Raw genomic sequence first — 55,636 nt, 5'->3', positions numbered from 1 at the left:
AAGGCACCTGTTTCACATATTTGGTACTTTAAAGGAATTCCAAGCCGCATGGGTCTCACTTTGGATATGAGCCCACGTGCCCTGGAAGAAGTCATTTATTTTGCGGCTTATGTGGTGATTGACCCTAAGGATACACCGCTAGAGCACAAGTCCATCATGACGGAGCGTGAGTACCGTGAGCGTTTACGCGAGTATGGTGCAGGCTCATTTGTAGCCAAAATGGGAGCAGAAGCTATTCAAGACCTCTTGAAACAAGTGGACTTGGAAGCTGAGATTGCTGTCCTCAAAGAAGAATTGAAAACTGCTTCAGGTCAAAAACGGATCAAGGCTGTCCGTCGTTTGGATGTTTTGGACGCCTTCTACAAGTCTGGCAATAAGCCAGAATGGATGGTTCTTAATATCCTGCCGGTTATTCCGCCAGATTTGCGTCCGATGGTTCAGCTGGACGGTGGTCGGTTTGCGGCTTCTGACCTCAATGATCTCTACCGCCGGGTTATCAACCGGAACAACCGTTTGGCTCGTTTGCTTGAGTTAAATGCACCTGGTATCATCGTTCAAAATGAGAAGCGGATGCTTCAAGAAGCAGTTGATGCTTTGATTGATAACGGTCGCCGCGGCCGTCCAATTACTGGACCAGGTAGCCGTCCGCTTAAGTCTCTGAGCCACATGCTCAAAGGGAAACAAGGTCGTTTCCGTCAAAACTTGCTGGGTAAACGGGTTGACTTCTCAGGTCGTTCCGTTATCGCCGTTGGTCCTACGTTGAAAATGTATCAATGTGGTGTGCCGCGTGAAATGGCGATTGAGCTCTTCAAGCCGTTTGTGATGCGGGAAATCGTTGCTCGCGATATTGTGCAGAACGTTAAAGCTGCCAAACGCTTGGTAGAGCGTGGAGATGAGCGTATCTGGGATATTCTGGAAGAAGTGATCAAGGAACACCCAGTGCTTCTTAACCGCGCACCGACTCTTCACCGTTTGGGAATTCAGGCTTTTGAGCCAGTGCTAATTGACGGTAAAGCTCTTCGTTTGCATCCGCTGGTCTGTGAAGCCTACAATGCCGACTTTGACGGTGACCAAATGGCCATCCACGTACCATTGTCAGAGGAAGCGCAAGCTGAAGCTCGTATCCTCATGCTGGCTGCTGAGCACATCTTGAATCCAAAAGATGGTAAACCAGTTGTAACACCATCTCAGGATATGGTCTTGGGTAACTACTACCTGACCATGGAAGAGGCTGGCCGCGAAGGCGAAGGCATGATTTTCAAGGATATGGATGAGGCGGTTATGGCCCTCCGCAACGGTTATGTTCACTTGCATACTCGTGTTGGTATCGCAACAGACAGTCTTAATAAGCCTTGGACAGAAGACCAGAAGCATAAGATTTTGATCACAACTGTTGGTAAAATTCTCTTTAACGCAATCATGCCAGAGGAATTGCCTTACTTGCAAGAGCCGACTAATGCTAACTTGACAGAAGGTGTGCCAGCTAAGTACTTCTTGGAGTCAGGACAAGACATCAAGGAAGTCATTGAACAGCTTGAGATCAATGTTCCGTTTAAGAAGAAAAATCTTGGTAATATCATTGCGGAAATCTTTAAACGCTTCCGTACAACAGAAACATCTGCTCTTCTTGACCGCTTGAAGAACTTGGGTTATCACCATTCTACCTTGGCTGGTCTGACAGTGGGTATCGCTGATATCCCAGTTGTCGAAGACAAGGCTGAGATTATTGAAGAATCCCATAAGCGTGTTGAACAAATTACTAAACAATTCCGCCGCGGTATGATTACTGATGACGAACGCTACAATGCAGTTACTGCTGAGTGGCGGGCAGCTCGTGAGAAATTGGAAAAACGTTTGGTTGCCAACCAAGATCCGAAGAACCCTATCGTTATGATGATGGACTCTGGAGCCCGGGGTAACATCTCTAACTTCTCCCAGTTGGCCGGTATGCGTGGTTTGATGGCTGCGCCAAACGGACGTATCATGGAATTGCCAATCTTGTCTAACTTCCGTGAAGGGCTGTCCGTTCTGGAAATGTTCTTCTCAACCCACGGTGCTCGTAAGGGTATGACCGATACGGCCCTTAAGACTGCCGACTCAGGTTACCTGACTCGTCGTCTGGTTGACGTTGCCCAAGATGTGATTATTCGTGAAGACGACTGTGGTACAGATCGTGGACTTCTTATCACTTCTATCACAGAAGGCAAGGAAATGATCGAGTCTCTGGAAGAGCGCCTAAATGGTCGTTACACTAAGAAAACAGTTAAACATCCAGAAACTGGTGCGGTCATTATTGGTCCAAATGAATTGATCACAGAAGACAAGGCGCGTGAAATCGTTAATGCTGGTGTTGAAGAAGTGACAATCCGCTCCGTCTTTACATGTAACACCCGCCACGGTGTCTGCCGTCACTGTTACGGTATCAACTTGGCAACGGGTGATGCAGTTGAAGTCGGTGAAGCAGTCGGAACCATCGCTGCCCAGTCTATCGGGGAGCCTGGTACACAGCTGACCATGCGTACCTTCCACACGGGTGGTGTTGCCTCTAATACCGATATCACACAAGGTCTTCCTCGTGTCCAAGAAATCTTTGAAGCCCGCAATCCGAAAGGGGAAGCGGTCATCACTGAAGTCAAGGGTGAAGTTACTGCTATCGAAGAAGATGCATCTACTCGTACCAAGAAGGTCTTTGTTAAAGGCCAAACTGGCGAAGGTGAATATGTGGTACCATTTACAGCCCGCATGAAGGTAGAAGTGGGTGACCAAGTTTCTCGTGGTGCTGCCTTGACTGAAGGTTCTATCCAGCCTAAGCACTTGCTGGCTGTCCGCGATGTCTTGTCTGTTGAAACTTACCTGCTTGCTGAAGTACAAAAAGTTTACCGCAGCCAAGGGGTAGAAATCGGTGACAAACACATCGAGGTAATGGTTCGTCAGATGATTCGCAAGGTGCGCGTCATGGATCCAGGAGATACAGATCTTCTTATGGGAACTCTCATGGATATCACAGACTTTACAGATGCTAACCGTGATGTGGTTATCTCAGGCGGTGTACCTGCGACAGCTCGTCCAGTCCTTATGGGAATCACCAAGGCTTCCCTTGAGACAAACAGCTTCCTGTCTGCAGCTTCCTTCCAGGAAACAACTCGTGTCCTGACAGATGCTGCGATCCGTGGTAAGAAAGACCATCTCCTTGGCCTTAAGGAAAATGTTATCATCGGTAAGATTATCCCTGCTGGTACTGGTATGGCTCGCTACCGCAATTTGGAGCCTCAGGCTGTCAATGAAGTTGAAATTATTGACGAAGTGACAGAACTGCCAGGTGGATTTGAAACTGAAGAAAATATTGTTCTTAAATAAAGAACTTTCCCTCCCGATTTTCGGGAGGGATTTTTTGTTGCAGCCGATAATTTCTTGCTCGCTACTAAATACCATCCTATAATATACTTAGAAAGTTGTTTTTAAGTTCTCCGTTATGGATAAACAACTATAGAAGAAACACTCGAGATTTTCTATTTCAGTTTTTCTATGATGCAAGATGCCATATTTATTTTTAATCAGGGAGGTAGCTGGTTTTTTGTAGTATGATAGCGCTAGGTTATACTATTTTAAAAATCCTAAAATAGTAGGAGGAGAGGTTTGAAATTTAAAAAAAGAGGAGGTTGGTTTTAATGGTGGTGGTCGAAGTTTGTAGAGAACGATAGCTGGCGTTTATCTAGCTAGCTCATTCATGAAGGGAAGATTTTGAAATATAAAGAATAGAAAACAATTAGATTACAAATAGAATAATATTTTATTGCAATGAATAAATATTAAAAAATATAGGCAAAAACCACAAAATTCTGCATAAAATAGGACTTTAAGCCTATAAGTTCTTTCCTTTTTATTTATTTTTTTGAGAAAACCGAAAAATTTCAGCAATTTTAAGTTACAGTTAAGTTAAGAAAATTAAAATAATCTTAAATAAGTTACCAACATGTAAATTACTATTAAGAAAGTATAAAATAATAGTTCATGCTTTGATTATTGAAACGCTTGATGGTAAAATAACTAAGGTTACTTAAAACAAACATTTTTTAGTAAAAAGTTAATATAACAATGTTGATTTTTGGTGAGGAAAAATGAAGAAAATTAAGGTAATGGTTGTTTTTGGAACTCGTCCAGAAGCAATTAAGATGGCTCCACTGGTTATTGAACTGAAGAAGCAGGCAGACTTGTTTGAAACGACAACAGTTGTGACTGCTCAGCATCGTCAGATGTTGGATCAGGTACTTGAAACTTTTAAGATTAAGCCTGATTATGATTTGGATATTATGGGGAAAAATCAAACCCTGACAGATATTACTGTCAAGATCCTGCATAAGCTAGATGATATCTTAAAGGAAAACAAGCCAGATATCATGCTGGTGCACGGTGATACGACAACGACTTTTGCGGCTAGTCTTGCAGCGTTTTATAATCAAGTTCGTATCGGCCACGTAGAAGCTGGGTTGCGGACTTGGAATAAATACTCTCCTTTCCCAGAAGAGATGAATCGTCAGATGACCGACTCTTTGACTGACTTATATTTTGCGCCAACGGATCAGAGTAAGGCTAACTTGCTCAAGGAAAACCATCCGGCAGAAACAGTTTTTGTGACAGGGAATACAGCTATCGACGCTCTCAAGCTGACCGTCCAAGCTGATTATCATCACGAGGTGCTTGACCGTATTGATCCAGCTCGCAAGATGATTTTGGTGACCATGCATCGCCGGGAAAATCAAGGTGAGCCGATGAGAAGGGTCTTTCGAACTCTACGGCAGATTGTAGATGCCCATGATGATGTGGAAATTGTCTATCCCGTTCACCTGAGCCCAGCGGTTCAGGAAGTGGCTAGAGAAATTCTGAGTGACAATGAGAAAATTCATCTGATTGAGCCTTTAGACGTGTTGGATTTCCATAATATCGCAGCTAAAAGCTACTTCATCATGTCAGACTCAGGCGGAGTGCAGGAAGAAGCGCCTTCCTTAGGTAAGCCTGTACTGGTACTTCGTGATACAACAGAGAGACCAGAAGGAGTTGAGGCCGGCACATTGAAGCTGGTCGGTACAGAAACTCAAGCAGTAGCAGAGGCAATGGAAGCCCTGCTGACAGATGAGTCACTCTATCAGGAAATGGCCCAAGCCAGCAATCCGTATGGTGATGGTAAGGCTTCTGAGCGGATTGCTCAAGCTATTGCCCACTATTTTAAGCAGACGGCTAGGCCAGAAGAATTTAAGACAGGAGTAAAAAATGTTTAGGAAAAAAGGACTAGAAAAATCATTAGCAGTCTTTGTACTGACAATTGGACTAATTCTTTTCTACAGTTGGAATTTTGCAGCTAACATATTTTATATCGGAATCGCGCTGATTTTATTAGGTATTTTTAGTGTCTTTGTCCTATCCGATCTCTTGGTGACATGGGCTATGATTCTGGGTGTGGTTATCGCAACTCTGATCTTGCTCTTTGATGTAACCTACCTACCGGACAATCAAGTTCTCTTCTTGCTTTATGTCTTCCCTGTCAGCGCTTGGCTGACCAGTCGAGTGAATTTCTATCTTCATCAGCGCTTAGGATTAGTGCAGGATGATAGCGAAGATGCTGCTGAGGCCTATGAAGAAATGGTTCAGAAAGTAAATCAGAAACAAGCTCCAGCCTTTCAGGCCTTGTTGGTCCATTGGGCGCACAATCATCATTTTTATCAAATTCACTCTCGGGAGTACAAGCGGATGCTCAAGAGAATTTTACGACTGCTTAACTGGGACTTCCAGAATGTAGAAACAGTTTACTATGTATCCAATGGTAACTTTCTCGTTCTGGTAGAAGATCTGGATCAGGAAGTCAAGGAATATTTCCAAGAGAAAGTGCGTGAAGATTTAACGATGATGCACTTTGAGAATAAGAAAACTGACCAAAAAATTCAGTTTCAGTCCGGCAGTTTAAAACTGAACGCTCAAAATATTGACAAATTCCATAATTTCGATGACGCTTTGAGCAATCTGGAGCGTCAGCTTGAAACCGACATTATCGTAGAATACTAGGAGGTAAACACATGTCTTTAACAGAAGTATTTTTTATCATCTCTATGGTGCTAAGTATCTTTTTTGCTATTAGCTTTTTGGTCCTCTTCATTTATTATCTGGTTATTTACAATCGGGTCAATAAAAATTTTAGGGCGGTGACTCGTCATGATTAGTCAACTTATTATGATTGTCACTCTGTTCTCCATCTGGATGTCTCTGGCTTGGGCTTTGGTTATTCTATGCTCTTCCGTGCATTTCTGGATGAAACGCAGTGACTTCAACGTGGATACCAGCCCATTGGAACATTATCCTATGGTTACAGTCGTTGTCCCAGCCCACAATGAAGATGTGGTTATCGCTCAGACGACTAAGGCCATTCTGGATTTGGACTATCCTCATGACCGAGTGGAAGTTCTGCTCTTTGCGGACAACTGCTCGGATGACACTTATCAAGAAATGCTGAAAGTTCAGGCTATGCCTGAGTATGCTGGACGCAATATTACAATTACAGACCGTACTGGTACGGGAGGTAAGGCAGGGGTGCTGAATGACGCCCTGAAGATGGCCAAGGGTGAATATATCTGTGTCTATGATGCGGATGCCATGCCAGAAAAGAATGCTCTTTACTTCCTAGTCAAGAAAGTTTTGGAAGATCCAGAACGCCACGTTGCTTCTTTCGGACGCAACAAGACCCGCAATGCCAACCAGAACTTCCTGACACGTTGTATCAACCAAGAAATCGTTGTAACTCAGCGTGTTTACCACGTAGGTATGTGGCATCTCTTTAAGATTGGACGGATTCCAGGTACAAACTTCTTGATTAACACTGAGTTTGTTAAGAGTATTGGTGGTTGGAAAAATGGTGCCTTGACAGAGGATACGGAAATTTCCTTTAAGATTATGCAGAGCGGCAAGCTGATTGCTTTGGCTTATAATTCAGAGGCCTTCCAACAAGAGCCAGAAACCCTCAAGTCCTACTACATGCAGCGTAAGCGCTGGGCTAAGGGGAATTATGAGGTAGTTCTTGCCAACTTCAAGCATCTTTTTAGTGGTGGTAACTGGCGCGTGAAACTGGAAGTGTTCAATTATTCTTGTATCTTCTTCTGGTTCAATCTGGCGATTGTCTTATCTGACTTGGTTTTCTTTGCCAATGTAGCGGCGATGATTACCCAGCTCTTTGTACCAGATGTGCGGATTCCTTTCGCTTTTGATGCTCAGAATATCTATATCGTCCAGCTGATGCTCTTTAACTGGCTTCTGATGATTTTGCTTTATCTTTTGCAGATCAATATCGCCCTGGCTTCTCAGTTTGGACAGGCGACCACCAAACAGATTTGGTTGGCTCTTGTGTCCTATTTGACTTACTCTCAGCTCTTTATCGTTGTTTCTTTAGATGCAGTAGGATCTGTTATCTTGGACAAGATTTTGAAGCGGAAAGAAACCAAGTGGGTTAAAACAAAACGATTTGCAGGTTAGGAGAAAGTGTGAAAAGAACAAGATTAAGATTTATTTGGTTTGTGACAATTCTGGCTGTTTTGGCTGCTATCCTGTTGTACACCCGCATGGGCAGTACTCCTAATATCAAAAAGAAGATATACAGCCAATGGTCTAAAGAATATGTCGTAACCAAGGACAAATTGTCTTATATCAGGACGACAAACAGTAAGACTGAAGATGTTGTGCTGTCTGAGGCACAGGGTTATGGCATGGTGATTGCTGTGGATGCAGCTAAGCAAGGCGATGCCAGTTCGGCTGATTTTGAAAAGCTCTACCAATATTATCTAGCTCATCGTCTGAAAGATACCCAGCTCATGTCTTGGAAACAGACGATTAAGGATGGTAAGAGCAACCATGAAGACGAAAACAATGCTACAGACGGCGATCTCTACATTGCTTATGCTTTGATTCAGGCTGCTAAGCAGTGGCCGGACAAGGCTAAAGAATACCAAGATCAGGCTCAGGCTATTCTGAAAGATGTCTTGGCATATAACTATAATGAAAGCAACGGCGTTTTGACGGTTGGGAACTGGGCGAATGCAGAATCGAAATTTTATAATCTCATGCGGACTTCTGATACATTGCCGCAGCAGTTCCAAGCTTTCTATGAGTTGACAAAGGATAAGCAGTGGCTGACAATCCGGGATAACATGCTCAGCAAACTTGAAGCAATCAGCGCTGATAACAAGACTGGTTTGATACCAGACTTTATCTGGGTTGACGGTGACAAAGTTCGGGCTGCTGAGCCTGATACGGTAGAGTCTGCAAATGATGGTTATTATTCGTATAATGCTTGCCGCCTCCCTTACAACCTGGCTCAAAGCAAGGATGAAAAAAGTCAAAAAATGCTGAAGAAGATGTTAAACTTCTTCCTCAGTCAAGAAAAGATCTATGCGGGCTACACTCTGAAAGGGAAGGCTCTCAATAGTAATCAGGCTGGCAGCTTTACTGCTCCAGTATTCTATGCGGCTAATAACAATATGGAATTCCGCAAATTGGTGCAGCAGAATAAATATCTCTTCATGCAAGGTTTGCCGTCAGATAATTACTATGACGCAGCTGTGACAACGATGATTGCTTTAGAAACTTTATAATGCAGAAACAAGCAAGATGAAAATTTTGCTTAAGATCATGCAGACAATAGGGTGGGACAAAACGGTTTTTGTCCCACTTTTTTGGAGAAAAACCTTGAGATTTTTTTCACAAACTGTTAAAATAAAATGGAAAACATTCATCATAACATAACAATAAAAAGGATATCCTATGAAAGCCTATACTTATGTTAAACCGGGATTTGCCCAGTTTATAGATGTTGATAAACCTGTCGTACGTAAGCCAACAGACGCTATTGTCCGTATGGTAAAGACCACTATCTGCGGGACTGATCTTCATATTATTAAAGGAGACGTACCTGCCTGCAAGAGCGGTACTATTCTGGGACATGAAGGCATCGGTATTGTTGAAGAAGTTGGTGACAGTGTAACCAATTTCAAGAAGGGCGATAAGGTTCTGATTTCCTGTGTTTGTGCCTGTGGCAAGTGCTACTATTGCAAGAAAGGTATCTACGCCCATTGTGAAGATGAAGGTGGATGGATTTTCGGGCATTTGATTGACGGAACTCAAGCTGAGTATCTGCGTGTGCCCCATGCGGATAATACTCTCTATCACACACCATCTGATTTATCAGATGAAGCCTTAGTCATGCTGTCAGACATCCTGCCAACAGCTTATGAAATAGGAGTTTTAAAAGGTAAAGTAGAGCCTGGATGTACAGTAGCTATCGTTGGCTCTGGACCAATCGGTCTCGCATCTCTGCTGACAGCTCAGTTTTATTCTCCGTCAAAGATTATCATGGTTGACATCGATGAGAATCGTTTAGATACGGCCATGGCCTTTGGGGCAACAGATAAGGTAAATTCAGCGAATGCTGAAAAAGCTGTGCAGGCTATCTTTGACTTGACAGATGGACGTGGAGTTGATGTAGCCATTGAAGCAGTAGGGATTCCAGACAGTTTTGATCTTTGTCAGAAAGTCATTGCCGTTGATGGAACCATTGCTAACTGTGGAGTTCATGGCAAACCTGTAGAGTTTGAGTTAGATCGGCTCTGGATTCGAAATATCAATGTGACGACCGGGCTGGTATCTACCAATACTACTCCACAGCTGCTAAAGGCTCTGGAAAGTCATAAGATTGAGCCAGAAAAGCTAGTGACTCATTACTTTAAGTTGAGTGAAATTGAAGAAGCTTTCAAGGTTTTCGGCCAAGCTGCGAACCATCATGCCATTAAGGTTATTATAGAAAATGACCTCTCTCCAGTCCAATAAAATTCTTAAGTTGTCTTTTACCTATCCCTTTTAATCTTTGGTTAAAAGGGGTTTTTATATTGTTTTCTGATTTTGAGCAAAATAGTTTTGTTCGTCAAAGAATTCATATATAATATACGGTACAAAGAGAGGACGAGTATGTATTGTGTAATTGAGATGTACGGGGACTATGAACCGTGGTGGTTCCTGGATGGCTGGGAAGAGGATATCGTTGCAAAAAAGCAGTTCGATGATTATTATGAAGCCCTTAAGTATTATAAAAACCGCTGGCTGCAAATGGCAGACCAGTCACCTTTGTATAAGAGCCGCAGTGATTTAATGACAATTTTTTGGGATCCGGAGGATCAGCGCTGGTGCGAGGAGTGCGATGAGAATGTTCAGCAGTATCATTCGCTGTTTTTGCTGGAGAATGAGTGCAAGATTCCTAAGAGCAAGTATCGGCCAGGCTATACTAAGCAGAACGGCCTTGAAAAGCACCGAGCTTGCTCAGTCAAACTAAAATCCGCTAAGCCTCTTTAAATCGAAAGAATATATTTTGCAAATCTGATAATAGAGCAGCAGAAGAGACCTAACTTGTTAGAAGTTAAGTTTCTTCTGCTGTTTTTTCTTTTTCTGGATTTTTTGCGAATAGTAAGGTGAGGAGGATGTATGGTTCAAGAAATTGCAAAAGAAATGATTAGGCAGGCTCGGCAAGAGGGGGCGCAGGATATTTACCTCATTCCTAAGACTACTTGCTATGAGCTTTATATGAGAATCGGTGATGAACGTCGCTTTATAAAAACTTATGATTTCGAGCTTCTGTCAGCTGTTATCAGCCACTTTAAGTTTGTCGCAGGTATGAATGTTGGAGAGAAGCGCCGCAGTCAGCTGGGGTCTTGCGATTATGACTGCGAGGAAGCCAAGGTTTCAATCCGGCTGTCGACAGTTGGGGATTACCGTGGTTTTGAAAGTCTGGTTATCCGACTCCTTCATGACGAAGACAGGGAGCTGCGCTTTTGGTTTGAGCAATTGCCGGAGCTGCGAAAGAAAATTCAGGCTCGCGGTCTCTATCTTTTCTCGGGTCCGGTCGGCAGCGGCAAGACGACCTTAATGTACCATTTGGCTCAGCTCAAATTTTCTGGTCAGCAGGTTATGTCGATTGAAGATCCGGTTGAGATTAAGCAAGAGGCTATGCTGCAGCTGCAGCTGAACGAAACCATTGGCATGACTTATGACAGTCTAATTAAGCTGTCTCTGCGACATCGGCCGGATCTCTTGATTATCGGGGAAATCCGTGATCGAGAGACAGCTAGAGCAGTGGTTCGGGCAAGTTTGACTGGAGCTACGGTCTTTTCAACGATTCATGCCAAGAGTGTTCGCGGTGTCTATGAGCGGCTTTTGGAATTGGGCGTTAGTGAGGATGAGCTAAGAATGGTGCTGCAAGGTGTTTGTTACCAGCGTTTAATTGGGGGAGGAGGTGTCGTTGATTTTGTCAGTCAAAACTATCAAGAGCACGAAGCCGCAGTCTGGAATCAGCAGATTGATCAGCTTTTTGCAGAAGGACATATCAGTGCTGAGCAAAGGCAGACCGAAAAAATTATCTACGCCTAAGCAGAAAAAGATTATTGAGCTCTTTCATAATCTCTTTAGCAGCGGTTTTCACCTAGCAGAGATTGTAGACTTTTTGAGGCGAAGTGCCTTGCTGGAGGAGGTATATGTCACTGAAATGCGAGCAGGATTGTCAGCTGGTCAGTCCTTTTCAGAGATTGTCAGTCGACTGGGATTTTCCGACAGTGTTGTAACCCAGCTGTCCTTATCTGAGCTGCATGGCAATTTGACTCTAAGTCTGGGAAAAATTGAGGCCTATCTGGAAAATCTGTCCAAGGTTAAGAAAAAATTGATAGAGGTAGGGACTTATCCTCTCATGCTGCTGGGCTTTTTGGTTCTTATCATGCTGGGATTGCGCAACTATCTTCTGCCTCAATTGGACAGCCAGAATCTAGCTACTCGGCTGATTAATCACCTGCCTCAGATCTTTTTGTGGAGCAGCCTTGCTTTAGCTGTCTTGGTTTCAGTGGCTCTCTTTTACTATCGAAAGTCATCCAAGATTCGTTTTTTCAGCAAACTAGCAGCTCTGCCTTTTATTGGACGTTTGGTACAGGCCTACTTGACAGCTTATTATGCTCGTGAATGGGGGAATATGATTGGTCAGGGCTTGGAGTTGAGTCAGATTTTTGCGATTATGCAGGAGCAGCCTTCCCAGCTCTTTCAGGAAATCGGAGCAGACATGGCTGCCGCTTTGCAAGCTGGTCAAGGCTATGCGGACAAGGTAGCAAGCTACCCTTTCTTTAAGAAAGAATTGTCCCTGATGATCGAGTATGGTGAGGTTAAGTCCAAGCTAGGCAGTGAGCTGGAAGTCTATGCTGAAAAGACTTGGGAGGAATTTTTCCTACGTATCAACCGGGCCATGAATTTCATTCAGCCCCTCGTATTTATTTTTGTTGCCTTAGTGATTGTTTTACTTTATGCGGCAATGCTCTTGCCCATTTATCAGAATATGGAGGTTCATTTGTAATGAAAAAACTTAATACCTTAAAAGTTCAAGCATTCACCCTTGTGGAAATGCTGATTGTCTTGCTGGTTATCAGCGTACTCTTGCTGCTCTTTGTGCCTAATCTGACCAAGCAAAAAGATGCTGTTTCAGATACAGGAACTGCAGCGGTGGTCAAGGTGGTAGAAAGCCAGGCGGAGCTGTATGAACTGAAGAATACCAATGAAAAGGCTAGCCTAAGCAAGCTAGTCAGTGCAGGAAATATCAGCCAGAAACAGGCAGATTCATATAAGGCTTACTATGGAAAACACAGTGGCGAAACTCAAGCGGTTGCCAATTAAGGCTTTTACACTGCTGGAAAGTCTCCTCGTTCTTTTTGTCGTTAGTTTTCTACTACTAGGCTTATCTGGCTCGGTGAGGGCTGGCTTCAATCAGGTTCAAGAGCAACTCTTCTTTTTAGAGTTTGAGAGGCTCTACCAGGAGACGCAGAGGCTGAGCTTAGCTGGGCATGAGAAGCTTTCTCTCAAGATTTCAGGACGGCAGATTTCCAATGGCTATCAAGAGCTGGACTTTCCACAAACTTTGCAGGAACATGAGCAGCAGGTCATTCAGTTTGACCGGGCTGGGGGAAATTCATCGCTCAGTAAAATTACTTTTCAGACGGAGGACAGGACAGTTGTTTACCAGCTTTATATGGGTAATGGAAAGTTTAAAAAGACGACAGCTTCAAGCTAGCATTCTGCTGGAAGCTCTGGTGGCCATGGCAGTTTTTGCGGCTATTGCCAGTCTGCTTTTGGGACAGATTAGCCGGTCTCGTAAGGAGCATCAGGTCCTTCTGCAGCAGGAAGAGGTGCTCCGGATAGCTCGCATGGCTCTGCAGACAGGACAAGAAGAGCTTCATATCAACGGAATTACTGTGCGTCAGCTTAAGACAGATAAGCAGCTGCTGGTCTATCACGAAGGGGAGGTGGTTATCCGTGTCCAAAAACCTTAAAGTCAAAGCCTTTACTCTCTTGGAGGCTTTAGTAGCCTTGCTGGTTCTCAGTGGCGGGGTGTTAGTCTTTCAGGCTATGACCCAGCTCTTATCTTCAGAACTGCATCAGCAGGAGAACAATCAACAACAAGAGTGGCTTTTGTTTGCCGACCAACTGGAGACGGAGCTTTCGCGAAGTCAATTTGACAAGGTAGAAGACAATAAAATCTACATCAGACAAGATGGCAGGGACCTGGCCTTGGGTAAATCTAAGGGCGATGATTTCCGTAAAACAGATAAGAGCGGTCGCGGCTACCAGCCGATGATTTATGGTTTGGAAGCAGCTGATGTGCGTCAGGAAGGTAAGCTTGTCTATCTTCATTTTCGCTTTGAAAAAGGCTTAGAGAGGGAGTTCGTCTATCGTGTGGAAGAAGAAAGTTGAGGCAGGTATTTTACTGTATGCGCTGCTGATGGCCGCAGTCTTTAGCCTGCTCCTGCAGTTTTATCTCAACCGTCAAGTCAGCAGTCAGCGTTTGCAGCTTTTCAACAGGGAAAGGACAGAAGCCTATGCAATGGCAGTTCTGACAAAAGCTACAGCCAAGGATGATAGTGGTGAGATGGAGTTTGAGCAGGGCAAGGCGGTCTACCGTAAGAAAGGGAAGGAACTGGAAATCGGCAGTCAGCTCAGCAGCGGGCATTCCTATTCCTTTACTTTTACCATTTCTAAGAAGGAGGAGGAGAAAGCTAAGGAAGACAAGAAACCAACTGACAAAAAAGAGAAAGCAATTTCGGACGAAGCTGGTAAGTCGGGCTAATATAACTGTAAAATCTTTGTAATTTTATATATCTTGGAATGGGGCCTTATTTTTGGTATGATAGGATGAACGGAGGATTCCATGAATTTTGAAAAGATAGAACAAGCTTATACTCTGATTCTCGAAAACGTCCAGAATATCCAAAACGCTCTGGCGACCAATTTTTACGATGCTCTGATTGAGCAGAATGGCATTTACCTAGATGGAGATACGGACTTACAAGAGGTTTTGACCAATGATGAAAAAATCCGCGCTCTGCATTTGACCAAGGAAGAGTGGCGGAGAGCCTATCAGTTTATCCTAATGAAGGCTGCCCAGACGGAGCCCATGCAGGTCAATCATCAATTCACACCTGACACAATTGGTTTTCTGATTACTTTCTTATTGGATCAGCTGGCTCACGGAGAGGAAGCTGATGTATTAGAAATCGGCAGTGGGACTGGAAATCTGGCGGAGACTGTTCTCAATCATACCCAAAAGAAGATTGACTACTTAGGTCTGGAGCTAGATGATTTATTAATTGACCTTTCTGCCAGCATTGCAGAGGTTATGAACTCTAAGGCTCACTTTGCTCAGGGTGATGCGGTTCGCCCTCAGGTTCTGAAAGAGAGTGATATCATTATCAGTGATTTACCGGTCGGTTATTATCCAGACGACAGTATCGCCTCCCGCTATGAAGTGGCTAGTCCGGATGAGCACACTTATGCCCATCATCTTCTAATGGAACAGTCGCTTAAATATCTGAAACCGGGAGGCTATGCTATATTTCTGGCGCCGAATGACCTCTTGACCAGTGCTCAAGCTCCCCTACTGAAAAAATGGCTCCTAGCCAAAGCTCAGTTTATCGCGATGATAACCTTGCCAGAGTCTATTTTCTCAAGCAGCAAGCATGCCAAAACTCTTTTTGTCTTGAGGAAACAAGAAGCGAATAATATTCAGCCTTTTATCTATCCTCTGCGGGATTTGCAGGATCATGATGAAATGTTTAAATTCCGTCAAAGTTTTCAAAACTGGTACAAAGATAGTGAAATTCAAACAAAATTTTGATATAATAATTTTGAAAACGCTTAAAGAGGTGAAGAAATGTCGAAAACAATTTCTATTAATGCAGGAAGCTCAAGCTTAAAATGGCAACTCTACTTGATGCCGGAAGAAAAGGTCTTGGCTAAGGGCTTGCTGGAACGGATTGGTCTCAAGGATTCTATTTCAACAGTGAAATTTGATGGTCGTTCAGAAAAGCAGGTTCTTGATATTGCAGATCACACGCAGGCCGTAAAAATTTTGCTGGATGATTTGAAACGCTTTAATATCATCGAATCTTATGATGAAATTACCGGTGTGGGCCATCGTGTTGTGGCTGGCGGTGAACACTTTAAGGATTCAGCCCTCGTTGATGAAGAAGTGATTCAAAAGGTAGAGGAGTTGTCTCTTCTGGCTCCATTGCATAATCCAGCCAATGCTGCAGGCATCCGTGCTTTTAGAGAAATTCTGCCAGACATTACCAGCGTGGTAGTCTTTGACACCTCTTTCCATACAACTATGCCGGAAAAAGCTTATCGCTATCCGATTCCGACTAAATATTACACTGAAAACAAGGTCCGCAAGTACGGAGCTCACGGTACCAGCCATGAGTATGTAGCCAAGGAAGCTGCTAAAGTTTTGGGACGTCCAATTGAAGAACTCAAGCTTATCACCTGCCATATCGGTAATGGAGCTTCCATCACAGCAGTTGACAAGGGCGTTTCTGTAGATACCTCTATGGGATTCACACCACTTGGCGGCGTCATGATGGGAACGCGGACTGGGGATATTGATCCAGCCATCATTCCTTACCTGATGCAATACACAGATGACTTTAATACTCCAGAAGATATTAGCCGTGTTTTGAATCGTGAATCAGGCCTGCTAGGAGTTTCTGAGAAGTCTAGTGATATGCGTGATATTCATGAGGCGATGCGGGCAGGTGATGCCAAGGCTCAATTGGCTAATGACATTTTTGTCGATCGGATTCAAAAATACATTGGTCAGTATCTTGCTGTTTTGAATGGAGCTGATGCTATCATCTTTACTGCAGGAATCGGTGAAAATTCTGTGACCATTCGTGAACTGGTTATTAATGGTATTTCTTGGTTTGGCTGTAACGTAGATCCAGAAAAGAATGTGCGTGGTGCAGAAGGCGTGATTTCCAGTCCTGATGCCAAGGTCAAAGTCTTGGTTATCCCGACTGATGAAGAATTGGTCATTGCGCGTGACGTCGAACGTTTCAAAAATCAATAAATTAAGAAAATTCAAAAGCTCAGTTTGACTGGGCTTTTTGTATGTTTTAAGAACGGATTTTCTTGGTTGCTGGCCTTGAAAACATTGAGCGATTCTATCTCATAGTCACTATCAGCACTAGTTTTCAATAAGTGATATACAAAATGCTTGCAGTTAAGAATTGTCTATACAAAAAGAGAAAATTGAGCTATACTAGGAAGGAAAAGGAGGAAGACATGAAAGCAATTCTAAAAAAATTAGAGTACATTCTACTGACTTTGTTTGTCTTATTTCTCAGCCAGATACCATTTATATTTATCCGGCAAATGACATCTTCTGAGAAGAGTTTTTCAGCTGGACAGACTATCTTTGTGCTGGTTGTATATCTTTTGATTGTCTTTTTTGTTCTGAGAATGGCTAAGCAAGAAGAACTGCTGAGCCTTGACTTGAGCTTTTTTAAATGGTCTTCGTTTGGCTGGTTAGCTGTTTCTAATGTTGTCATGATTGGCGTCAACATGCTGGGAGCAATTATCATGCTACTGGAAGGTCAGGCCATTTCTACTGCTAATCAGGATGCCTTGAATGCGTTATTTCAGCATGTACCCAAGATTTTATTAGTGGTAGGTGCCGTGATTCAGGCTCCTATTTTGGAAGAGGTGGTCTTTCGTGGCTTGATTCCTCAGAAGATTTTTACCAAGCATTATGTTTGGGGATTGGTTGTAGGAGTTATTCTTTTCGGTCTTTTTCATGGTCCGACCAACATCGGCAGTTTTGTTATATATGCAGGTATGGGTGCTGTTTTAGCCGCGGTTGCTTACATATTTAAGCGTTTGGAAATGTCTATTTTGGCACACATGCTGAGAAATGGAGTTGCAGTACTCATTATGATACTGACAGGTTTGGTGAACAAGTAGGCAAGCAGAGAATATCTGCTTTTTTGTCATTTGAGGCACAAATTAGGACATTTGAGGGGATTTCTCCCAGCTTGCTCTTACTTCTTCTATAATGATAAGAGAAGAATGGAGAGAATATGCTGAAATTAGAAAAAATCATTCAATTGTTACTACTGGCTATGTTGACTCAGACGGGACTGCTGCTCATGCTTCATCCAATGCCTCATCGCTTGGTCTTTAGTCAGGCTAATCTGCTTTTTATGGTTGGCTTGCTGGGATTGCTTTTTTGTTGCGCCTTTTATTTTGCCAGAGAACTTCAGGAAATCAAAGGTTCTCTGCGTCAGTCAAGCAACTATCGACACTTGCTTTTCTTGTATTTTTTGATGATTTTGGTCAATGCTGCGGGGGTTCTTCTGCTGTGTGGCAAGGAGGCGCAGTCAGGACAGGCGGTGGAGCAGATGCTGACGGAGAGTTTTCTGTCATCTTCTCTTTTGCTTCTGGGGATTGACATCGCCGTTTTATCCCCTGCAGCACCGAAATTTATTGACAGTGACTCCTCTCTTCGCTATCGGAAGAGCTGGGGGATTGCACTAGGTTTGCTCTGCTTTTCCCTTGCGAAAAATCCTCAGGAAACTCTGTGTTTTCTGTCCTATCTGCTTTTGGGATTAGTCTTTGCCCATCTCCTCAGGCCTTATTTTCAGCGTTTGGAGCTGTCTATGCTGGCCCATATTCTCCGAAATATGATTATTCTCAGCCTTTTACCCTTTTGCTTTTAGAAAGTGTTTTGTCAAATAGAAGAATTATGGTAAAATGGTAAATGAAACAAGGGACTAGATAAGGTCTTCTTGTGAAGTCGAGTGCAGTTCATAGGACTGGATGCTGCATCTGCTGAGAGCTTTGCGGTACACTAGATGAGTGTGCCTTTTTTGTTGAAGAGCAGGGCAGTCGATAGAAATGAGATGAAAGTCAAATGGTGAATCTAAAAGCAATTGCTCCAGATGGCCGAACGGGCCTCTGTGGCATTATCAATGCGACGCCGGATTCCTTTTCAGATGGTGGGCGCTACAATACGGTTGAGACGGCATTGGCTCAGGCTAGAAAGCTGATTGCTGAGGGAGCTCACATGCTGGATATTGGTGGTGAGTCTACTCGGCCAGGCAGTCATTTTGTGGCTATTCAAGAAGAGATAGATCGGGTGGTGCCGGTCATTGTAGCTATTCGTCGGGAAAGTGATATTGTGATTTCTGTGGACACTTGGAAGTCGGAAGTGGCTGCAGCAGCTTTGGCTGCGGGTGCAGATATTATCAACGATATTACCGGTCTTTTGGGTGATGAAAAGATGGCAGAGACTGCTGCGAAATATGGCGCGCCAGTCATTGTCATGTTTAATCCAGTGATGGCTCGTCCTCAACATGCCAGCTCAAAAATTTTCCCAGAATTTGGCTTTGGTTCAGCTTTCACAAAGGAAGAGTTATCTCTTTTTACAGAGCTGCCGATTGCAGAACTGATGTGGAAGTGTTTTGAGAAATCTTTGAAGGTGGCCGAACATGCCGGCCTTTCGCATGATAATATCATGCTGGATCCAGGGATTGGTTTCGGTTTGACCAAGCGGGAGAATCTTCTTATTTTGCAGGAGCTGGATAGTCTCCATCAGGCTGGTTTTCCTATTTTTCTTGGAGTTTCTCGTAAGCGGTTTCTCGTTCGTATCTTAGAAGAAAACGGCTTTGAGGTCAATCCTGAGACTCGGGAAGGCTTTGAAAACCGTGATACAGCTTCAGCCCATCTGACTAGCCTTGCGGCTAGCAGAGGTGTTGAAGTTGTCAGAGTGCACGAGGTGGCTAAGCACCGGATGGCTGCTGCTGTTGGCGATGCGATTCGTCTAGCGCAGCAGACAGAAGATCTTAATCTAGGTCAGTATAAGTAAGATGAAAAAACAAGAATTACCTGATTTAAGTTGGCTGGATGCTTATCGGACAGCCAGTCCCAATTTTGGCTTGGAGCGGATGGAGCGTTTGCTAGAGTTGCGGGGGAAACCGCATTTGCGGCTGCCAGTCATTCATATTGCAGGGACTAATGGCAAGGGCTCGACCATTGCCCATCTGCGCCAACTTTTGGAGGTGCGAGCCCTGCGTGTTGGCACTTTCACCTCTCCCTACCTAGTCAGCTACAATGAGCAGATTGCCATTAATGGCAATGCGATTTCCGACCAAGATCTTCAGCGATTGCTTTCTCTTTACCAAGAGCTTTTGGCCCAGCATGCGACAGACTCTAGCTTGCAGGGGGTGACTGAGTTTGAGATTGTGACTGCTTTAGCTTATGATTATTTTGCCCAGCAGCAGGTTGATGTGGCTATTATCGAGGTCGGCATGGGTGGGCTTTTGGACAGTACCAATATCTGCCAGCCCTTGCTGACTGCAATCACAACAGTCGGTCTGGATCATGTGGCCTTGCTAGGTGACAGTCTAGAGGCTATTGCCCAGCAGAAAGCTGGCATTATCAAGCATGGAGTTCCCATTGTGACCGGTAGGTTGGAGCCAGAGGCTCAGGCAGTAGTCGAGCAGAAGGCTGCTGAAAAAGATGCTCCGCTCTTTTCTTGGTCTCAAGACTATCAAGTGGAACATCAAGAGTCAGAGAAGGGGGAGTGCTTTTCCTTTTCGAATGCCTATCGGGCCAAAGACTCGTATCAAACAGCTCTGATGGGACTGCATCAGGCAGATAATGCTGGACTAGCTCTGCACTTGTGTGACCTATACTGTCAGCTACAGTCGCTGCCCTTATTGACAAAAGCAGAGGTTGAGAGGGCCTTGCTTGCTGCTGTATGGCCTGGTCGTTTGGAAAGGATATCGGTTCAGCCGCTTATTCTTCTAGATGGAGCCCATAATCCCCATGCCCTGCGGTCGTTAGCAGCGACAATGGACCAGCATTATCCGACTTATAAGAAGCACATTTTATTTGCTTGTATCCAAACCAAGGCCTTGGATGATATGGTGGAGCTGCTGCAAAAGATTCCCAAAGCAGCTATAAGCTTGACAGCCTTTGCTGATCCGCGGAGTTTTTCTAAAGAGAGCATGCGAGCCTTGGCTGAGCAGCAAAGCCTGTCTTACAAAGAATGGCCGGATTATGTAGCAGATTATTTAGCAGTAGAGCATGAGTCAGATGAGCTTTTGCTGATTACGGGTTCTCTTTATTTTCTAGCTCAGGTTAGAAAATCAATCCTTGAGAACCGCAAGTTAGACTTTGCTGAGCGTCCTTCTCAGTCAAGTCAATTATCAAAAAATAAAAATGAACATAGGAGCATATATGGACACGAAGAAAATTGAAGCAGCTGTTGCCCAGATTATTGAGGCGGTTGGAGAAGACGGAAGCCGCGAAGGTTTGCAGGAGACGCCACAGCGCATTGCTAAAATGTACCAAGAAATCTTTGCTGGGCTGGGCGAGACTGCTGAGGAGCATCTGGCCAAGTCTTTTGAAATCATTGACAATAATATGGTAGTGGAGAAGGATATTTTCTTTCATTCCATGTGTGAGCATCACTTCCTGCCATTTTACGGAAAAGTTCATATCGCCTATGTGCCTAATGGTCGGGTAGCAGGCCTGTCCAAGCTGGCCCGAACAGTAGAGGTCTATGCCAAGAAACCGCAGATTCAAGAGCGATTGACCGTAGAGATTGCTGAGGCCTTGATGGACTATCTGGGTGCTCAAGGGGCCCTGGTCTGGGTGGAAGCTGAGCATATGTGTATGAATATGCGCGGAGTCAGAAAGCCTGGCACTGCAACGGTTACTACAGCAGCGCGTGGCGTTTTAGCGACGGACAAGGATCTAAAAAATGAAGCTTACAAACTGATGGGGCATTGATCTTATCAGTAGTAGAGCGTGTCGGGAAAGGCTAGATAGTTTTATCAAGGATAAAATGCAGAAACTTGAATCAGAAAGGATAAGAGAATGGATCAGCTGCGCATTAAGGATTTGGAAGTGTATGCTTATCACGGTCTGTTTGGAGCGGAAAAGGAATTGGGCCAGCGTTTTGTGCTGGATCTGATTTTGGACTATGATATGACTCGGGCTGCTAAAACAGGCGACCTGACAGCTTCTATCCACTATGGAGAATTGGCTCAGGATTTGACCCACTGGTGTCAGGAAAGCAAGGAAGACTTGATTGAGACGCTGGCTTATAAGCTGATTAATCGGATTTTTCTGACTCATCCTTTGGTGCAAAAGGTCAGCTTGGAGGTCAAGAAGCCTTGGGCACCAGTTCCGCTGCCTTTAGAGACCTGCTCAGTTAAGTTAGTGCGTCAAAAGCGGAAAGCCTTTATTGCTCTGGGCAGCAATCAAGGCAGCCCAGCTGCCAATCTGGATGCAGCTCTGGAAAAAATGGCAGAGCAAAATATAAGAATTTTGCAGGCATCAAGCCGTATCGAGACAGAGCCTTGGGGTGGCATTGAGCAGGATCCGTTTCTCAATCAAGTTGTTGAAGTTGAGACTTGGCTCAATCCTGAGGAGTTAATGCAGACCCTCTTGGCTATCGAAGCGGATATAGGGCGCGTGCGGGATATCAAATGGGGACCTCGTGTGATTGATCTGGATATCCTTTACATAGGGCAGGAGGAGATATACAGTCCGGGCTTGATTGTTCCTCATCCTTATGTGGCTGAGCGGGCTTTTGTCTTGCAATCTCTGGTGGAAATCGCCCCACACTTTGTCGATCCCGTGAAGAAAAAAAGCATCCGCCAGCTCTGGGATGCGGTTGAAAAATGAGAAAAGAAACTTGTCGTAAGGCAAGTTTTTTCATTGTCTGAACTTTCTCTGAACTTGCCCCTATATACTGAAGAAAAATCAAAAGGAGTTCAGTATGGAACATATAGTGAAAATAGAAGGAGTCTGCAAAAAGCATGGCAGCAAGCAGATTTTAGAAGATATTTCTTTTACAGCTAGAAGCGGTCGGATTACAGCTTTTCTAGGCCCGAATGGTGCTGGTAAAAGTTCGACCTTGAGGATTCTCTTGGGATTAGATCGGGCAACGTCTGGGACTGCGACTTTTGATGGGCAAACTTATCAGTCGATGACTTATCCGCTCAGAACGGTAGGTGCAGCCTTTGATGGCATTGGCGGTCTGCCAAATCGAAAGGTCTATGACCACTTGAGGATTATTGCGGCGAGTAATGCTATTTCCAAGTCTCGAATCGATGAGGTTTTGGAGATGACTGGAATTGCTCATAAGAGGAAGGACCTTTTGTCAAGCCTGTCTCTGGGGGAAGGTCAACGCTTGGGTTTGGCAGCAGCTTTGCTGGGTGATCCTCAGTTTCTTATATTAGATGAGCCGACTAATGGCCTGGATCCAAGTGGGATTAAGTGGTTTAGAAAGTTCATCCGTCAGCAGGCTGATTTAGGGAAAACGGTACTTCTATCTTCTCATATCCTATCAGAGGTGCAAATGGTGACAGATGATGTAGTCTTGATTCATCATGGGCGAATTATTGAGCAGGGACGATTGGAAGAGGTGCTGCAAGATTCAGACAGTCTAGAAGATCTCTTCTTTGATTTGACAGAGGAGGTTTAAGATGAAAGAAACGATGTCCTTATTGCATTCAGAATGGTTGAAAATTTGCTCAACCAAGGCTTTCAAAGTGAGTATGGCCTTCATGCTGCTATTGGTGCCTATCGTATCTTGGCTGGAGGGTCGGCAGTATTTATCTGTCGGCTTGGATGCCACACCTGAGACGGTTCCCGGCCTGGCAGAAGCCATTGATCCGCTGGAATATCTAGGCCTCAATGGGGCTTCTATGGCAGGCATGGTTTTGGTCATCTTAGCTGGAATTTTGGGAGCTATGGAATTTCAGTCTCATAGCTTGAGAACCAGTCTCTTGACCTGTAATAACCGCCTGAAGTTGCTTGTGGGGAAACTCATGACCTTTGCTTGGTTTTCTCTTGCCAGTAGCTTTTTATCGATTTACTTTAGTTATATGGTCATGCACCTAGCTTTAGGAAAGGAAGGGCTTAATCCAATTCTGCTCAATCAAGCAGCTTGGAGTTTGATTTTGTGGAAAATCTTATCTCTAACCTTATTAGGAATCCTTTCATTTTTGTTAGGTTTATTGGCTCGGACCATGCTAGTTCCTCTGCTTTTTCTCGTACCCCAAATCTATAATTTAGGAAACTACCTAGCTGCTCACACGAGTTGGGGGGCTTATTTGCCACAGCCAGCAGGAGAGTTGTTTGCTGCAACGCCAACTTCCCAATATGCCAACAATCCCTTGCGAGGGCTGTTGATACTTGGTGCATGGTTGCTAGTCATCGGCGGCATGGCCTCTCTGCGCTTTTTGAAGACGGATTTAGGAGGGCGATACTGATGATAAAAGCTCTGCTTAGAAGCGAATGGATTAAGTTCCGTTCTTACTATCTCGCTCTTGGTGCAGCCTTGGTGGCTCTGGTAATCGTTCCATTTTTTCTGATGAATCTTGACTACAGTCAAACAGCAGTTGGCCAGACGAAGGCTCTGAGCGAGGTTTTGCATGCCCTCTATCTGGCGCAGCCTGTTATCGTCATCTTTACTTCCCTCTATTTTGCTCAGGAGTTTGTCAAGTCTGGGATGCGAACGAATTTTCTAACCGTATCAAATAGAAGGGCTTGGTTGGCTGGGAAATTCCTTTTTCTGTTCTTGCTGCTCTTGGTTCTCTATAGTGTCATTATAAGTAGCTGTTTCTTTGTTATGCTGGCTCGATTTGACCTAGACTTTAGCTGGTCCTTACTGGGGAAATTCCTTTATTACAGCTTTTTTGGTCTTCTCAGCAATCTTTTTCTGGCTTTTTTAACTGCCGGCCTCGCTTTGCTCTTTCAATCTTGGGTTGTGCCGGTGTCGGTGCTCTTTCCTCTCTTGATTGGTCTCAGTCGTTTGTTGGCAACTTTCATCAAGGAAGCAAAATACCTGCCCGATCTGGCTACCCTAAATCTTTTTGAGTATGAAGGGCTTCAGCATTCAATAGATATATCAGGGCTGGGAATACAGCTGTTATGGTTAGCTTTGGTTTGGAGCTCTGCTATATTCTTAACCTTGAAACGAGATGTTCGCTAGAGGTATGCTATAATGGAAATTATGAGACAGTATCGTATTTTGGTGGTTGATGACGACCGGAGCATTTTGAAGCTAGTGAAAAATGTCCTAGAGCTCGACGCTTATGATGTGACGACGCTTGATCGGATAGAAGAGCTAGAGCTGACGAATTTTGTCGGATATGACTTGATTCTACTGGATGTGATGATGGAGCCTGTTAATGGTTTTGAGCTGTGTTCCTATATTCGTCCTCATTTTTCGTGTCCAATCATCTTTTTGACGGCTAAGGAATTGGAGGCGGACAAGGTGGAAGGGCTCTTTCGTGGAGCAGATGACTATATTGTCAAACCTTTTGGGACCAAAGAATTGCTGGCGCGTGTCAGAGCTCATCTTCGGCGGGAGGAAAGACGTGAGGAGCGATATTCTGAAATTGCTTCTTGTCAATTTTATCCAGAGCGCTATGAAGTTGCCTGTTTTGGTAAAGTCTTGAAATTTTCAGAGCGAGAGTTTAAGTTGCTACATTTACTAGCTAGCAATCCCAAGCAGACCTTTTCAGCTGAACGCCTGCATACCTTGCTTTACCCAGAAAGCTCAGAAACACAGCTTCGCTCCATCTCAGAATACGTATATCAGATTCGTCAAAAATGCAAACAAGAAGGGTTGCAAGCAATCGCAACAGTGAGAGGAGTAGGCTATAGATGGCAATTAGAACCCGAAATTTCAAAAGCCTAGTCTGGACAACCAGTTTGAAAATCGTCTTTTTTCATGTTTTGATTTTTGTGCTTATAGGCTATGAATTTACGCAAGGAAGTAATCACGTTCTTTTTACCTTGTTCTTTTGGGCAGGAAGCTTGCTGCTGATTACTTTTTATCATATTTTGAAATTGCTCCGAAAAATCGACAGGGAAATAAAAATGCTAACGAGCGAGAAGCTTTTAGAAGAAAATCAAAGCCAGCTTTTTCGGATTGAGGAAATGCTAGAAGTCTATAGCGATTTACGGAGCAGCCATCAAGAAAATGCTCGTCTTCTAGAAAAAGAGCAGCAGCATAATCAGGAGTTGATTTTACAGCTATCAGCGACATCGCACGATTTGAAGACGCCCCTAACTGTGATTAAAGGGAATGCTGAGCTCTTGGAATTGGCGCAGTTGGGCCAGCCACAGGCAGACTATGCTGCTGAGATTTTGCAGGCCAGTCACAAGATGGAAGAGTATTGTGGCTCTTTGATTGATTACGCTAAGACTTTTCAGATTGATTCTAATCAGTTCAGTCAGCTTTCCTTGGAGGACTTTTTGGCTGATTTACAGGACGACTGGGCACTGTTCAGCAAACAGGAAAACTATCGTTTCTACCTCCAAGAAGATTGTGATCTTAGTCTGATTTTGTCAATTCATTTGGACTATCTCAAGCGAGCTTTGCTCAATATTTTACTGAATGCGCTTGAACATGCAGACCAGAATCAAAAGGAAGTCAAGCTGACGGTATCAGTGCAGCAGGACCAGTTGGTTTTTGCTATCTGGAACAACGGTCCTGTATTTTCAGAGGAGATGCTGCTGGGAGCGGAACAGCTCTTTTATCAGAGTGACCAAAGCCGCAATTCAGCTAATCCCCATCATGGTATCGGCTTAGCCTTTTCTAAGCAGGTAGCTCTCCTGCACGGTGGTCGTCTGACCCTGCTCAATCCAGACCAAGGAGGAGCCTGTGTCGAGTTTACTGTAGCCTTGGAAAGCAAATAACAAAGGAAATCAATCAAGATGATAAAAGAGAGTGGGACAGAAATCGGTAATTCGTTAGAATTCGATTTCGTCGTCCCACCTCCGCACAGTTGAGTAGGGCTGTAAAAGCTGATGGAATCAGCGTAGTAGAGCCCACTCAACCACTGCGTCTTGCTCGACAATCCAAAGACAATTGAGAGGCTAGGACTTTTGTACCAGCCTCTTTTTTACCGCTTTCTTCTTGACAAAAGATGTAAAGGGGACTATACTATGTTTAAAAAGTAAAAGTCGTTTTACATCATAAAAAGGAGGCAGCCTTGGAAAATCGAATTCAAGAATTGCGAAAAAGAAAAAAGCTCAGCCAGGAGGAACTGGCTGAGAAGCTAGAGGTTACGAGACAAACGATTATTTCTTTAGAAAAGGGCCGCTACAATGCCTCGCTGCTTTTGGCTCATAAAATTGCATCCTTTTTCAATTTAAGGATTGAAGAAGTGTTTCTCTTTGAGGAGGATAAATCATGAAATGGACTTATTTGTGTAAATGGATATTGGCTATTTTGGTGGTGGTTGGCTTGTTTTATCTCCATTTGCAAGCCAATTTTATCCCTAAGGAAATCCTGCCTTTTGTGGGAGTTATATTAATTGTGGTGATTTTGAAAATTTTTCAAGTGTATGAAAAATAGGAGGCTGACATGGAAACATTAACTAAACAAACATTTCGGAAAAAACTTCAAAGGAAAGTTATCGTGGGGCGTATCTTGACCTTTATCATCTTGGTAGGACTGGCCTGGAGTCACTTTCATTCTCTGGATGATCAGCAGGAAGGAGTCATGGTCGGCATCCTGCTGGGGCTTGCTTTGATGACCATTCGGTATAATCTGGCCCTAAGACGGGAGGAAAATTTTGAGAAGCTCTACATTCAGGTGACTGATGAGCGCAATCGCATGATTGATGAAAAGACCCGCACTCTGCTTTTTAATATTCTTTTGCTGCTGGCAGCGTGCTTGAGCGTTTTGTCTATGGTTTTCCCAATCATCTTAAGTCTCAATCAGTTTCTGACCTTGACCATTATCCTGGTTTTGGGACTTTACTATCTCTTGCGCTTTCTCCTGTCCAAGCGTTATTAATAAAAAAAGCTGGCAGAGCCAGCTTCCTCAACAAGCTTTTAACAGAGCTTGTTTTTATTTTCTATAAAGTCGATCATACTGGTAAACGGGGTCCATGGTTACATGGATACCTAGCTTACGCAGGACGTTTTTGTCTTCATCAGTCAGAGTGACAGTGGAGTGGGCCTCGCTGCCCTTGAGATTGCCGAGTTGTTGCATAGCATTTGCCGCATCTTGATTTTCCATAGCTGTGATTGCCAGAGCCATCAAGATTTCGTTTGAGTGGAGGCGAGGATTACGGCTTCCCAGATGATTGATTTTCAGACCTTGGATTGGCTTGACATACTCAGGCTCGATCAGCTTGGTCTCTTTGGCAATATTGGCTAATTTCTTAATGGCATTGATCAATACAGCAGCCGTAGGGCCAAAGAGTTCAGAGGTTTTACCGGTTACGATTTCACCATTTGGCAATTCCAAGGCCAGAGCTGGCTCACCAGTGGTTTCAGCCTTATCGCGTGCTACAACTGTTACCTTACGGTCCAGCGGTGTGATGCCCAGGTCGTTCATCAAGAGTTCGATTTTCTTGACAGCAGATTCAGAAACGCGCTCTGCCTTGAAGTCCAGAATCGTCTGGTAGTAGCGACGGATGATTTCCTGTTGGGATGCCTCGATAGCCGCATCGTTGTCTACAATGGCAAAGCCGACCATGTTGACGCCCATGTCTGTTGGAGAAGCATAAGGTGATTTTCCAAGGATGCGCTCCAGCATACGTTTGAGGACTGGGAAAATTTCAATATCACGATTGTAGTTGACTGTAGTCTTGCCGTAGGTTTGCAGGTGGAAAGGATCAATCATGTTGACATCGTCGAGGTCTGCCGTCGCTGCCTCATAAGCTAAATTGACCGGATGGTGCAGGGGCAGATTCCAAACGGGGAAGGTTTCAAACTTGGCGTAGCCTGATTTGATGCCATTGATTTGGTCGTGGTACATATTGGATAGGCAAGTAGCCAATTTACCAGAACCAGGACCAGGTGCGGTTACTACGACTAGATTACGGCTGGTTTTGATGTAGTCGTTTTTTCCCATACCTTCAGGCGAGATGATATGGTCCATGTCGGTCGGGTAGCCCTTGATCGGGTAGTGGATGTAGGAGGCGATGCCATTCTTTTCCAGCTGGCTGCGGAAGAGGTCCGCCGCCGGCTGACCGGAATACTGGGTGATGACCACTGAGCCTACATAAATATCCAGCTCGTTAAAGGTATCGATTAGTCGCAGCACTTCCTGATCATAGGAAATGCCCAAATCACCACGCGCCTTGGAGTGCTCAATGTTGTTAGCATTGATAGCAATGACAATCTCTACTTGGTCCTTGAGCTCTTTGAGAAGTCTGATTTTATTATCCGGCTCATAGCCTGGCAGGACGCGGGCAGCATGGAAGTCTTCCAGCATTTTACCGCCGAATTCCATGTAAAGTTTGCCCTCAAATTGATTAATGCGCTCCAAGATATGGTCGCGCTGCAGGTTTAAGTATTTGTCAGAATCAAAAGCAATTTTTTTCATGTATATTTTCACCTCTGCTAAGCATTATAACAAAATTTTCTTCAAATTGGAAAGTTGAAAGGGGAAGTATCAGACAAAAGAGATAGCAGCCCGAATGAAGAACGGGCTGCCTTTTCAATTAATAGTTGGTAATCGTGTCCACTGTTGAGCGATCCAGCTTTTTGACCAAAGCTTGCAGGAAAGCTTGGGCTTGCAGGAAATCGTCCATGGCATAGAGAGTTTGGTGAGAATGGATGTAGCGGGCGCAGACACCAATGGTAGTAGATGGTACGCCGCCGCTTTGGAGATGGGCAGCACCAGCATCCGTTCCGCCCTTGCCGCAGTAGTATTGATACTTGATGCCAGCTTCCTCAGCAGTTGTCAAGAGGAAGTCTTTCATAGCTGGCAGCATGAGATGACCAGGGTCGAAGAAGCGAATCAAGGTTCCGTCGCCGATGGCACCTTGACCGCCATAGATGTCGCCTGCTGGGGAGCAGTCCACAGCCAGAAAGACCTCAGGGGCAAATTTTGTTGTTGAAGCATGGGCACCACGCAGGCCCACCTCTTCTTGAACATTGGCGCCGACATAGAGTTGGTTGCCTAGTGGTTGACCAGACAAGGCTTGAGTCAATTCGCTGACCATAAGGACACCGTAGCGATTGTCCCAGGCTTTGGAGATGATATTTTTCCCGTTAGCTGTGAGAATGGCAGAGCTGTCTGGCACAATCGTGTCTCCTGGACGGATGCCGTAGCTTTCAGCTTCCGCCTTATCCGCAAAGCCGCCGTCAAAGACAATATCTGCAATCTGTGGCATAACTGGTCCGCCAGATCCGCGCGTCAGATGAGGAGGGACAGAGCCTGAGATAAGAGGGATTTCCCGATCTTCACGGGTAAAGAGTTTGAAGCGTTGACTGCTCACGACCAGCGGGTTCCAGCCGCCGATTTCCACTACGCGGAAGGTCCCGTCAGTTTTGATCTCGCTGACCATGAAGCCAACCTCGTCCATGTGGGCCGCTACCAATACACGGGGAGCATTTTCAGCTTCTGCATGGCGTACCCCAAAGATACCGCCCAGACCGTCGGTGACGACCTCATCGACATGGGGAGTGATTTTTTCCCGCAGGTAGCTGCGAACAGGCGCCTCGTGACCTGAAATAGCAGAAAGCTCGGTTACTTCCTTGATTTTTGAAAATAATGTTGTCATAAACTTACCTTCTTTCTGCCCCCTATTTTATCACTTTTTACGGTAAATGAGTAGGGAAATCTTATAGCTTGTATGAATCAAGAGGACTGCCCGCTTAGGAATCCAGCTTCTCTCAGGAAAATCTGGAATATTGTTTGTCGCCTCTGCTCTTTTGTGTTAAAATATTCTACATGAAAGCTAAAAAAATCATTTTAACCACAACCGCCCTTTTGGGGGCTGGAGCGCTGGCTTTTGGAGCAGCCAAAGTCGTACAGGAGCAGAAACGACTGCGTAATCGGGAGGAAATCGTCGAGCTTGTGCGAGATTTCTTTTCCAGTCAGGGTACTATTTCCTGCCTTTATGTCAAGCTCTACGAGTCCACAGATGAACGCTTGGTTGGTGGTCTGGTCCTAGAGGACGACCGTCATTTTGCCTTTGTCTATGAAAATGGTCAGCTAAGCTACGAGGAAGAAGCATGATTTTTCCTGTGAATTTAGAGGAATTGGCTTCTTATGTAAATGATGGGGAGAAGACTGTCTTCTTTTTCACGGCTGACTGGTGCGGAGATTGCCGATTTATCAAACCTTTTCTGCCAGAGATAGAAGCGGAAAATCCTGACTATCGCTTTATCCAAGTGGACCGTGATGCCTATCTGGATCTGGCCAAAGAGTGGGACGTATACGGGATTCCCAGTTTAGTAGTGCTGGAAAAGGGACAGGAGATTGGCCGTCTGGTCAATCGTGACCGCAAGACCAAGGGCCAAATCAATGAATTTTTAGCGAGTATGAGAGAAAAAGGGAGCGTAAAATGATTTTTACCTATAATAAAGAACATGTCGGCGACGTGCTGATGATTATTGCTGCGGACAATCAAGGAGCTAAACTGGCAGCTGAGCGCAAGGGACGGGTAGCGCGTGTTTACCGCGAAGATAATGGCCAGACTGTTGGTTGGAATATTTTTGAGCAGTCAGACCTTTTTGAAATTGCAGAGTGCGGACAGGTCTTTTTGACAGATGAGCAAGTGGCTATTCTCAATCAGGAGCTGAGCAAGGAAGGCTTCCCAGCGGACTTGGTTAATGACAGCCAGCCGAAGTTTGTGGTTGGAGAAATTGTTGATATGGTAGCTCATCCAGATAGTGATCACCTGAATATCTGCCAAGTGCAGGTAGCTGCTGATAAGACCGTTCAAATCGTGGCTGGCGCTCCTAATGCCAAAGTCGGCCTCAAAACGATTGTGGCTCTGCCAGGTGCTATGATGCCTAAAGGGAATTTGATTTTTCCGGGAGAACTTCGAGGCGAAAGGAGTTTTGGTATGATGTGCAGCCCACGGGAACTTCAGCTGCCTAATGCGCCTCAAAAACGCGGCATCATTGAATTAGCCGATAGTGAACTAGTTGGAACTGCCTTTGACCCAGCCAAACATTGGCAGGGATAAAAATAAGGATTCAACATCATAAAAAGCTCAGAAATAGGCGAGGTATCCTATAGCAATCGAAATATAAAATAGAGCGAATCGATTTGTGTAGTCGTTTCGCTCTTTTTTTATAGTAATAAATTTAGCGTTATAAATCTATCTCATGCTAATGCTAGAGAAAATAAATGATTAACAGATGAAAAATCAATCTAACACAATGATGAGAATAATGAATCTGCTTCTTACTCATTTTTCTGTCATAGAAAAAACTTACTGAGGTCAAAATTAAAAGAATGGATATTAAAGTTTTCAGTAAAAAATTGAAGAAAAATAAATTCAGAAGGGTTAGGAAAAATAAAAACGAACTGATGATTAATGAGATTTTGGAACTGCCCATTTTCTTTTTATAAGCGAAATAGGTTGAAAATAATAAAAAAATGGAATAAACAAAAACTATATAGTTCATTAGATATCCTCCGTAATCTAAAGTGATTTGTCTTACCAATCACCACACTGTCTCAAAAGAAGACGCTGTCGCTATTGCTTTGCGAGTCGGTTGATGATTGAGGAGTGGCTGTGGGAATCTGGCTCGGAGTGCTGTATTTGTATTGGTAGATAAGGCTGTTTAGGCCGTGGTCTTCCAATAATTTGAGGCGTTTTCTCTTGAAAACAATACCGATGAGTTGGCTATCAGGATAGGCATAAATCTTATGACGGGGATGGTTAAAGGCTGCAAAGTCATGGAAGCCGTCCTCCATCCAAAGACTAATCTCGGATTCTTCACTGTCTCGGCTGTAGCGAGCATGACTAATCTGCTGCATAGGAATGCAGTAGGTGGCAGCTGATAAGAGTCCGCTATAATAGTAGGTTACATTTTCGTGGTCAAAGGAGAGGATAGTCGCATGAATGGTTAGCCTGCGAATAGCAAAGATAAGGAGCAGTAAGAAGAAAGCAGCAACCAGCAGACTAAGGACAAAGAAACTAGTGTCTTTGTAGGGGTTGGAGCTAGTCAGGTAGTCTACGGCAGCCCAGGCGGAAAAACCTCCGAACCACAGAGAAATCAGGATAAAAAGAAGATTTTTCACAGGCGAATGTTTAATGGTCATCGGAGCCTCCGTTGTACAAGTCTAGTAGGAAAGGGGCAGAAGCTGCAACTTTCCTTTTTATCTATACTATACCACATTTTTTTCACTTTTTGCCTCCTATTACGAATGATAAGTTAGGAGGATATAAAATGTATAATAAAGTAATTGTAATCGGTCGGCTGACGGCTACGCCTGAACTGCACAAGACTGCGAATGAAAAATCTGTGGCCCGCGCAACGGTCGCGGTTAATCGCCGTTATAAATCTCAGAGCGGTGAGCGTGAGGCGGATTTTGTAAATGTGGTTGTCTGGGGGCGTCTAGCTGAGACTTTAGCCAGCTATGCAAGTAAGGGCAGCTTGATTTCTCTGGATGGTGAGCTGCGGACTCGTCGCTATGAGAAGGAGGGGGCGACTCATTATGTGACAGAGGTGCTCTGTCATAGCTTCCAGCTCCTAGAAAGTCGGGCTCAGCGCGCTCTGCGTGAAAATAATAGCGGAGCTGATTTGGCAGATTTGGTGTTGGAAGAAGAGGAACTTCCCTTTTAAGCAAGAAGCAAAGACTGGGAAATGACCCAGCTCTAAAAATTCATCATTCAGTTTTGCAGGATGCAAGATCTGTTTGACTGAATTCTATTTCTCTCAAGCTTATAAAAGTTTAATTATGATTACTGAGGTGGGAGCAAGAATCAAAAATCATGAATTTTTTAGATTCTGTCTCGCCTCTTTTATTATGGCTATTTCTGGAAAGATTTTGCTTTTTGGTGGCTTTGTAATATAATAATCCTATATGTTTCATAAAGGTGCTTGCGGCGTAGGAGGTGAAAAATGGTATCAGCTAAGGTCAAAAGACGGATACGGCATTATCAAAAGAAGGCTCTCTGGCCGCTTTTCATTCTGCTTATCTTGGGTTTGCTTTTTGTTTATTTCAAGGGCGTTCTGCCAGATGAGAAGCAGGTCAAGATTGGGGTGACTTACATGACCATGAACAATGACTTTTACAAGACCTTAAATGCGGAGCTGGAGAAGAAAACCAACCAGCAGGGCAGCAGGCTCTACGTTCGGGATCCTGAGCTGGATGAGGGCAAGCAGAGCCAGCAGATTGACTTTTTTATCCGAGAAAATGTTGATGTCATTGTTATCAATCCGGTGAAAAGCAATAGTCCAAGTATCATTTCCTCTCTTCAAAAGGCTAAGAAAGCTGGGATTAAAATCATCGTAGTGGATGCGCCTATCAGTCAGGATGTAAAAGTGGATACGACCATTGTGTCTGATAACTACCAAGCAGGCGTCCTGATTGCCCAGGACATGATGAAGCGTCTGCCTTCTGCCAATATTCTCCTTCTAGAGCACCGCAATGCCGTCTCGGCCATGGACCGGATTCAGGGATTTATTGATACGATTGAAAAACAGCCTAGCTACAAGATTATTTCCCAGAAAGAAACACTAGGCCAGACTGAGGAAACCATGCCGCAGGTCAAAGGGGCTCTGGATGAAGGTTTAGACTTTAATGTAGTTATGGCGCTCAATGATCGAGCAGCCATCGGGGCCTTGGCTGCTATTAAAAATCAAGGTCTTGATAAGAAAATCTCAATCTATGGCGTGGATGGTTCACCAGATATCAAAAACTTTCTGGCTACGACTAGCGATATAGAGGGAACCGTGGCCCAATCGCCCATTCAGATGGGACGCAAGGTGGCGCAGGTAATTGAGCTGATGCAGGAGGGGAAATCTTACGACAGCCAATACCTGATTCCCGTTCACTTAGTCAACAGAGATAATATCAGTCAATACACAGTTACAGGGTGGCAATAATGAGACCTCAAAAAAGTATATTTTACAGCAAAATAGCCCTGATGGTTATCAATCTGGTTGCCATTGTCTATAATGCGTCTATCTATCTCTTTGCGACCAACTATGTGGCGGCTAAGGGCTTCAGTCACTCGCTTTTGGAGCGTTTGGATGCCATTCCCGGCTCTCCCAGCTTGATTTTCTGGGTATCAATTAGCTTGTATGCCTGCCTGCTCTTGGTCATGTACTATCGCGAGCGCCACCCTAATCAGCTGTCCGTCTATGACAAGGCGACTATTATTGAAATCCTGCTCATGCTGGTCATCTTTTCCGTCCTGCATTCGTCCTACAATGGCTTGATTCTCTTGGTGTTTGCGGATATTTTCTATGGCTCTAAGGAGTTCAATTCTTCCAAGGACAAGAAGTACTGGTTTTCTTTCATTATTTTGAGCTTTGGCATGCTGCTCTTATCCAACTATGACCTCATGTCGCTCTTTATCAAGCTGCCTTCTTTAGATACCTATATTCGGTTTTACCCAGAGTCCGTCCGGCTGTTACTGCTTTTTGGTAAGAACTTCCTCTACTCCCTCAATATCGTCGTCTTTATGATTTCCTTGCTCTTCTATATCTTATCGGCTATTACGGAGCGTCATCGGATTGAGGAAGAGCTGCGCATGGCTTCTCAGGCCAATCGCGAGTTGAATTCTTATCTGGCCTTGTCTGAGAAAATAGCAGAAGATCGAGAGCGAAAGCGGATTGCCAGAGAGATTCACGATACATTGGGCCATGCCCTGACAGGAATTTCGGCGGGTATTGATGCGGTCAAGGTCTTGGTTGATATTGATACCAATCGGGCTAAGGAGCAACTCAATAATGTCTCTGTCGTCGTTCGAGATGGTATCCGTGATGTCCGCGGCTCGCTCAATAAGATGCGGCCGGGAGCTCTAGAAAATAACACTTTGAAGGAAGCTCTGATTAAGATTATCCGTGAGTATGAAGCCATCTCCAATTTGGAGATTCATCTCCGCTACGAATGGGATAATATTGACTTGGATATTGCCAAGGAAGACATTGTCTTCCGGGTGATTCAGGAGTCTATTACCAACTCTGTCCGCCACGGCCATGCCAAGACTATCTGGATTGAGTTGCTGGAGGAAGAGTCCTATGTAATGACCATTCAGGATGATGGTGTTGGTTTTGATGAACTCCACTATGGCTATGGCCTCAAGCAGATGCAGGAGCGCCTAATGATTATTGGCGGAAGCGTCCGCTTTGAAAATCGGGACGGTTTCTACACGCATATCGAAATCCCAAAAATAGGAGGAAGACATGATTAAGGTTTTAATAGCAGACGATCAGGCCTTGATTCGCGAGTCTCTGCAAATCATCCTGTCAGCCCACGCAGATATTGAGGTTGTCGGGACAGTCGGAGACGGCAAGGAAGTGCTGGAAAAGCTTCATCGGGTGCGCCCAGATGTGATTTTGATGGATATTCGCATGCCAGTCATGGACGGTGTTCTCTGTACTAAGGCTGTCAAAGAGCAGTATCCGGATGTTAAGATTATCATTCTGACGACCTTTGATGACGATGAATTTATCTTCTCCGCTCTCAAATACGGTGCATCTGGTTATATTCTTAAAGGGGTTTCGACAGAAGAACTTCACGAAGCCATTCAGACAGTCTATCGAGGCGGAGCTATGATCAATCCCAATATTGCCACCAAGGTCTTCAAAATCTTTTCACAGATGGCCCAGTCCAATTTTGCTATTACAGTGACGGAGGAAAATATAGAGGACATGAGCCGGACGGAGTGGAAGATTATCCAGCAGATTGGCTTTGGGATTTCTAATAAAGAAATTGCTGCCAAGCTCTTTCTGTCAGAAGGGACAGTCCGAAATTACCTGTCAGGCATCCTAGCCAAGCTAAACTTGCGCGACAGAACCCAGCTGGCTATCTGGGCTGTGCAGACCGGAGTCACCCAGAGAGATTTTAGTAAGGAAAGCGATAAATGAAGTGGAGACTGAGACATTTGGCCCTACTGGTTGTACTGATTATATCTGTTGCTTTGGCTTTTGTCTTTTGGGCTTCAGCTCAGGAAAAAGTCCTTCGTATCGGGGTCTATGCTGGCTCTAGCTGGGATGTGCCTAACAGCCGCGAAAACAAGGTCTTGGACAGCTTGATTAAAAAATTTGAAAAGACGCATCCTCATGTCAAGGTCGTCTACGAAAGCGGTATTCCCAAGGATGATTATGCTGACTGGTTGGCAGAGCAAGTCTTGAAAGGCGAGCAGCCGGATCTCTTTATGGTACCGGAAAACGACTTTAGCATGTTGGCTTCGACTGGCGCGCTCAAATCCTTGGATACCCTCTTAACGGATGATGAACGGACAGCCTTTTATCCAGTGGCTTATGAAGCTGGGCAATATCAGGGAGTCAGCTATGCTCTTCCAGTTGAGAGCAATCCTATCATGATGTGTGTCAATAAAGACCTGCTTGAAAAAGAAGGGATTAGCATTCCTGAGTCAGGTTGGACCCTGACGGATTTCTATGAGATTTGCAAGAAAGTAACCAAGGATACCAATGGCGATGGTGTGGTGGATCAGTACGGTATTACGGATTACACTTGGCAGCAGGCTCTGGTAGCTTACGGCGGTCATCTTACCGATAAATCCGGTATCAATGTAGACAGCTCAGAGATGCACCAAGCCTTGGCCTTTATGAGCAAGCTAGACATGCTCAGCCAGCACTATAAGGTGACTTCTAATGATTTTGATGAGGGGCGCGTGGCTTTCTATCCTATGAGTCTGGCCCAGTATCGGACCTACAAGCCCTACCCTTACCATGTTGCCAAGTATTCTAGCTTTTCTTGGACCTGTATCCCGATGCCGACAGCCAATAGCCAGGTGATGGGAACACAAGTTAAGACCTCGCTCTTTGCCATGTCTTCCAATACTAAGCAAGAAAAGTTAGCTTGGGAATTTATGCTTTTGCTGTCACAGGATAAAGAAAGTCAGCAGGCCTTGTTTGAAAAATCGCAGGGGACCTCAGTCTTACCATCTGTGGTGAAAAGTCAACAGGCTAGAGAAATCTTACAAGCTGATGATTTTGGCTTGGATTCCTTGACTTCTGAGAGGCTAGACCACATGATGAATCGCTCTATCATTGACATCAGTCTAGAAGTAGACCGTCATACGATGGACCGGATGGACTATCTGATTCAAAATGCTATGCAGAATCAAGAGATTGACAGTGCCTTGCCGAGCATTCAAAGAGAAATAGAAAGCGGAAAATAATCTGCTTTCTTTTTTATTGCCAATTAAATCAGAAAAAGCACAGCTGACTAGACCAATATGACAAATGTCATATTTTTCCTAACAAATGTCATCTGGGCAAAGTGACATTTGACAATATGAAACCGGTTCCATATTCTGTACAATAAAATCATCAATAAATCCTTCGTCATCTAAAGCCTGACTTGGCTAAGAAGTTGAAGGATAAAGGAGGCAGTAAAGATGAAATACCTTGTACTGGTCAGCCATGGGGGACTGGCTGCAGGCGTGCAGAGTTCCTTGAAGATGTTTGCCGGAGATAAGACGGATCAGGTGATTGCGGTCGGTCTTCAGGAAGGCGAGTCAGTTGATGATTTTGCAGTTGATTTTACTCAGGCCTTGGCTGGCTTAAGCGCTGATGACAGTGTCTTAGTGCTGGCCGATATTGTAGGAGGCAGTCCTCTGACGACAGCAGCTAGCGTCTTAGCTGACATGGGTAAGCTCGACTCAGCAGTTATCTTGGGAGGTTTGAACCTGACTATGGGACTGACTGGCTTGGTTATGAAAGACATCTTAGACGGAAAAGAGCTGGCTCAGGCTATCCTTTCCGAGGCCACAGCTGCTTTGCAGGAATTTGAAGTCGTAAGCGATGTAGCTGACGAAGATGAAGACGACATTTAGTGCTTCCGCTATACATTATAAAAGATAAAAGGAGATTTTAAAGATGACAGTATCATTTGTACGGATTGACGACCGCATGATCCACGGTCAAACAGTCACTCGCTGGGCTAAGGAATACCCTTGTGATGGCTTGATTGCAGTTAATAATGCAGCCGCAGGAAACAAGGTTTTGATTCAGGCCTACAAGGGAGCTTCTGACAAGAAGACTTTTGTTTGGACCAAGGAAGCCTTCAAGGAAAAATCAGGCAAGGTCACCGAGTCAGACAGCCGCTATTTCCTCATTACGAAAAATCCCGTGGATATGAAGGAAATCCTAGTGGACCAAGGTTTTGTACCTGGGGATGTTAAGGAAATCATCGTTGGTCCGGCTAATGACCGTCCGGGAGCTGTTAAGCTGGGCAACAACCAGTCTATCACTCAGGAAGAGGCAGAAGCGATTGAAGCGATTGAAAAAGCTGGTTACAAAGTCAAATTCCAGCTCTTGCCTGATGTTTCCATCGGTTACTGGAGCGATTTCAAGTCTAAATTTGGTTTTTAATTACAATAATGAAAAGGAGAGTCTATTATGACAATTTCTTGGCTGCAAGCCGCTTTACTGGGTCTTTTTGCTAGTTTAGCTTCTATGCCTGGTATGGGTGGTTCTAGTATTGGTAACTACACTCTGGGACGTCCTCTGGTCGGAGGCTTGATTAGTGGCTTGATTCTTGGAGATTTAAAAACAGGGATTATGGTTGGGGTAGCCCTTCAGGTCCTCTATATCGCTCTGGTAACACCAGGTGGTACAGTTTCCGCTGACGTGCGGGCGATCTCTTACATTGGGATTCCTCTCGCAATCTTGTTTGTTCACTCTAAAGGAATCACGTCTGAATCTGCTATCGCTGCAGCAGCTGCACCAATCGGAGCAGCAGTTGGTACTATCGGTACAGTTCTCTTCTATGGAACAGCTACTACAAACTTGCTTTGGCAACATATTGGTTGGAAAGCTGTTGAAAAAGGCGAATTCAAAAAGCTTTACGCTGTTGACTGGGTCTATCCTTGGATTTCCCACTTTGTCTTCTCTTTCCTTCCAACCATGATCATCACGAAGTTTGGTCCGAATATGGTTGAACTGATGAAAACCCACCTGCCAATGGATGGCTTCATCATGAAATCCCTCTTTACAGTCGGAGCTCTTCTCCCATGTGTCGGTATTGCTATTCTCTTGAAACAAATCGTTACCAAGGCTGCTGACTTTATCCCATTCTTTGTGGGCTTCACCTTGGCTAAGTCACTTGGTCTTAATTTGGTTGCCAGTGCAGTTGTTTCATTGATTTTTGCAGTAATTTACTATGAATTGGAAGTAATCAAATCAGCTCGAGTAACCGCACCGGCTGGTGGAGCTGACTTTGATGACGATGAGGAGGATATCTAAGATGGCTGAAAGAAAGAAAATAACTAAAAAGACTTTAGCGAAATCATTCCACCATTGGTACTATGGTCATTTGACTTGCTTCTCTCAAGAGCACATGCAGACTTTCGGCTACTTGACCTCTATGCTGCCAATCGTGGAAGAACTCTACAAAGACAAAGCTGAGCAGAAAGAAGCTATGCAGACCTATACAGCTTTCTTCAATACAGAACCTCAGCTTGGAGCTTTGGTAGTGGGGATTACAGCTGGTTTGGAAGAAGCGCGTGCCAATGGTGACGCTGTTGACGGCGAAACTATCAATGGTATGCGTGCCGGTCTCATGGGACCTATCGCGGGTATCGGTGACTCTTTGGTAGTTGGAACTTTGATTCCAGTTCTGCTGGGGATTGCCCTTGGCCTCTCTAAAGGTGGAAATCCTATCGGCGCTCTCTTCTACATCCTTGTCTGGAATGTTCTCATCTATGGCGGTATGCGCTTTGCCTACTTCAAAGGCTATGAATTAGGGGACAAGGCGGTAGAGTTCCTTGTAGGACCTAAAGGACAGGCGCTTCGTAAGGCAATCAGTGTCATTGGTGGTATGGTTATCGGGGCAGTTGCTGCAACTTGGGTATCTGTAACGACTTCATTAGAGCTGAAAAATGCTGATGGCGAAGCCTTCCTGAAGCTGCAAGAAAAAATTGACGGTGTTTATCCAGGGCTCTTAACGGCTGGCTTTATCACCCTTTGCTGGTGGCTGATGGCCAAGAAAAAAGTATCACCAAACCTCGTTATGCTCCTCTTGGTTGTCATTGCTTTGATTGGTGTAGCGCTTGGCATCTTTGACCCTCAACTGAAATACTAATCCTCGCTCAATTTTAGGCTGGCAGTAAGTCCGATGTGCTGCTAGTTTAATATAAATTTGTTTGAGCAGAGTAAAAGAAAGAATGGAGAAGATCATGACAGAACAAGAATTGATTCAAGGCTATGAAACAGAAATTCACTACCAGAAGCATATGATTGAAAATCTAGGACGCTGGTTCAGTCTCTTCTTTGCCATTGCCAGCATCGGTCTTGTTCTGATCTATCTCTTTCATGAGACCAATCTCCTAGCACTGATTGCAGGAATCGTTTTATCTCTACTAGGGATCTTAGCCATGCTCGTATTTGGCTATGGTATCTATAGAGGACGCCTAAATCTGCAAAAAGTGATTGATGATTTTGAAGCAAAACTAAAACTTGCAAGATAGACATTCCCCCTAAAGACAAGTCTGAGAGGATTTTAGCTCGGACTTGTTTTTTTGAGTTTAGGACCAAGCGAAGAAAAAATAAAATTTTTCTTTCATCTAGCCGGTTTTTTTCTTGACTATTTCTGACCAAGTGATAAAATAATAACTATAGATTAGCACTCGATAGTTTAGAGTGCTAAAAAATCAATCTTTGGAGGAAAACTATGTTAAAACCATTAGGAGACCGTGTGGTCTTAAAAGTAGAAGAAAAAGAGCAGAAAGTTGGCGGATTTGTCATTGCAGGCAACGGCCAAGCAGCGACTAAGACAGCTGAAGTTGTCGCAGTCGGTCAAGGTATTCGTACTTTGAACGGTGAGCTGGTAGCCCTGAGTGTCAAGGAAGGAGAGAAGGTTCTCGTAGAAAATCACGCAGGCGTGGAAGTCAAGGACGGAGATGAAGCTTATCTCTTAGTCAGTGAAGCCAATATTCTAGCAGTTGTTGAGTAAGATTAGAAGAGAGGAATAATAAAATGGCAAAAGATATTAAATTTTCAGCAGATGCAAGAAGCAGTATGGTTCGTGGAGTTGACATCTTAGCAAATACTGTCAAGGTGACTTTGGGTCCTAAAGGCCGCAATGTCGTTTTGGAAAAATCCTTTGGCTCACCCCTTATCACCAATGACGGTGTAACCATTGCCAAGGAAATCGAACTGGAAGACCATTTTGAAAACATGGGCGCTAAGCTGGTGTCAGAAGTAGCTTCAAAGACCAACGATATAGCTGGTGACGGAACAACAACAGCAACTGTTTTGACACAGGCTATCGTCCGCGAAGGGATTAAAAATGTTACAGCTGGTGCTAATCCAATCGGTATCCGCCGTGGAATTGAAGCAGCCGTTGCGACAGCTGTTGAAGCCCTGAAATCTAACTCAGTACCAGTTTCCAACAAGGAAGCTATTGCTCAGGTTGCTGCCGTTTCTTCTCGCAGCGAGAAAGTCGGTGAATACATCTCTGAAGCTATGGAAAAAGTTGGCAATGACGGTGTTATTACCATCGAAGAGTCCAAAGGGATGGAAACTGAGCTAGATGTAGTTGAAGGAATGCAGTTTGACCGCGGCTACTTATCTCAATACATGGTAACCGACAATGAAAAAATGGTAGCCGAACTGGACAATCCTTACATCTTGATTACTGACAAGAAAATTTCTAATATTCAAGAGATTCTGCCATTATTGGAAAACATCTTGAAAACCAATCGTCCGCTTTTGATTGTTGCGGATGATGTGGACGGTGAAGCTCTGCCAACACTTGTTCTTAACAAGATTCGCGGGACCTTTAATGTCGTAGCTGTTAAGGCACCAGGCTTTGGTGATCGTCGTAAGGCTATGTTGGAAGATATCGCTATCTTGACAGGCGGTACAGTGATTACAGATGATCTTGGCTTAGAGCTCAAGGATGCTACGATTGAAGCGCTTGGACAAGCTTCTAAAGTCACTGTTGATAAGGACAGCACTGTGATTGTAGAAGGTTCAGGCAATCCTGAAGCCATTGCTAACCGTGTGGCAGTTATTAAGTCACAGATTGAAAGCAGCACTTCTGAATTTGACCGTGAAAAACTGCAAGAACGTCTGGCTAAATTGTCCGGTGGTGTAGCTGTGATTAAGGTTGGAGCTGCAACCGAAACAGAACTCAAAGAAATGAAACTCCGCATCGAAGATGCCCTTAATGCAACTCGTGCAGCGGTAGAAGAAGGAATCGTCTCAGGTGGTGGTACTGCCTATATCAACGTACTGGACGCTGTCGCAGGTCTTGAGTTGGCAGGGGATGAAGCGACTGGTCGTAACATCGTTCTCCGCGCCTTGGAAGAGCCTGTCCGTCAAATCGCTCTGAATGCAGGCTTTGAAGGTTCAATCGTCATTGACCGTCTGAAAAACTCTGAAGTTGGTACAGGCTTCAATGCAGCGACTGGCGAGTGGGTTAACATGATTGAGGCTGGCATCATTGACCCAGTTAAGGTGACTCGTTCAGCCTTGCAAAATGCCGCTTCTGTTGCCAGCCTTATCTTGACAACCGAAGCAGTAGTAGCTAATCAACCAGAACCAGCTAGCCCAGCTCCAGCTATGGATCCAGGCATGATGGGCGGTATGATGTAGAAAATAACGGGATTATATATTTCTATAAATTAGATATAATCTTTATCTTACATTTATCAATTAGAAAACTGAGCAGATTTGTTCAGTTTTTTTATTGTGACTAGTTATGTAGCAAGCCTTAATAATTATGCTTGTTTTTAAAAACAAATTTATTTATATGAATATTTGTGGTCATATAATTCATATTTGTTCATTTATTATGCATCCAAATATTACATTTTTGTTTCAAAGAAATACAAGAAGATGACGGAGGAAACGGTTTTCAATTCTTATATAACAAGGTTTTTGGAGAAATAAACTGGTTTACACATTGTCGACAAAAGCTGAACTGGTAAAGGTAAATAGTTGACTTATAGTCAATCGTATGCTAGTCTAATATATGTAGTATATTGGAAATGTAAAGGAATTTTAATATTTTTACATGTTCGATAAAAAGGAAAAAAGGAAAAAAACGGAGGGATTATTTATGAAAAGAATATCTCAGACTATTGCGCGCTTTTTCTCAGTAGCCTTTGTGCTCCTCTTTAGCCTGTTTTCTAGCAGTCAATCTGCCAGAGCCAACACGGTAGACGATGTTATCACGTCAGTAAATGTTTACAATCAAAAGGGTGAAGAACTGACTGACGGCCTCTCCCCTTGGGAAAAATTCCAGATTGACGCAAACTTTGCCTTCAATTACGGTAAGGTTCAGCCAGGAGATACTACGACCATTGGACTTCCTGCTGAATTTGCCTTGGAGGGAGCTGATTTTGAAGTCAAAGATGATGACGGCAATCTCGTAGCGACAGCTGTGGTTGATGCAAGCTCTAAACAGCTTACGCTGACTTATACAGACTATGTCCTGACTCGCTCTCATATTGAAGGGAAAGTTCATCTCTTGGCTCGCGTTGATCATACAGTAGCCAGAGATAAAGGCTCTATTCCTCTGAAACTTATCGTTGGCAAGAAGATTGTTGAGTATGGGAAAATTGACTACAAAGGTCTTCCTGGCCAAGCAACTCCTTATACTTTCATAAAATACGGCTGGAATAATGCAGATAATATTAAGAGTATTACTTACAGTCTAAATATCAACCAACAAAATCAAGAACTGGATAATGTTGTTATTTCAGATACTCTGGGCTTTAATACCGGAGAAATTGATCTCAACAGCTTCCAAATTCTTAAAGGTTCATGGGTTGTTGACCCAGCTGATAACTCTTATCGACTAAGTCAGCAACGCGAGGATGTGACAGGAAACTACACGATTAATCTTGCTGCTGACAAGCGTTCCTTTACCATTAACATGGGGCATATCGGTGCCAACGAAGGCTTCTATGTTCGCTATCGTGTTAACTTCCCTACAGTTCCGACTGATGGAACACTCTTCCCGAACGAAGCAATCATGCGAGCAGATAATATCGAAGAACAAAAATCTTCGGTTGCTGTCCGCTACCAACGTGCAAACGGCTATGCACATGGAGATGTCTATGGTGTGCAGGTGACTAAAAAAGACGAAGCTGGTAAAGCCCTAGCAGGTGCTGAATTCACATTGTACGATGAAGATGGTGTGACAATTGTTCAAAAAGCAACTAGTGATGCTAACGGGATTGCTTCTTTCAGCAACTTGATTAAGGAGCATTATCTGATTAAGGAAACCAAGGCACCAGAAGCTTACCAATTGTCAGATGAAGAGATTCAGGTTAATGCCGCTCAGCTCAAGAATTATGGTTCTGGTATTATTTACAAAGACTTTACCAACCGTAAGGCATTGATTACCGCTTCAGGTACCAAGACTTGGAATGATGATAACGATAAAGATGGCAAACGCCCAGACAAGATTACCGTTCGTCTCTATGCAAATGGCACTGAAGTCGCTCATAAAGAAGTTGGTCCGAATGATAAGGGTGAGTGGAAGTATGAGTTCACTGACTTGCCAGCGACTGGTGAAGATGGAAAAGATATTGTCTACTCAGTTACTGAAGACCGTGTTTATGGTTATACAGCTACTGTTGATGGTATGAACATTACCAATACACCAGTTCCAGGAGTTCCGCAACCGCCGAAACCTAGCTCGGACAATAGCTCTAAGAGCAGCAGTAGTAGTTCTAGCTCTAGCTCAAGTAGCAGTAGCACGACTTCTAGCTCAAGCAGCACTACAGGAAGCACTGTTGTGATCATCGAATCAGACAATGGTACTGGCGGAGGAAATGCCTCTAATGTTGGAACCAAGAAAGTTCTCCCTAAAGCGGGTGAGAATGCTAGCTGGATCATGATTGCTGCTGGAGTAGCTCTAGTAGGCTTGGTAGGCTTCATTGTCTTCCGTGCTAAGAAGAAATAAATTTTATCTCTGTTCCTTTTAGGGACAGAGATTTTTTGCTCCAAACCCGGATTAGCTGTAGCCGTTTTTTAGAAAGTAGAAATAAGAATGCTTTTTTTACAATCAGTCACTATCTTGTATCCTTTTGTTAATCCAGACTGTGATGTTCCGTAATATAGTTGTTTTAAAATAAAAAGCAACTAAGATGTTTCCTAGAACAAATTAGTTGCTCAGAACTACGGGGAAGGCCGCTTTGATGTGCAAGCGTGAGGTACATCAAAACTTGATATATATAATCTTTCTTAATTCCTAAATCAAAAAAATTATAAGACATCCTTAGGAATATGCTCGGTGTGTAACCATCTTTATCAGGTTTTCGTCAAACATATTTTGCTTCAGTCTTCTCTCGTAGTTTTTTCTATGCGATGCCCCCTTTTCTTGTGTCTAAAGGAAGGGGATTTTTTGTGTGGAAAATCTACTTTGAATTTAAGGAGATGATTGAGCTGAAAAAAGCGAAATTAAATAAGCAAAAAAGCCTTGATTTCAAGGCTTTTTTGCTGTTGTTTAGATGCCCCCTGCAGGGATCGAACCTGCGACCCACGGATTAAGAGTCCGCTGCTCTGCCAGCTGAGCTAAGGAGGCAATAGAAAAAGCTGTATTGGTGCCGGACCTTCACGATTTGTATTGAACCCGCGCAATTAAGCAGGTGGGCAACTCGCTCTAACTGAAGCTGCTTCCGCGTGACACGGCTTGCATGCTGTTAGAAGTCTTTTGTTTCCCTAATAATACAAAAAATAGTCGGTCAACACTTAAGTGTGAAGTCGTACACCACAGCGTTTCTATAATTATAATACCATAATTTTTGAAAAATTCAAGAGAAAAATGTGATTTTTTGCAAACGATGTCATCATTTTTTTAAGTCATCAATCTTATCCTTAGTCATTCCAAGGGCTCGCTCGTATTTGCCATTCTCATTAGGCGTGAAGTAATTGGCATCTTTTATCTTGTCAGGCAGATAGTCCTGCTTGACCCAATTGCCAGGATAGGAGTGAGGGTAGAGATAGTCCTGTGCGTTGCCCAATTCCTTGCTGCCAGCATAGTGGCCGTCTCGTAAATGGCGGGGAATGGGTAGGTTTCCATTCTTTCGTAAGTCAGCTAAGGCCTTGTCCATGGCTAGATAGGCTGAGTTGGACTTGGGCGATAGAGCTAGATCAATGACAATATTGGCAATAAGGATACGAGCTTCAGGAAAGCCAATCCGCTGAGCTGCTTCTAGAGCTGTGACGGTATGGACTTGTGCGTCTGGATTTGCCAGACCAATATCCTCGTAAGCGATAACGGTCAAGCGTCGAGCTAGGCTAGGCAGGTCTCCTGCCTCAACGAGGCGGGCTGCGTAGTGGAGACTGGCATTGACATCGGAGCCACGGATGGACTTCTGCAGGGCAGAGAGGACATCGTAATGACCGTCTCCGTCCTTATCCATGGTGATGTAGCTCTTTTGCAGGCTGTTTTCCATGACATCAAGCGTGATGTGGCGGATGCCCTTGCCATCTTCTGGGGTAGAGAGTACGGCTAGGTCCAGCGAGTTATAGGCGGAGCGCAGGTCTCCGTTGGTAGAGATAGCAATGAAGTCTAGAGCTTCCTCGTCTAGCTCCACTGGGAAATCAAATCCTCGTTCCTTATCCGTCAAGGCTAGCTGAATGGCCGTCCGGATGTCGTCGTTGCTGAGGGGCTCTAGCTCAAATATCTGAACCCGGCTTCGAATAGCAGGGGTGACAGAAAAGAAAGGATTTTCCGTCGTCGCCCCAATCATGATGACCAGACCGCTTTCTAGCAGCGGCAGTAGGAAGTCTTGTTTTGTTTTATCCAAGCGATGAATCTCGTCTAGCAGGAGCACCAGTCCGCCGGAAAATTTAGCCTCCTCAGCGATTTCTTGCAGGCGCTTCTTGCTATCTACGGTGGCGTTAAAGGTCCTAAAGGCAAACTTGGTTGTGCCGGCAATAGCCGAGGCGATAGAGGTCTTGCCGATGCCGGGTGGTCCGTAGAGAATCATCGAGGACAGGCGGTTGGCTTCAACCATGCGACGGATGATTTTCCCGGGTCCGACCAGATGTTGCTGGCCGATAATCTGATCAATATCGGTCGGCCGCATGCGCAGGGCTAGGTTTTCTGGCATAAGATTTCCTTTCTGCAAGTGTTTTTCTTGGCTTTTTGTGTTACTATTGTAGATAGTAATATTTTATCACAATGAAAAGAGGAAATCATGGCTAAGTACGGTTTTTTGGAGATATTGGACGAGGAAATGGGGAAGAGCTTTCCTTTTGACTATGAAATAAACTGGGACAAGAAGAATCACGCAGTGGAAGTCGCCTTTCTCCTTGAGGTACAAAATCCAGGCGGTATTGAGACGGTTGATGCTGAGGGCAATGCCTCGGCTGAAGATATTTACTTTGAGGAAGCCGTGCTTTTCTATAATCCGGTCAAGTCTCGTTTTGAGGCCGAGGATTATCTGGCGGTTCTTCCCTATGAGCCGAAGAAAGGGCTGTCACGGGAGTTTCTAGCTTATTTCGTGGATTTCCTAACCCAAACAGCTGAGTCTGGCCTTGATGCGCTCATGGACTTTTTAGCAGATTCAGAGGCGGCAGAGTTTGAGATGGCTTGGAATGCTGAGGCTTTTGAAAATGGCAGAGCTGACTTGGCTGAGACAGAATTTTATTCATATCCGAGGTATTAGGAGGCGCTGATGACAGATGAAGAAGGACTAGATTTGCTGCACAAACAGATGGAGTTTTCTGGCTGCAAGATTGCCTTGCTCTGTAATGATAAGCTACTGACTATCTTGCGAGACGATATTTCAACCATTCCTTGGCCCAATATGTGGGAGTTGCCGGGCGGTGGCCGCGAGGGTGAGGAGACGCCTTTTGAATGCGTCCAACGAGAGGTTTTTGAAGAGCTTGGTTTGAAGCTTGAAGAAGCGGATATTGTCTGGGTTAAGGAATATCAAGGAATGCTTGATCCTGACAAAACCTCTATTTCTATGGTGGGAACCATCACTCAGGAAGAATTTGCAAGCATTGTCTTTGGCGATGAGGGCCAGGCTTATCAAATGATGGATGTGAGCCAGTTTTTAGCAGATGAAAAGGTTATTCCGCAGCTGCAGAGCAGGTTGAGAGATTATTTGGAGGTGCGATCATGATTTATATTGAGCGGGCAGGAGCTGAGGATTTAGAGACCATTATTGCCATTCAGCGAGCGAGTTTTAAGGCCGTTTATGAGAAATATCAGGATCAATACGACCCCTATCTGGAGGAGCGTGAGCGGATTCGCTGGAAACTGGTTGAGCGGCCCAATAGTTTTTATTATTTTGTCAAAGACGGCGAGAAGATTCTGGGCTTTATCCGCTTGAATACAAATGATGAACAGACAGCAGGCTGGATTGGGACAGTGGCGATTTTGCCAGAGCACCAGAATAAAGGATATGGCTCTGAGGGGCTTGGCCTGATAGAGGAGACATTCTCTACCATTATGAAATGGGATTTGTGTACGGTTTTCCAGGATAAAGGCATGGTGGCTTTTTATGAGAAAAACGGCTATCATCAGACCCATACGGAGCCCGAAAAAGAGGGCATGGATATGGTCTATATGACGAAAACAATGAAATAAACAAAGAAAGGATTGTTCAGTTAAATTTCTAAACTGAACCTGCCCTAAACACTGTGTCAAAAAAGATAAGGTTCTCATAGACGCAAGCGTCGTCAGAGAATTTCCTATTTTGGTCTTAGGTTTTACGGGCTTGGTATTTTAATGATGGACACTTGGCAGGAATTAACGATTGAAGTGAAGCGGGAGGCGGAGGAAGCGGCCTCGAATATTCTGATTGAGCTGGGCAGTCAGGGGGTGGCTATCGATGACAGCGCAGATTATCTGGGGCAGGTTGACCAGTATGGTGAGCTTTTTCCAGAAGTGGAGCAGAGCGATCGGGTCAAGATTACTGGCTACTACCCGGATTCGGTGGATATAGAGGCTGTTGCGGCCCAGGCCAATGAGCGTCTGGCTGAGCTGGATGGCTTCGGCTTGGAGACGGGAGATATTCAGCTGACTCGGCAGGAACTGGCTGAGGAAGACTGGGCGGACAACTGGAAGAAGTACTTTGAGCCGGCTCGGATCACCCACGACTTGACTATTGTGCCGTCCTGGACGGAGTATGAAGCGACAGCTGGTGAGAAGATTATCAAGTTGGATCCTGGCATGGCCTTTGGTACGGGCACTCACCCGACGACCAAGATGAGCCTCTTTGCGCTGGAGCAGGTCCTGCGGGGTGGTGAAACGGTGTTGGATGTAGGCACAGGCAGCGGCGTCCTCTCCATTGCTAGCTCACTCTTGGGGGCCAAGGACATCTACGCCTATGATTTGGACGAGGTGGCGGTGCGCGTGGCGCAGGAGAATATCGAGCTCAATCCAGGTATGGAGAACATCCATGTGGCACCGGGTGATCTTCTCCGAGGCGTAGAAATTGAGGCGGATGTCATTGTTGCCAACATTTTGGCCGATATTCTCATCCATCTAACAGAGGATGCCTACCGTCTGGTCAAGGATGAGGGCTATCTGATTATGAGTGGGATCATTTCTGAGAAGTGGGAAATGGTGCGCGAGTCAGCAGAAACGGCAGGATTTTTCTTGGAAACGCATATGATTCAGGGCGAATGGAATGCCTGTGTCTTTAAGAAAACGCAGGACATTTCAGGCGTGATAGGTGGTTAGATGCAGCAGTATTTTATAAAAGGAAATCCTCAGACCCCTCTGGTGGTTACGGATAAGGACACGGCCAAACATATGTTTTCAGTCATGCGGCTCAAAGCGGGCGACCAAGTCACATTTGTCTTTGATGATGGTGTGAAACGGCTGGCTCGGGTGTTAGACCCCAGTCAGCAGAGCTTGGAAATCGTGGAGGAGCTAGCAGACAATACCGAGCTGCCGGTTCAAGTGACCATTGCCTCAGGCTTTCCCAAAGGTGATAAGTTGGAATTTATCACTCAAAAGGCAACGGAGCTAGGAGCCAGTGCTATCTGGGGCTTTCCAGCTGACTGGTCGGTGGCCAAGTGGGATGGCAAAAAGCTGGCCAAAAAGAGTGAAAAACTGGAGAAAATTGCTCAGGGAGCAGCAGAGCAGAGCAAACGCAATCTGATTCCTGAGATTCGGTTCTTTGATAAAAAGGTAGACTTTCTGGCAGCCTTGACAGACTTTGACCGCATCATCGTGGCCTATGAGGAATTGGCCAAAGAAGGAGAATCTGCAGCTCTAGTCCGAGCTCTGTCGGGCTTGGCAGCCGGCGCAAAAGTCCTTTTTATCTTCGGACCGGAGGGCGGTCTATCGCCAGATGAAATAGCAGCCTTTGACCAAGCAGGGGCTGTATCGGCTGGTCTAGGTCCACGTATCCTGCGAGCTGAAACCGCTCCGCTTTATGCCTTGACCGCAGTCAGTGTTTTGTTGGAATTGAGCAATGACAGTCTTTAAAAAGTAAAATCAGCAACCAGAATGGCTGCTGATTTTTTAATTATTATTGTCTTTCTCGTTTTTTGAAGGCGAAGATTCCTGCAAGTCCGGTCATGACAAGTCCCAAGAGTCCGAGCGAGGACGTCTTTTCTCCGGTTACTGGGAGGCTTTCTGCTCCTGCCTGTCTGTGGAACGCTTGCTTGTTTGTGCTAGGGTCAACAGCAGTCAAGACAGGGAAGTCTACTCTGCTATGCTGCAGGTTGGCTGCTTCGACTGCGATAGTCGGAGAGATTGACTGTTCGATAGGCACCGGTTCAGTTTTCGGTGCGACGTAGACGAATTTGTATTCGCCGAATCCTTCTTGGGCAGAAGCTGCTAGATAGACGATGTCTCCGTCAGTACCAATCAAGTTCTTGGCCTTATCAGCTGTCAGGAAGCGCAGGTCCAGTCCCTTGATGGTATCAGCGAAATGCCAGTTCTGATCTGCACTTGGATTGATATTTTTGACAGCCAAGATATAGTTGATGATAGCTTGGCGGTTTTCCAGATTGAGCAGACGGTTGAGGCTGGCTTCTCGAACACCAGGGAAGTTACCGTTAGACCGGTAGTTGTTGGTCACGACGATAAATTCCTGATTGGGGTCAATCTCTTTGCCTTGATATTTCAGGTTGCGGACCCGACTGGCATTTGGGTTGGCTAGTTTGCCTTCGCGGTCGTATTTATTAGGCTGGGTAATGTCAAACTCATAGGTAACACCGTCAATAACATCAAAGTTATAAGTCCGGTAGTCAGTATTGACCAGATTTTGCGGTTGGCTATTATTTGGATCAATGGTATTGAATTGTCCAGCTGACATTTCCAACCATTCTTTGAGCTGGGCACCGTTGACCTTGAGGATAGCTGTGACATTATCATAAAGATAGAGATCTGCTACATTCTTGATGGCAATAGGACCAGCTGGAATGTCTGTGTAGGCAGTAGCATCCCCACGAGTTCCTGCCTTGAAAGGAGCAGCTGCAGACAGGATAGGAAGGTTGGCTTCAGGCGTGCCAGCCAGCTCTTGCTTAGCATACCAAAGCTGAGCATTATTGACGATTTGCACGGATGGATCGTCTTTGACCAGAGAGAAGTAGCTTGTAATCGGTGCAGTCGTAGTGCCGACTTGCTGGCGGACATAGTTGATAGTCCCTTGATGGGATTCCTTAGCAATGTCAATGACGCGCTGATCTGCTACATTAGACTTGGTATCTACCTTGCGGATGGAGCCCTTGCTGTCAGTGACTTTCCATTTGCCATCGGTATAATTTAGTTTGAGGTCAATGACGCCCAGATGGTCGCCGTATTTTCCAGCCATGGTTACTGGAGTACCGTTGATTTTACCGTTGACACCGTCTACGCCAGGGTATTTTTCGTAGAAGCCAGTTCCGTTTCCACTTGGAAATTCTGCGTGGGAGTGGCCCGTTACGACAGCATCCACACCTGGCAGGCTGGCGATTTGATAGCCTTCATTTTCCTCGCCTTTTTCATACTTGTCATCTCCGATACCAGAGTGAGAAAGCACCAAAGTGATGTCTGCACCTGCCTTGCGCATCTCAGGAATAATGTCTCGAATAGCCTCAACAGAATCGCGAACGACCACTTTTCCTTCTAGGTTTGCCTTATCCCAGTTTAGAATCTGCGGCGGTACAATCCCTGTCACACCAATCTTGACGGTCGTCAAGCGTCCCTGAGTATCTGTAAAGGTCTTTTCGATGATTTTGTAAGGCTGATAGATGAATTTACCAGTCGCTGGATCCAGCACATTGGCATTGACGATTGGCAGGCCAGCTGTCTCAATCACGCGGTTCAGATAGTCCAGGCCGTAGTTGAACTCATGATTGCCTAGCGTACCAGCTTCAAAGCCCAGAGCCTGTAGAGCAGCATACATAGGGTGCTGCTCGCCCTTCTCCACAGGATTCACAATGGCCTTGTAGGTTCCAAGCGGCGTTCCTTGGATGGTATCGCCATTGTCAACTAAGAGGACGTTCGGATTTTCTTTCTTGGCCTTCTCGATTAGCACGGCTGTTTTAGCCAGTCCCAAGGTCTCGACCGGCTTGTCCTGATAGTAGTCGTAGTTGACTAAGTTGGTATGGAGGTCGGTCGTTGCCAAGATACGAAGATCGACAGTCTGTCCCTCCACTGGCTTAGTATCCTCAGTAGCTGCTACATTGCGAGCCATAGCCATCAGAGCATCAGCGTTTCCGCTGGCATTTTCTGGAGAAATAGCAGAGCTAGGATCCGTGCTCTCTGGTGTCGCAGTAGCTTCAGTAGGACTTTTGGCAGTCGTTGGTTTTGCTTCCGCTGCGCTGCTTTCTACTGGAGCAGGATTAGCAGTGACCGGTGCAGTATTCTCATCAGCCTGAACAGCATTTACAGCTGCCGCAAGAGCCGCTGCACTCAAAAGCGCAACCGTTTTTTGAAGGGATGATTTGGACATAATATCTCCTTTGTTAAAATGAATTTCAGACTTATATTATACTATATTAAAGCGCTCTCATCAAGAAGAAATTTCCAGTATAGAGCTTTTATGCTTTCTAACATTAGTTTGAAAATACTGAATGAAGACATCAGCGGATAAGTGAATGATTGGATGGAGGTAGAATAAAATAGAGTTTTAAAAATTTATGCTACACTATAGAGTGACTGAAATAAGTTACTTTGTTAAGCATAATAATCAAGGAGAATATCATGAAAAAGAGAATTTTTTTCAAAATATTACTTTTAGGGGGAGTCATGATAGGATTAATAGGATGTGGAGAAAAGAGGGGCAGCCGAGATTGGATTGAGAATAAGGTAGCTGAAGTGAGTCGCGTCTATCCCACTGAAAATCTATTTGATTTGTTTAAGCAATTTCCGGATGGGTTTAAAGTAGAGCAAGTGTATATCAAACGTGGGACTTATCTTATCGAAATGTCTTTACAAGGGGATAGTAGTAATCACACAATTTCTGGAGTGCTAACCAAGACACGGGCTTCTGATGATATCACTGAAAAGCCAGAAGAAACAATAAGGGTGGATTATATAGATGGGAAATTTATCTTTTCTGATGAGGAGAAAGCGAAAGAATTATGGCCTTTTGATGGATTCTTATTTCAAAAGTTAACGATTAATCAGTCTTTTCTATCTTCTTTATCTATGAAATCCCAAAGTTATAATGGCAACAACGGGGCCTTCGATATTGATTATTCGGTTCAAAATCAAACTATCAATCATTATTTTCACAAAAATGAAAGAGAGCAGGTAATTTTAGGTTTTGGAAGCTCAAACCGAAACGACAATTATTACTATTATTCAGTAACTGTCAACTACGACAATGTTTATTCATTTAGAGAAACTGTGTCAAATTAAGAGGAGATAAAAAATTGTTAACAGTGACATTCTTACGTTAGATGCTTCAAATTTAGCATGTTATCTATTTTGATAAAATCATTGTTAGGAACAACTGTCTCACTGCCTTGTATCCGCTTTCGTATTTTGGTATAATGGTGATGAACTCACTTAGGTAAGTCGGAAAGGAAAATAAAACGGAAAAAATCAGACTGCCTAAGCTGAGAAGCGTATCTGCATTCTTTGCCTGATAAGGAGAGGAGGTTCGCCATGACTATGTCTGCCTTATTTGAGTTGTTTGTTGCCCTTTTAGGTGTGGCATCTACTTGCTACCTTGTCTACGCTTATTGTCAATTTATCAAGGAAGAAGTTCATCACTTTCTTCACCACAACCCGCCCGTTTAAGGCGGGTTTTTGCTTTTGGTAAAATGGTTTATACTATATAATGAAACTGATAGAGATTGAGGAGTGTTTATATGTCTAAGAGAAGAAATAGGATTATGGGACTTATTGGCATAAGTGTACTGATATTGCTGGGAGTAGGCCTATACCTAGCTCATAAAACTCATGAATTTCAGAATGAGATGACAAGAATTGTCCACAGTAAGAAAGTGAAGAATCTAATAGAAAAGAAATTTAAAAAATTAGATTCTCATGCTTTAACGGATAAGGGGAAAATTCAATCCTATAAAATTGATGATAGAAGCATTCGTCATAATCCAATGGGAGGAATTATGTTTGATATTATCATTAATGATGACCCTGATATTGTTGGGTCAACAGGCCTTAGAAAATATGGAGAGAATGAGGACATACGAACTGTTGGTATGGATAGGTCAAAAGGTCTTCAGAAGTTGCTAGGGGAGTAATGGCCAAAGAGTCATAAGGAGATTTCTTTTTTTAGAGGTGAATACATGAAGAAAAAACATAAAATTATCTTATCGGTTATCAGCTTGTTTGTGGCTGTTTGCATTGGAGTAGGTCTCTACCTAGCTCATAAAAATCAAGAATTTCAAAATGAAATGTTCAGGATTGTTCACAGTGAGGAAGTGAGGGAGTTGATTGAAGAAGATTTAAAAAGAAAAGATCCTAATGCGTTAACAGACAAAGGGAAGATTCGCTCTTATAAAATTGATGATAGCTCCATTAAGCATAATCCGATGGGAGGAATTATGTTTCATATTATCATTAATGATAGTATAAGTATGGTTGGGAAGACTGGTCTTCGGATGGATGGTGAGAATGGGAAAATTCGTACGGATGGTATGACTGAATCAGCTGGTTTGCGGGCGTTGTTGGAAAGTGACGACAAGTGATTCAGTATTCTAGTTGTAGCGAAAACCTCTTGCTCTAATTGGAATTGCAAAACCTATACCACATACTAAATTATAATAGTCGTAGGAGTGTCTCATGAAGCAAAAACATAAAATTATCTTATCAGTTGTCAGTTTATTTTTAGCTCTTTGTCTGGGAGGAGGAATATACTTGACTCACAAAAATCAAGAATTCCATAATGAGATGACAAGGATTGTTCACAGTGAGGAAGTGAAGAATTTAATA

Annotated in this window: 62 protein-coding genes and 1 tRNA gene (2 of these 63 running past the window's edge); 57 read left to right on the top strand and 6 right to left on the bottom strand. The window is 44.3% G+C overall.

The genetic code is table 11. The features are described from left to right. From rpoC to MFP28_RS10485, 31 genes are all read left to right on the top strand, one after another. A protein-coding gene (gene rpoC / locus MFP28_RS10635; protein WP_002907455.1) for a DNA-directed RNA polymerase subunit beta' crosses the window boundary here: on the top strand, positions 1-3,357 show its 3' portion. 291 nt of this gene lie to the left of the window's left edge; 3,357 of the gene's 3,648 nt are visible here — the last part of the coding sequence; its start codon lies off the left edge, out of view; it ends in the stop codon at positions 3,355-3,357. Between the two features lie 761 nt (positions 3,358-4,118). Further along, the gene (wecB, locus tag MFP28_RS10630; protein ID WP_002907454.1) at positions 4,119-5,276 is read left to right on the top strand and encodes a non-hydrolyzing UDP-N-acetylglucosamine 2-epimerase; all 1,158 of its coding nucleotides are present in this window, start codon (positions 4,119-4,121) and stop codon (positions 5,274-5,276) included. Further along, positions 5,269-6,057: a hypothetical protein gene (locus MFP28_RS10625; RefSeq protein WP_002903501.1), complete on the top strand. Its 789-nt coding sequence runs from the start codon at positions 5,269-5,271 to the stop codon at positions 6,055-6,057. The genes wecB and MFP28_RS10625 overlap by 8 nt, the downstream gene beginning before the upstream one ends. An 11-nt stretch (positions 6,058-6,068) precedes the next feature. After that, positions 6,069-6,212: a hypothetical protein gene (locus MFP28_RS10620; RefSeq protein WP_002896778.1), complete on the top strand. Its 144-nt coding sequence runs from the start codon at positions 6,069-6,071 to the stop codon at positions 6,210-6,212. Next, positions 6,205-7,515, top strand: coding sequence for a glycosyltransferase family 2 protein (locus MFP28_RS10615; RefSeq protein WP_002896777.1), 1,311 nt, complete (start codon positions 6,205-6,207; stop codon positions 7,513-7,515). Before MFP28_RS10620 ends, MFP28_RS10615 begins: the two co-directional genes overlap by 8 nt. 8 nt (positions 7,516-7,523) lie before the next feature. Then, positions 7,524-8,630, top strand: coding sequence for a glycosyl hydrolase family 8 (locus MFP28_RS10610; protein WP_002907453.1), 1,107 nt, complete (start codon positions 7,524-7,526; stop codon positions 8,628-8,630). A gap of 169 nt (positions 8,631-8,799) precedes the next feature. Then, complete coding sequence (locus MFP28_RS10605; protein ID WP_002898647.1) at positions 8,800-9,861, top strand: zinc-dependent alcohol dehydrogenase family protein; 1,062 nt, start codon at positions 8,800-8,802, stop codon at positions 9,859-9,861. A 138-nt stretch (positions 9,862-9,999) separates the two neighbouring features. Continuing rightward, a complete protein-coding gene (locus tag MFP28_RS10600) occupies positions 10,000-10,380 on the top strand; it encodes a DUF1033 family protein (RefSeq protein ID WP_002907451.1) in 381 nt (126 codons plus the stop codon). A gap of 129 nt (positions 10,381-10,509) precedes the next feature. Further along, the gene (gene comGA / locus MFP28_RS10595) at positions 10,510-11,451 is read left to right on the top strand and encodes a competence type IV pilus ATPase ComGA (RefSeq protein WP_002907450.1); all 942 of its coding nucleotides are present in this window, start codon (positions 10,510-10,512) and stop codon (positions 11,449-11,451) included. Further along, positions 11,381-12,415 carry a competence type IV pilus assembly protein ComGB gene (comGB, locus tag MFP28_RS10590; RefSeq protein WP_263281492.1) on the top strand — a complete coding sequence of 345 codons (1,035 nt, stop codon included), beginning with the start codon at positions 11,381-11,383 and terminating at the stop codon, positions 12,413-12,415. Before comGA ends, comGB begins: the two co-directional genes overlap by 71 nt. Continuing rightward, complete coding sequence (gene comGC, locus MFP28_RS10585) at positions 12,415-12,732, top strand: competence type IV pilus major pilin ComGC (protein ID WP_002896769.1); 318 nt, start codon at positions 12,415-12,417, stop codon at positions 12,730-12,732. The genes comGB and comGC overlap by 1 nt, the downstream gene beginning before the upstream one ends. Further along, a complete protein-coding gene (comGD, locus tag MFP28_RS10580) occupies positions 12,692-13,126 on the top strand; it encodes a competence type IV pilus minor pilin ComGD (RefSeq protein ID WP_032916113.1) in 435 nt (144 codons plus the stop codon). Before comGC ends, comGD begins: the two co-directional genes overlap by 41 nt. Beyond that, positions 13,092-13,385 carry a competence type IV pilus minor pilin ComGE gene (comGE, locus tag MFP28_RS10575; RefSeq protein WP_002907447.1) on the top strand — a complete coding sequence of 98 codons (294 nt, stop codon included), beginning with the start codon at positions 13,092-13,094 and terminating at the stop codon, positions 13,383-13,385. Before comGD ends, comGE begins: the two co-directional genes overlap by 35 nt. Continuing rightward, positions 13,369-13,806, top strand: coding sequence for a competence type IV pilus minor pilin ComGF (gene comGF / locus MFP28_RS10570; protein ID WP_002907446.1), 438 nt, complete (start codon positions 13,369-13,371; stop codon positions 13,804-13,806). Before comGE ends, comGF begins: the two co-directional genes overlap by 17 nt. Continuing rightward, positions 13,787-14,179, top strand: a complete 393-nt coding sequence (gene comGG / locus MFP28_RS10565; protein ID WP_002907445.1) for a competence type IV pilus minor pilin ComGG — start codon at positions 13,787-13,789, stop codon at positions 14,177-14,179. Before comGF ends, comGG begins: the two co-directional genes overlap by 20 nt. Positions 14,180-14,260: 81 nt before the next feature. Further along, a complete protein-coding gene (locus MFP28_RS10560) occupies positions 14,261-15,226 on the top strand; it encodes a class I SAM-dependent methyltransferase (protein WP_002907444.1) in 966 nt (321 codons plus the stop codon). A 36-nt stretch (positions 15,227-15,262) separates the two neighbouring features. Beyond that, positions 15,263-16,456, top strand: a complete 1,194-nt coding sequence (locus MFP28_RS10555; RefSeq protein WP_002901705.1) for an acetate kinase — start codon at positions 15,263-15,265, stop codon at positions 16,454-16,456. 143 nt (positions 16,457-16,599) lie between these two features. Then, positions 16,600-17,349, top strand: coding sequence for a CPBP family intramembrane glutamic endopeptidase (locus tag MFP28_RS10550; RefSeq protein ID WP_002907443.1), 750 nt, complete (start codon positions 16,600-16,602; stop codon positions 17,347-17,349). A gap of 116 nt (positions 17,350-17,465) precedes the next feature. Next, on the top strand, positions 17,466-18,104 hold the full coding sequence (locus tag MFP28_RS10545; protein ID WP_002907442.1) for a CPBP family glutamic-type intramembrane protease: 639 nt from the start codon (positions 17,466-17,468) through the stop codon (positions 18,102-18,104). A gap of 194 nt (positions 18,105-18,298) precedes the next feature. Beyond that, a complete protein-coding gene (folP, locus tag MFP28_RS10540) occupies positions 18,299-19,252 on the top strand; it encodes a dihydropteroate synthase (RefSeq protein WP_002907441.1) in 954 nt (317 codons plus the stop codon). A 1-nt stretch (position 19,253) separates the two neighbouring features. Continuing rightward, entirely contained in the window at positions 19,254-20,648 is a 1,395-nt protein-coding gene (locus MFP28_RS10535) for a bifunctional folylpolyglutamate synthase/dihydrofolate synthase (RefSeq protein ID WP_002907440.1), read from the top strand. After that, positions 20,629-21,183 (top strand): GTP cyclohydrolase I FolE, encoded by a 555-nt coding sequence (folE, locus tag MFP28_RS10530; RefSeq protein WP_002896758.1) that lies wholly within the window; start codon positions 20,629-20,631, stop codon positions 21,181-21,183. Before MFP28_RS10535 ends, folE begins: the two co-directional genes overlap by 20 nt. An 87-nt stretch (positions 21,184-21,270) precedes the next feature. Beyond that, the gene (gene folK, locus MFP28_RS10525) at positions 21,271-22,083 is read left to right on the top strand and encodes a 2-amino-4-hydroxy-6-hydroxymethyldihydropteridine diphosphokinase (protein WP_002907439.1); all 813 of its coding nucleotides are present in this window, start codon (positions 21,271-21,273) and stop codon (positions 22,081-22,083) included. Between the two features lie 94 nt (positions 22,084-22,177). After that, positions 22,178-22,885, top strand: coding sequence for an ABC transporter ATP-binding protein (locus tag MFP28_RS10520; protein WP_002907438.1), 708 nt, complete (start codon positions 22,178-22,180; stop codon positions 22,883-22,885). Between the two features lies 1 nt (position 22,886). Next, positions 22,887-23,675: a lantibiotic ABC transporter permease gene (locus MFP28_RS10515; RefSeq protein WP_002907437.1), complete on the top strand. Its 789-nt coding sequence runs from the start codon at positions 22,887-22,889 to the stop codon at positions 23,673-23,675. After that, entirely contained in the window at positions 23,675-24,397 is a 723-nt protein-coding gene (locus tag MFP28_RS10510) for an ABC transporter permease (RefSeq protein WP_002907436.1), read from the top strand. The genes MFP28_RS10515 and MFP28_RS10510 overlap by 1 nt, the downstream gene beginning before the upstream one ends. 12 nt (positions 24,398-24,409) lie before the next feature. Continuing rightward, on the top strand, positions 24,410-25,108 hold the full coding sequence (locus MFP28_RS10505) for a response regulator transcription factor (protein WP_002907435.1): 699 nt from the start codon (positions 24,410-24,412) through the stop codon (positions 25,106-25,108). Then, positions 25,075-26,112: a sensor histidine kinase gene (locus tag MFP28_RS10500; protein ID WP_002907434.1), complete on the top strand. Its 1,038-nt coding sequence runs from the start codon at positions 25,075-25,077 to the stop codon at positions 26,110-26,112. The genes MFP28_RS10505 and MFP28_RS10500 overlap by 34 nt, the downstream gene beginning before the upstream one ends. 296 nt (positions 26,113-26,408) lie before the next feature. Beyond that, positions 26,409-26,612: a helix-turn-helix transcriptional regulator gene (locus MFP28_RS10495; protein ID WP_002907433.1), complete on the top strand. Its 204-nt coding sequence runs from the start codon at positions 26,409-26,411 to the stop codon at positions 26,610-26,612. Next, positions 26,609-26,773: a hypothetical protein gene (locus MFP28_RS10490; RefSeq protein ID WP_002907432.1), complete on the top strand. Its 165-nt coding sequence runs from the start codon at positions 26,609-26,611 to the stop codon at positions 26,771-26,773. The genes MFP28_RS10495 and MFP28_RS10490 overlap by 4 nt, the downstream gene beginning before the upstream one ends. A gap of 9 nt (positions 26,774-26,782) precedes the next feature. Continuing rightward, the gene (locus MFP28_RS10485; protein WP_002907431.1) at positions 26,783-27,217 is read left to right on the top strand and encodes a hypothetical protein; all 435 of its coding nucleotides are present in this window, start codon (positions 26,783-26,785) and stop codon (positions 27,215-27,217) included. 54 nt (positions 27,218-27,271) lie between these two features. On the opposite strand, the gene MFP28_RS10480 is transcribed toward MFP28_RS10485, so the two are convergent. Together MFP28_RS10480 and pepA are read right to left on the bottom strand one after the other, a co-directional pair. Next, a complete protein-coding gene (locus MFP28_RS10480) occupies positions 27,272-28,756 on the bottom strand; it encodes a DUF1846 domain-containing protein (RefSeq protein WP_002907430.1) in 1,485 nt (494 codons plus the stop codon). A 118-nt stretch (positions 28,757-28,874) separates the two neighbouring features. Continuing rightward, complete coding sequence (gene pepA, locus MFP28_RS10475; RefSeq protein WP_002907429.1) at positions 28,875-29,939, bottom strand: glutamyl aminopeptidase; 1,065 nt, start codon at positions 29,937-29,939, stop codon at positions 28,875-28,877. Positions 29,940-30,109: 170 nt separating this feature from the next. Between pepA and MFP28_RS10470 the strand changes: the two genes are divergently transcribed. Genes MFP28_RS10470 through ytpR form a run of 3 tightly spaced genes read left to right on the top strand, consistent with a single transcriptional unit; the run spans position 30,110 to position 31,352 of the window. After that, positions 30,110-30,397, top strand: a complete 288-nt coding sequence (locus MFP28_RS10470) for a DUF4651 domain-containing protein (RefSeq protein ID WP_002907428.1) — start codon at positions 30,110-30,112, stop codon at positions 30,395-30,397. Further along, positions 30,394-30,729: a thioredoxin family protein gene (locus MFP28_RS10465; RefSeq protein WP_002907427.1), complete on the top strand. Its 336-nt coding sequence runs from the start codon at positions 30,394-30,396 to the stop codon at positions 30,727-30,729. The genes MFP28_RS10470 and MFP28_RS10465 overlap by 4 nt, the downstream gene beginning before the upstream one ends. Next, positions 30,726-31,352, top strand: coding sequence for a YtpR family tRNA-binding protein (gene ytpR / locus MFP28_RS10460; protein ID WP_002907426.1), 627 nt, complete (start codon positions 30,726-30,728; stop codon positions 31,350-31,352). Before MFP28_RS10465 ends, ytpR begins: the two co-directional genes overlap by 4 nt. A 497-nt stretch (positions 31,353-31,849) precedes the next feature. Here ytpR and MFP28_RS10455 read toward each other — a convergent pair whose 3' ends face one another. Then, positions 31,850-32,437: a hypothetical protein gene (locus MFP28_RS10455; RefSeq protein WP_002907425.1), complete on the bottom strand. Its 588-nt coding sequence runs from the start codon at positions 32,435-32,437 to the stop codon at positions 31,850-31,852. A gap of 128 nt (positions 32,438-32,565) precedes the next feature. Here MFP28_RS10455 and MFP28_RS10450 point away from each other — a divergent pair, with 128 nt between their 5' ends. The 13 genes from MFP28_RS10450 to MFP28_RS10390 all read left to right on the top strand — a co-directional run bounded on the left by MFP28_RS10450 (position 32,566) and on the right by MFP28_RS10390 (position 45,238). Further along, positions 32,566-32,961, top strand: a complete 396-nt coding sequence (locus tag MFP28_RS10450) for a single-stranded DNA-binding protein (RefSeq protein WP_002896737.1) — start codon at positions 32,566-32,568, stop codon at positions 32,959-32,961. A 279-nt stretch (positions 32,962-33,240) separates the two neighbouring features. Next, on the top strand, positions 33,241-34,227 hold the full coding sequence (locus MFP28_RS10445; RefSeq protein WP_002907422.1) for a substrate-binding domain-containing protein: 987 nt from the start codon (positions 33,241-33,243) through the stop codon (positions 34,225-34,227). Continuing rightward, on the top strand, positions 34,227-35,540 hold the full coding sequence (locus MFP28_RS10440) for a sensor histidine kinase (protein WP_002907421.1): 1,314 nt from the start codon (positions 34,227-34,229) through the stop codon (positions 35,538-35,540). Before MFP28_RS10445 ends, MFP28_RS10440 begins: the two co-directional genes overlap by 1 nt. Continuing rightward, a complete protein-coding gene (locus tag MFP28_RS10435; RefSeq protein WP_002896732.1) occupies positions 35,533-36,216 on the top strand; it encodes a response regulator transcription factor in 684 nt (227 codons plus the stop codon). Before MFP28_RS10440 ends, MFP28_RS10435 begins: the two co-directional genes overlap by 8 nt. Further along, positions 36,213-37,496 (top strand): ABC transporter substrate-binding protein, encoded by a 1,284-nt coding sequence (locus tag MFP28_RS10430; RefSeq protein ID WP_002907419.1) that lies wholly within the window; start codon positions 36,213-36,215, stop codon positions 37,494-37,496. Before MFP28_RS10435 ends, MFP28_RS10430 begins: the two co-directional genes overlap by 4 nt. Positions 37,497-37,715: 219 nt before the next feature. Continuing rightward, entirely contained in the window at positions 37,716-38,153 is a 438-nt protein-coding gene (locus MFP28_RS10425) for a PTS sugar transporter subunit IIA (protein WP_002903468.1), read from the top strand. A 43-nt stretch (positions 38,154-38,196) separates the two neighbouring features. Then, positions 38,197-38,691: a PTS system mannose/fructose/N-acetylgalactosamine-transporter subunit IIB gene (locus MFP28_RS10420; RefSeq protein ID WP_002896729.1), complete on the top strand. Its 495-nt coding sequence runs from the start codon at positions 38,197-38,199 to the stop codon at positions 38,689-38,691. A gap of 27 nt (positions 38,692-38,718) precedes the next feature. Continuing rightward, a complete protein-coding gene (locus MFP28_RS10415) occupies positions 38,719-39,564 on the top strand; it encodes a PTS mannose/fructose/sorbose/N-acetylgalactosamine transporter subunit IIC (RefSeq protein ID WP_002896728.1) in 846 nt (281 codons plus the stop codon). Next, the gene (locus MFP28_RS10410) at positions 39,548-40,402 is read left to right on the top strand and encodes a PTS system mannose/fructose/sorbose family transporter subunit IID (protein WP_002896727.1); all 855 of its coding nucleotides are present in this window, start codon (positions 39,548-39,550) and stop codon (positions 40,400-40,402) included. The genes MFP28_RS10415 and MFP28_RS10410 overlap by 17 nt, the downstream gene beginning before the upstream one ends. Before the next feature lie 94 nt (positions 40,403-40,496). Beyond that, entirely contained in the window at positions 40,497-40,787 is a 291-nt protein-coding gene (locus MFP28_RS10405) for a hypothetical protein (protein WP_002914474.1), read from the top strand. A 203-nt stretch (positions 40,788-40,990) separates the two neighbouring features. Then, positions 40,991-41,272, top strand: coding sequence for a co-chaperone GroES (groES, locus tag MFP28_RS10400; protein ID WP_002907416.1), 282 nt, complete (start codon positions 40,991-40,993; stop codon positions 41,270-41,272). A 23-nt stretch (positions 41,273-41,295) separates the two neighbouring features. Then, positions 41,296-42,918 carry a chaperonin GroEL gene (gene groL / locus MFP28_RS10395; RefSeq protein ID WP_002896724.1) on the top strand — a complete coding sequence of 541 codons (1,623 nt, stop codon included), beginning with the start codon at positions 41,296-41,298 and terminating at the stop codon, positions 42,916-42,918. A gap of 466 nt (positions 42,919-43,384) precedes the next feature. Next, positions 43,385-45,238: a Cna B-type domain-containing protein gene (locus tag MFP28_RS10390; RefSeq protein ID WP_002907415.1), complete on the top strand. Its 1,854-nt coding sequence runs from the start codon at positions 43,385-43,387 to the stop codon at positions 45,236-45,238. 548 nt (positions 45,239-45,786) lie between these two features. On the opposite strand, the gene MFP28_RS10385 is transcribed toward MFP28_RS10390, so the two are convergent. Together MFP28_RS10385 and MFP28_RS10380 are read right to left on the bottom strand one after the other, a co-directional pair. Further along, a tRNA-Lys gene (locus tag MFP28_RS10385) sits at positions 45,787-45,859 on the bottom strand. Between the two features lie 265 nt (positions 45,860-46,124). Next, on the bottom strand, positions 46,125-47,393 hold the full coding sequence (locus MFP28_RS10380; protein WP_002907414.1) for a replication-associated recombination protein A: 1,269 nt from the start codon (positions 47,391-47,393) through the stop codon (positions 46,125-46,127). Positions 47,394-47,480: 87 nt separating this feature from the next. Between MFP28_RS10380 and MFP28_RS10375 the strand changes: the two genes are divergently transcribed. From MFP28_RS10375 to MFP28_RS10355, 5 genes are all read left to right on the top strand, one after another. Beyond that, positions 47,481-47,951 carry a DUF3013 family protein gene (locus tag MFP28_RS10375; RefSeq protein WP_002907412.1) on the top strand — a complete coding sequence of 157 codons (471 nt, stop codon included), beginning with the start codon at positions 47,481-47,483 and terminating at the stop codon, positions 47,949-47,951. A gap of 9 nt (positions 47,952-47,960) precedes the next feature. Then, entirely contained in the window at positions 47,961-48,413 is a 453-nt protein-coding gene (locus MFP28_RS10370) for an NUDIX hydrolase (protein ID WP_002907411.1), read from the top strand. Then, positions 48,410-48,880, top strand: a complete 471-nt coding sequence (locus tag MFP28_RS10365; protein ID WP_002907410.1) for a GNAT family N-acetyltransferase — start codon at positions 48,410-48,412, stop codon at positions 48,878-48,880. The genes MFP28_RS10370 and MFP28_RS10365 overlap by 4 nt, the downstream gene beginning before the upstream one ends. A gap of 144 nt (positions 48,881-49,024) precedes the next feature. Next, positions 49,025-49,978 carry a 50S ribosomal protein L11 methyltransferase gene (gene prmA, locus MFP28_RS10360; RefSeq protein WP_032916297.1) on the top strand — a complete coding sequence of 318 codons (954 nt, stop codon included), beginning with the start codon at positions 49,025-49,027 and terminating at the stop codon, positions 49,976-49,978. After that, positions 49,979-50,731, top strand: coding sequence for a 16S rRNA (uracil(1498)-N(3))-methyltransferase (locus MFP28_RS10355; protein ID WP_002907408.1), 753 nt, complete (start codon positions 49,979-49,981; stop codon positions 50,729-50,731). Between the two features lie 43 nt (positions 50,732-50,774). Here MFP28_RS10355 and MFP28_RS10350 read toward each other — a convergent pair whose 3' ends face one another. Then, positions 50,775-53,186, bottom strand: a complete 2,412-nt coding sequence (locus tag MFP28_RS10350) for a bifunctional 2',3'-cyclic-nucleotide 2'-phosphodiesterase/3'-nucleotidase (protein WP_002907407.1) — start codon at positions 53,184-53,186, stop codon at positions 50,775-50,777. Between the two features lie 251 nt (positions 53,187-53,437). Between MFP28_RS10350 and MFP28_RS10345 the strand changes: the two genes are divergently transcribed. The 5 genes from MFP28_RS10345 to MFP28_RS10325 all read left to right on the top strand — a co-directional run. Next, a complete protein-coding gene (locus tag MFP28_RS10345; RefSeq protein ID WP_002907406.1) occupies positions 53,438-54,097 on the top strand; it encodes a hypothetical protein in 660 nt (219 codons plus the stop codon). A 255-nt stretch (positions 54,098-54,352) separates the two neighbouring features. Next, entirely contained in the window at positions 54,353-54,481 is a 129-nt protein-coding gene (locus tag MFP28_RS10340; RefSeq protein WP_260468515.1) for a hypothetical protein, read from the top strand. Positions 54,482-54,552: 71 nt separating this feature from the next. Further along, complete coding sequence (locus tag MFP28_RS10335; protein WP_002907405.1) at positions 54,553-54,945, top strand: DUF1310 family protein; 393 nt, start codon at positions 54,553-54,555, stop codon at positions 54,943-54,945. Between the two features lie 45 nt (positions 54,946-54,990). Beyond that, complete coding sequence (locus MFP28_RS10330; RefSeq protein ID WP_002907404.1) at positions 54,991-55,392, top strand: DUF1310 family protein; 402 nt, start codon at positions 54,991-54,993, stop codon at positions 55,390-55,392. A gap of 94 nt (positions 55,393-55,486) precedes the next feature. Further along, positions 55,487-55,636, top strand: partial view of a DUF1310 family protein gene (locus MFP28_RS10325; protein ID WP_002907403.1) — the 5' portion only. It continues 243 nt past the right edge of the window; the window shows 150 of its 393 coding nt (coding positions 1-150); the start codon lies at positions 55,487-55,489; its stop codon lies off the right edge, out of view.

The organism is Streptococcus sanguinis (genome assembly GCF_050234405.1).
Lineage (GTDB): Bacteria > Bacillota > Bacilli > Lactobacillales > Streptococcaceae > Streptococcus > Streptococcus sanguinis_W.
The sequence above is the reverse complement of the archived record's forward strand: the minus strand, read 5'-3'. Positions and strand labels throughout refer to the sequence as shown.

What these genes read in the sequence shown, in the direction of transcription:
- MFP28_RS10330 (WP_002907404.1), top strand. Translation starts at nt 54,991, where the DNA reads ATGAAGAAAAAACATAAAATTATCTTATCGGTTATCAGCTTGTTTGTG.
- MFP28_RS10515 (WP_002907437.1), top strand. Translation starts at nt 22,887, where the DNA reads ATGAAAGAAACGATGTCCTTATTGCATTCAGAATGGTTGAAAATTTGC.
- MFP28_RS10480 (WP_002907430.1), bottom strand. Translation starts at nt 28,756, where the DNA reads ATGAAAAAAATTGCTTTTGATTCTGACAAATACTTAAACCTGCAGCGC.
- MFP28_RS10615 (WP_002896777.1), top strand. Translation starts at nt 6,205, where the DNA reads ATGATTAGTCAACTTATTATGATTGTCACTCTGTTCTCCATCTGGATG.
- MFP28_RS10370 (WP_002907411.1), top strand. Translation starts at nt 47,961, where the DNA reads ATGACAGATGAAGAAGGACTAGATTTGCTGCACAAACAGATGGAGTTT.
- MFP28_RS10355 (WP_002907408.1), top strand. Translation starts at nt 49,979, where the DNA reads ATGCAGCAGTATTTTATAAAAGGAAATCCTCAGACCCCTCTGGTGGTT.
- MFP28_RS10365 (WP_002907410.1), top strand. Translation starts at nt 48,410, where the DNA reads ATGATTTATATTGAGCGGGCAGGAGCTGAGGATTTAGAGACCATTATT.
- pepA (WP_002907429.1), bottom strand. Translation starts at nt 29,939, where the DNA reads ATGACAACATTATTTTCAAAAATCAAGGAAGTAACCGAGCTTTCTGCT.
- MFP28_RS10440 (WP_002907421.1), top strand. Translation starts at nt 34,227, where the DNA reads ATGAGACCTCAAAAAAGTATATTTTACAGCAAAATAGCCCTGATGGTT.
- MFP28_RS10405 (WP_002914474.1), top strand. Translation starts at nt 40,497, where the DNA reads ATGACAGAACAAGAATTGATTCAAGGCTATGAAACAGAAATTCACTAC.
- comGE (WP_002907447.1), top strand. Translation starts at nt 13,092, where the DNA reads ATGGAAAGTTTAAAAAGACGACAGCTTCAAGCTAGCATTCTGCTGGAA.
- MFP28_RS10625 (WP_002903501.1), top strand. Translation starts at nt 5,269, where the DNA reads ATGTTTAGGAAAAAAGGACTAGAAAAATCATTAGCAGTCTTTGTACTG.
- MFP28_RS10455 (WP_002907425.1), bottom strand. Translation starts at nt 32,437, where the DNA reads ATGACCATTAAACATTCGCCTGTGAAAAATCTTCTTTTTATCCTGATT.
- groL (WP_002896724.1), top strand. Translation starts at nt 41,296, where the DNA reads ATGGCAAAAGATATTAAATTTTCAGCAGATGCAAGAAGCAGTATGGTT.
- ytpR (WP_002907426.1), top strand. Translation starts at nt 30,726, where the DNA reads ATGATTTTTACCTATAATAAAGAACATGTCGGCGACGTGCTGATGATT.
- MFP28_RS10510 (WP_002907436.1), top strand. Translation starts at nt 23,675, where the DNA reads ATGATAAAAGCTCTGCTTAGAAGCGAATGGATTAAGTTCCGTTCTTAC.
- folP (WP_002907441.1), top strand. Translation starts at nt 18,299, where the DNA reads ATGGTGAATCTAAAAGCAATTGCTCCAGATGGCCGAACGGGCCTCTGT.
- MFP28_RS10535 (WP_002907440.1), top strand. Translation starts at nt 19,254, where the DNA reads ATGAAAAAACAAGAATTACCTGATTTAAGTTGGCTGGATGCTTATCGG.
- MFP28_RS10375 (WP_002907412.1), top strand. Translation starts at nt 47,481, where the DNA reads ATGGCTAAGTACGGTTTTTTGGAGATATTGGACGAGGAAATGGGGAAG.
- comGC (WP_002896769.1), top strand. Translation starts at nt 12,415, where the DNA reads ATGAAAAAACTTAATACCTTAAAAGTTCAAGCATTCACCCTTGTGGAA.
- prmA (WP_032916297.1), top strand. Translation starts at nt 49,025, where the DNA reads ATGGACACTTGGCAGGAATTAACGATTGAAGTGAAGCGGGAGGCGGAG.
- MFP28_RS10555 (WP_002901705.1), top strand. Translation starts at nt 15,263, where the DNA reads ATGTCGAAAACAATTTCTATTAATGCAGGAAGCTCAAGCTTAAAATGG.
- MFP28_RS10465 (WP_002907427.1), top strand. Translation starts at nt 30,394, where the DNA reads ATGATTTTTCCTGTGAATTTAGAGGAATTGGCTTCTTATGTAAATGAT.
- MFP28_RS10520 (WP_002907438.1), top strand. Translation starts at nt 22,178, where the DNA reads ATGGAACATATAGTGAAAATAGAAGGAGTCTGCAAAAAGCATGGCAGC.
- wecB (WP_002907454.1), top strand. Translation starts at nt 4,119, where the DNA reads ATGAAGAAAATTAAGGTAATGGTTGTTTTTGGAACTCGTCCAGAAGCA.
- MFP28_RS10470 (WP_002907428.1), top strand. Translation starts at nt 30,110, where the DNA reads ATGAAAGCTAAAAAAATCATTTTAACCACAACCGCCCTTTTGGGGGCT.
- MFP28_RS10605 (WP_002898647.1), top strand. Translation starts at nt 8,800, where the DNA reads ATGAAAGCCTATACTTATGTTAAACCGGGATTTGCCCAGTTTATAGAT.
- MFP28_RS10435 (WP_002896732.1), top strand. Translation starts at nt 35,533, where the DNA reads ATGATTAAGGTTTTAATAGCAGACGATCAGGCCTTGATTCGCGAGTCT.
- MFP28_RS10445 (WP_002907422.1), top strand. Translation starts at nt 33,241, where the DNA reads ATGGTATCAGCTAAGGTCAAAAGACGGATACGGCATTATCAAAAGAAG.
- MFP28_RS10600 (WP_002907451.1), top strand. Translation starts at nt 10,000, where the DNA reads ATGTATTGTGTAATTGAGATGTACGGGGACTATGAACCGTGGTGGTTC.
- MFP28_RS10505 (WP_002907435.1), top strand. Translation starts at nt 24,410, where the DNA reads ATGGAAATTATGAGACAGTATCGTATTTTGGTGGTTGATGACGACCGG.
- MFP28_RS10490 (WP_002907432.1), top strand. Translation starts at nt 26,609, where the DNA reads ATGAAATGGACTTATTTGTGTAAATGGATATTGGCTATTTTGGTGGTG.
- MFP28_RS10560 (WP_002907444.1), top strand. Translation starts at nt 14,261, where the DNA reads ATGAATTTTGAAAAGATAGAACAAGCTTATACTCTGATTCTCGAAAAC.
- comGD (WP_032916113.1), top strand. Translation starts at nt 12,692, where the DNA reads ATGGAAAACACAGTGGCGAAACTCAAGCGGTTGCCAATTAAGGCTTTT.
- MFP28_RS10620 (WP_002896778.1), top strand. Translation starts at nt 6,069, where the DNA reads ATGTCTTTAACAGAAGTATTTTTTATCATCTCTATGGTGCTAAGTATC.
- folE (WP_002896758.1), top strand. Translation starts at nt 20,629, where the DNA reads ATGGACACGAAGAAAATTGAAGCAGCTGTTGCCCAGATTATTGAGGCG.
- MFP28_RS10485 (WP_002907431.1), top strand. Translation starts at nt 26,783, where the DNA reads ATGGAAACATTAACTAAACAAACATTTCGGAAAAAACTTCAAAGGAAA.
- groES (WP_002907416.1), top strand. Translation starts at nt 40,991, where the DNA reads ATGTTAAAACCATTAGGAGACCGTGTGGTCTTAAAAGTAGAAGAAAAA.
- MFP28_RS10415 (WP_002896728.1), top strand. Translation starts at nt 38,719, where the DNA reads ATGACAATTTCTTGGCTGCAAGCCGCTTTACTGGGTCTTTTTGCTAGT.
- MFP28_RS10420 (WP_002896729.1), top strand. Translation starts at nt 38,197, where the DNA reads ATGACAGTATCATTTGTACGGATTGACGACCGCATGATCCACGGTCAA.
- MFP28_RS10410 (WP_002896727.1), top strand. Translation starts at nt 39,548, where the DNA reads ATGAGGAGGATATCTAAGATGGCTGAAAGAAAGAAAATAACTAAAAAG.
- MFP28_RS10430 (WP_002907419.1), top strand. Translation starts at nt 36,213, where the DNA reads ATGAAGTGGAGACTGAGACATTTGGCCCTACTGGTTGTACTGATTATA.
- MFP28_RS10425 (WP_002903468.1), top strand. Translation starts at nt 37,716, where the DNA reads ATGAAATACCTTGTACTGGTCAGCCATGGGGGACTGGCTGCAGGCGTG.
- MFP28_RS10450 (WP_002896737.1), top strand. Translation starts at nt 32,566, where the DNA reads ATGTATAATAAAGTAATTGTAATCGGTCGGCTGACGGCTACGCCTGAA.
- MFP28_RS10550 (WP_002907443.1), top strand. Translation starts at nt 16,600, where the DNA reads ATGCTTGCAGTTAAGAATTGTCTATACAAAAAGAGAAAATTGAGCTAT.
- MFP28_RS10545 (WP_002907442.1), top strand. Translation starts at nt 17,466, where the DNA reads ATGCTGAAATTAGAAAAAATCATTCAATTGTTACTACTGGCTATGTTG.
- MFP28_RS10380 (WP_002907414.1), bottom strand. Translation starts at nt 47,393, where the DNA reads ATGCCAGAAAACCTAGCCCTGCGCATGCGGCCGACCGATATTGATCAG.
- MFP28_RS10345 (WP_002907406.1), top strand. Translation starts at nt 53,438, where the DNA reads ATGAAAAAGAGAATTTTTTTCAAAATATTACTTTTAGGGGGAGTCATG.
- comGA (WP_002907450.1), top strand. Translation starts at nt 10,510, where the DNA reads ATGGTTCAAGAAATTGCAAAAGAAATGATTAGGCAGGCTCGGCAAGAG.
- MFP28_RS10340 (WP_260468515.1), top strand. Translation starts at nt 54,353, where the DNA reads ATGTCTGCCTTATTTGAGTTGTTTGTTGCCCTTTTAGGTGTGGCATCT.
- MFP28_RS10350 (WP_002907407.1), bottom strand. Translation starts at nt 53,186, where the DNA reads ATGTCCAAATCATCCCTTCAAAAAACGGTTGCGCTTTTGAGTGCAGCG.
- folK (WP_002907439.1), top strand. Translation starts at nt 21,271, where the DNA reads ATGGATCAGCTGCGCATTAAGGATTTGGAAGTGTATGCTTATCACGGT.
- MFP28_RS10390 (WP_002907415.1), top strand. Translation starts at nt 43,385, where the DNA reads ATGAAAAGAATATCTCAGACTATTGCGCGCTTTTTCTCAGTAGCCTTT.
- MFP28_RS10335 (WP_002907405.1), top strand. Translation starts at nt 54,553, where the DNA reads ATGTCTAAGAGAAGAAATAGGATTATGGGACTTATTGGCATAAGTGTA.
- MFP28_RS10500 (WP_002907434.1), top strand. Translation starts at nt 25,075, where the DNA reads ATGGCAATTAGAACCCGAAATTTCAAAAGCCTAGTCTGGACAACCAGT.